The sequence below is a fragment of the Desemzia sp. FAM 23988 genome, from assembly GCF_045528365.1.
Classification (GTDB): domain Bacteria; phylum Bacillota; class Bacilli; order Lactobacillales; family Carnobacteriaceae; genus Desemzia.
Map to the genome: position 1 here is coordinate 57,672 of NZ_JBGQQS010000009.1, position 55,692 is coordinate 113,363.

Annotated in this window: 48 protein-coding genes and 1 rRNA gene (1 of these 49 cut by a window edge); 34 read left to right on the forward strand and 15 right to left on the reverse strand. The window is 36.7% G+C overall.

Annotation, left to right across the window (positions count from 1 at the left end; all coding sequences use genetic code 11):
• Together ACEN4L_RS06875 and ACEN4L_RS06880 are read right to left on the reverse strand one after the other, a co-directional pair.
• Positions 1-1,247, reverse strand: the 5' portion of a protein-coding gene (locus tag ACEN4L_RS06875) for a SpaA isopeptide-forming pilin-related protein (RefSeq protein WP_407123596.1). The gene continues 508 nt to the left of window position 1, outside the view; only the first 1,247 of its 1,755 coding nucleotides appear in the window; it begins with the start codon at positions 1,245-1,247; its stop codon lies beyond the left edge, outside the window.
• Between the two features lie 210 nt (positions 1,248-1,457).
• A complete protein-coding gene (locus tag ACEN4L_RS06880; protein ID WP_202252515.1) occupies positions 1,458-3,440 on the reverse strand; it encodes an ATP-dependent DNA helicase in 1,983 nt (660 codons plus the stop codon).
• A 767-nt stretch (positions 3,441-4,207) separates the two neighbouring features.
• Between ACEN4L_RS06880 and mazE the strand changes: the two genes are divergently transcribed.
• The 11 genes from mazE (at position 4,208) to ACEN4L_RS06935 (ending at position 17,258) form a co-directional block, all read left to right on the forward strand.
• Complete coding sequence (gene mazE / locus ACEN4L_RS06885) at positions 4,208-4,432, forward strand: type II toxin-antitoxin system PemI/MazE family antitoxin (protein WP_407096878.1); 225 nt, start codon at positions 4,208-4,210, stop codon at positions 4,430-4,432.
• Positions 4,413-4,808, forward strand: a complete 396-nt coding sequence (locus tag ACEN4L_RS06890; protein WP_407096877.1) for a type II toxin-antitoxin system PemK/MazF family toxin — start codon at positions 4,413-4,415, stop codon at positions 4,806-4,808. The genes mazE and ACEN4L_RS06890 overlap by 20 nt, the downstream gene beginning before the upstream one ends.
• A gap of 674 nt (positions 4,809-5,482) precedes the next feature.
• A complete protein-coding gene (locus ACEN4L_RS06895) occupies positions 5,483-6,316 on the forward strand; it encodes an ABC transporter permease (RefSeq protein WP_407096876.1) in 834 nt (277 codons plus the stop codon).
• A complete protein-coding gene (locus ACEN4L_RS06900) occupies positions 6,309-7,088 on the forward strand; it encodes an ABC transporter permease (protein WP_407096875.1) in 780 nt (259 codons plus the stop codon). The genes ACEN4L_RS06895 and ACEN4L_RS06900 overlap by 8 nt, the downstream gene beginning before the upstream one ends.
• A 78-nt stretch (positions 7,089-7,166) precedes the next feature.
• The gene (locus ACEN4L_RS06905) at positions 7,167-8,207 is read left to right on the forward strand and encodes an ABC transporter ATP-binding protein (RefSeq protein ID WP_407096874.1); all 1,041 of its coding nucleotides are present in this window, start codon (positions 7,167-7,169) and stop codon (positions 8,205-8,207) included.
• A 28-nt stretch (positions 8,208-8,235) separates the two neighbouring features.
• Positions 8,236-9,282 carry an ABC transporter substrate-binding protein gene (locus ACEN4L_RS06910; RefSeq protein WP_407096873.1) on the forward strand — a complete coding sequence of 349 codons (1,047 nt, stop codon included), beginning with the start codon at positions 8,236-8,238 and terminating at the stop codon, positions 9,280-9,282.
• Between the two features lie 84 nt (positions 9,283-9,366).
• On the forward strand, positions 9,367-11,073 hold the full coding sequence (locus ACEN4L_RS06915) for an adenine deaminase C-terminal domain-containing protein (RefSeq protein ID WP_407096872.1): 1,707 nt from the start codon (positions 9,367-9,369) through the stop codon (positions 11,071-11,073).
• The gene (locus ACEN4L_RS06920; RefSeq protein ID WP_407096871.1) at positions 11,070-12,389 is read left to right on the forward strand and encodes an amidohydrolase; all 1,320 of its coding nucleotides are present in this window, start codon (positions 11,070-11,072) and stop codon (positions 12,387-12,389) included. Before ACEN4L_RS06915 ends, ACEN4L_RS06920 begins: the two co-directional genes overlap by 4 nt.
• A gap of 146 nt (positions 12,390-12,535) precedes the next feature.
• Positions 12,536-14,896, forward strand: coding sequence for an McrB family protein (locus ACEN4L_RS06925; RefSeq protein WP_407096870.1), 2,361 nt, complete (start codon positions 12,536-12,538; stop codon positions 14,894-14,896).
• Positions 14,889-16,187, forward strand: coding sequence for an McrC family protein (locus ACEN4L_RS06930; protein ID WP_407096869.1), 1,299 nt, complete (start codon positions 14,889-14,891; stop codon positions 16,185-16,187). Before ACEN4L_RS06925 ends, ACEN4L_RS06930 begins: the two co-directional genes overlap by 8 nt.
• A 258-nt stretch (positions 16,188-16,445) precedes the next feature.
• Positions 16,446-17,258: an alpha/beta fold hydrolase gene (locus ACEN4L_RS06935; protein ID WP_407096868.1), complete on the forward strand. Its 813-nt coding sequence runs from the start codon at positions 16,446-16,448 to the stop codon at positions 17,256-17,258.
• Positions 17,259-17,382: 124 nt separating this feature from the next.
• Here the strand turns inward: ACEN4L_RS06935 and ACEN4L_RS06940 are convergent, their stop codons facing one another.
• A complete protein-coding gene (locus ACEN4L_RS06940; RefSeq protein WP_407096867.1) occupies positions 17,383-18,855 on the reverse strand; it encodes a WD40/YVTN/BNR-like repeat-containing protein in 1,473 nt (490 codons plus the stop codon).
• A 199-nt stretch (positions 18,856-19,054) separates the two neighbouring features.
• A complete protein-coding gene (gene brnQ / locus ACEN4L_RS06945; RefSeq protein WP_407096866.1) occupies positions 19,055-20,365 on the reverse strand; it encodes a branched-chain amino acid transport system II carrier protein in 1,311 nt (436 codons plus the stop codon).
• Between the two features lie 258 nt (positions 20,366-20,623).
• Between brnQ and ACEN4L_RS06950 the strand changes: the two genes are divergently transcribed.
• The 6 genes from ACEN4L_RS06950 (at position 20,624) to ACEN4L_RS06975 (ending at position 27,847) form a co-directional block, all read left to right on the forward strand.
• Positions 20,624-22,405: a DUF2207 domain-containing protein gene (locus ACEN4L_RS06950; protein ID WP_407096865.1), complete on the forward strand. Its 1,782-nt coding sequence runs from the start codon at positions 20,624-20,626 to the stop codon at positions 22,403-22,405.
• Between the two features lie 350 nt (positions 22,406-22,755).
• Positions 22,756-23,793, forward strand: a complete 1,038-nt coding sequence (locus ACEN4L_RS06955; RefSeq protein ID WP_407096864.1) for a GtrA family protein — start codon at positions 22,756-22,758, stop codon at positions 23,791-23,793.
• Positions 23,794-23,797: 4 nt separating this feature from the next.
• The gene (locus ACEN4L_RS06960; protein ID WP_407096863.1) at positions 23,798-26,047 is read left to right on the forward strand and encodes a glycosyltransferase; all 2,250 of its coding nucleotides are present in this window, start codon (positions 23,798-23,800) and stop codon (positions 26,045-26,047) included.
• Complete coding sequence (locus ACEN4L_RS06965; RefSeq protein ID WP_407123597.1) at positions 26,019-27,191, forward strand: hypothetical protein; 1,173 nt, start codon at positions 26,019-26,021, stop codon at positions 27,189-27,191. Before ACEN4L_RS06960 ends, ACEN4L_RS06965 begins: the two co-directional genes overlap by 29 nt.
• A gap of 48 nt (positions 27,192-27,239) precedes the next feature.
• Entirely contained in the window at positions 27,240-27,638 is a 399-nt protein-coding gene (locus ACEN4L_RS06970) for a hypothetical protein (RefSeq protein ID WP_407123599.1), read from the forward strand.
• Between the two features lie 59 nt (positions 27,639-27,697).
• The gene (locus ACEN4L_RS06975) at positions 27,698-27,847 is read left to right on the forward strand and encodes a hypothetical protein (RefSeq protein ID WP_407096860.1); all 150 of its coding nucleotides are present in this window, start codon (positions 27,698-27,700) and stop codon (positions 27,845-27,847) included.
• Positions 27,848-27,901: 54 nt separating this feature from the next.
• Here the strand turns inward: ACEN4L_RS06975 and ACEN4L_RS06980 are convergent, their stop codons facing one another.
• Positions 27,902-28,102, reverse strand: coding sequence for a hypothetical protein (locus ACEN4L_RS06980; RefSeq protein ID WP_407096859.1), 201 nt, complete (start codon positions 28,100-28,102; stop codon positions 27,902-27,904).
• Positions 28,103-28,337: 235 nt separating this feature from the next.
• Between ACEN4L_RS06980 and ACEN4L_RS06985 the strand changes: the two genes are divergently transcribed.
• The 4 genes from ACEN4L_RS06985 (at position 28,338) to ACEN4L_RS07000 (ending at position 32,801) form a co-directional block, all read left to right on the forward strand.
• Positions 28,338-29,255, forward strand: a complete 918-nt coding sequence (locus tag ACEN4L_RS06985) for a metallophosphoesterase (protein WP_407096858.1) — start codon at positions 28,338-28,340, stop codon at positions 29,253-29,255.
• Between the two features lie 126 nt (positions 29,256-29,381).
• The gene (locus tag ACEN4L_RS06990) at positions 29,382-29,888 is read left to right on the forward strand and encodes a DUF1456 family protein (RefSeq protein ID WP_407096857.1); all 507 of its coding nucleotides are present in this window, start codon (positions 29,382-29,384) and stop codon (positions 29,886-29,888) included.
• 222 nt (positions 29,889-30,110) lie between these two features.
• Entirely contained in the window at positions 30,111-31,832 is a 1,722-nt protein-coding gene (locus tag ACEN4L_RS06995; RefSeq protein ID WP_407096856.1) for a Na/Pi cotransporter family protein, read from the forward strand.
• 195 nt (positions 31,833-32,027) lie between these two features.
• Positions 32,028-32,801, forward strand: coding sequence for a 5'-methylthioadenosine/S-adenosylhomocysteine nucleosidase (locus ACEN4L_RS07000; protein WP_407096855.1), 774 nt, complete (start codon positions 32,028-32,030; stop codon positions 32,799-32,801).
• Between the two features lie 120 nt (positions 32,802-32,921).
• Here the strand turns inward: ACEN4L_RS07000 and ACEN4L_RS07005 are convergent, their stop codons facing one another.
• The 3 genes from ACEN4L_RS07005 to ACEN4L_RS07015 form a co-directional block, all read right to left on the reverse strand.
• Positions 32,922-35,159 carry a transglutaminase family protein gene (locus ACEN4L_RS07005; RefSeq protein ID WP_407096854.1) on the reverse strand — a complete coding sequence of 746 codons (2,238 nt, stop codon included), beginning with the start codon at positions 35,157-35,159 and terminating at the stop codon, positions 32,922-32,924.
• Positions 35,160-36,050, reverse strand: coding sequence for a DUF58 domain-containing protein (locus ACEN4L_RS07010; protein WP_407096853.1), 891 nt, complete (start codon positions 36,048-36,050; stop codon positions 35,160-35,162).
• 146 nt (positions 36,051-36,196) lie between these two features.
• Entirely contained in the window at positions 36,197-37,108 is a 912-nt protein-coding gene (locus ACEN4L_RS07015; protein WP_407096904.1) for an AAA family ATPase, read from the reverse strand.
• A gap of 347 nt (positions 37,109-37,455) precedes the next feature.
• On the opposite strand from ACEN4L_RS07015, the gene ACEN4L_RS07020 reads away from it, so the two are divergent.
• Positions 37,456-39,300: a flagellar assembly protein A gene (locus tag ACEN4L_RS07020; protein WP_407096852.1), complete on the forward strand. Its 1,845-nt coding sequence runs from the start codon at positions 37,456-37,458 to the stop codon at positions 39,298-39,300.
• 96 nt (positions 39,301-39,396) lie between these two features.
• Here the strand turns inward: ACEN4L_RS07020 and ACEN4L_RS07025 are convergent, their stop codons facing one another.
• Genes ACEN4L_RS07025 through ACEN4L_RS07040 form a run of 4 tightly spaced genes read right to left on the reverse strand, consistent with a single transcriptional unit; the run spans position 39,397 to position 42,339 of the window.
• Entirely contained in the window at positions 39,397-40,047 is a 651-nt protein-coding gene (locus ACEN4L_RS07025; RefSeq protein ID WP_407096851.1) for an amino acid ABC transporter permease, read from the reverse strand.
• Between the two features lie 12 nt (positions 40,048-40,059).
• Positions 40,060-40,707 carry an amino acid ABC transporter permease gene (locus tag ACEN4L_RS07030; RefSeq protein WP_407096850.1) on the reverse strand — a complete coding sequence of 216 codons (648 nt, stop codon included), beginning with the start codon at positions 40,705-40,707 and terminating at the stop codon, positions 40,060-40,062.
• Between the two features lie 57 nt (positions 40,708-40,764).
• Entirely contained in the window at positions 40,765-41,586 is an 822-nt protein-coding gene (locus ACEN4L_RS07035; protein WP_407096849.1) for a glutamate ABC transporter substrate-binding protein, read from the reverse strand.
• A gap of 15 nt (positions 41,587-41,601) precedes the next feature.
• A complete protein-coding gene (locus ACEN4L_RS07040; RefSeq protein WP_407096903.1) occupies positions 41,602-42,339 on the reverse strand; it encodes an amino acid ABC transporter ATP-binding protein in 738 nt (245 codons plus the stop codon).
• Between the two features lie 357 nt (positions 42,340-42,696).
• On the opposite strand from ACEN4L_RS07040, the gene ACEN4L_RS07045 reads away from it, so the two are divergent.
• The 5 genes from ACEN4L_RS07045 (at position 42,697) to ACEN4L_RS07065 (ending at position 47,489) form a co-directional block, all read left to right on the forward strand.
• Positions 42,697-43,440, forward strand: a complete 744-nt coding sequence (locus ACEN4L_RS07045) for a hypothetical protein (RefSeq protein ID WP_407096848.1) — start codon at positions 42,697-42,699, stop codon at positions 43,438-43,440.
• 403 nt (positions 43,441-43,843) lie between these two features.
• Complete coding sequence (locus tag ACEN4L_RS07050) at positions 43,844-45,223, forward strand: bifunctional metallophosphatase/5'-nucleotidase (protein WP_407096847.1); 1,380 nt, start codon at positions 43,844-43,846, stop codon at positions 45,221-45,223.
• 41 nt (positions 45,224-45,264) lie between these two features.
• Positions 45,265-46,083: a YutD family protein gene (locus tag ACEN4L_RS07055; RefSeq protein WP_407096846.1), complete on the forward strand. Its 819-nt coding sequence runs from the start codon at positions 45,265-45,267 to the stop codon at positions 46,081-46,083.
• Positions 46,084-46,095: 12 nt separating this feature from the next.
• Positions 46,096-46,860 carry a TIGR01457 family HAD-type hydrolase gene (locus ACEN4L_RS07060; protein ID WP_407096845.1) on the forward strand — a complete coding sequence of 255 codons (765 nt, stop codon included), beginning with the start codon at positions 46,096-46,098 and terminating at the stop codon, positions 46,858-46,860.
• Positions 46,860-47,489: a TIGR01906 family membrane protein gene (locus ACEN4L_RS07065; protein ID WP_407096844.1), complete on the forward strand. Its 630-nt coding sequence runs from the start codon at positions 46,860-46,862 to the stop codon at positions 47,487-47,489. The genes ACEN4L_RS07060 and ACEN4L_RS07065 overlap by 1 nt, the downstream gene beginning before the upstream one ends.
• Positions 47,490-47,614: 125 nt before the next feature.
• Here ACEN4L_RS07065 and ACEN4L_RS07070 read toward each other — a convergent pair whose 3' ends face one another.
• The 3 genes from ACEN4L_RS07070 to ACEN4L_RS07080 form a co-directional block, all read right to left on the reverse strand.
• Entirely contained in the window at positions 47,615-48,121 is a 507-nt protein-coding gene (locus ACEN4L_RS07070; RefSeq protein ID WP_407096843.1) for a phosphatidylglycerophosphatase A, read from the reverse strand.
• Positions 48,122-48,252: 131 nt separating this feature from the next.
• On the reverse strand, positions 48,253-49,236 hold the full coding sequence (locus ACEN4L_RS07075) for an NAD(P)/FAD-dependent oxidoreductase (RefSeq protein ID WP_407096902.1): 984 nt from the start codon (positions 49,234-49,236) through the stop codon (positions 48,253-48,255).
• Positions 49,237-49,327: 91 nt separating this feature from the next.
• The gene (locus ACEN4L_RS07080; RefSeq protein ID WP_407096842.1) at positions 49,328-49,819 is read right to left on the reverse strand and encodes a divergent PAP2 family protein; all 492 of its coding nucleotides are present in this window, start codon (positions 49,817-49,819) and stop codon (positions 49,328-49,330) included.
• 260 nt (positions 49,820-50,079) lie between these two features.
• Here ACEN4L_RS07080 and ACEN4L_RS07085 point away from each other — a divergent pair, with 260 nt between their 5' ends.
• From ACEN4L_RS07085 to ACEN4L_RS07115, 7 genes are all read left to right on the forward strand, one after another.
• Positions 50,080-50,670 (forward strand): peptidylprolyl isomerase, encoded by a 591-nt coding sequence (locus ACEN4L_RS07085; RefSeq protein WP_407096841.1) that lies wholly within the window; start codon positions 50,080-50,082, stop codon positions 50,668-50,670.
• Positions 50,671-50,787: 117 nt separating this feature from the next.
• Complete coding sequence (locus tag ACEN4L_RS07090) at positions 50,788-51,654, forward strand: ROK family protein (RefSeq protein WP_407096840.1); 867 nt, start codon at positions 50,788-50,790, stop codon at positions 51,652-51,654.
• A gap of 262 nt (positions 51,655-51,916) precedes the next feature.
• A complete protein-coding gene (locus tag ACEN4L_RS07095) occupies positions 51,917-52,300 on the forward strand; it encodes a CvfD/Ygs/GSP13 family RNA-binding post-transcriptional regulator (protein WP_407096839.1) in 384 nt (127 codons plus the stop codon).
• A gap of 60 nt (positions 52,301-52,360) precedes the next feature.
• Positions 52,361-52,747 carry a hypothetical protein gene (locus ACEN4L_RS07100; RefSeq protein WP_407096838.1) on the forward strand — a complete coding sequence of 129 codons (387 nt, stop codon included), beginning with the start codon at positions 52,361-52,363 and terminating at the stop codon, positions 52,745-52,747.
• 141 nt (positions 52,748-52,888) lie between these two features.
• Positions 52,889-54,235 (forward strand): glucose-6-phosphate isomerase, encoded by a 1,347-nt coding sequence (locus ACEN4L_RS07105; protein ID WP_407096837.1) that lies wholly within the window; start codon positions 52,889-52,891, stop codon positions 54,233-54,235.
• Between the two features lie 117 nt (positions 54,236-54,352).
• The gene (locus ACEN4L_RS07110) at positions 54,353-54,883 is read left to right on the forward strand and encodes a GNAT family N-acetyltransferase (protein WP_407096836.1); all 531 of its coding nucleotides are present in this window, start codon (positions 54,353-54,355) and stop codon (positions 54,881-54,883) included.
• Between the two features lie 543 nt (positions 54,884-55,426).
• Positions 55,427-55,692, forward strand: a 16S ribosomal RNA gene (locus ACEN4L_RS07115); the annotation flags it as partial.

Sequence of the window (55,692 nt, forward strand, 5' to 3'; positions counted from 1 at the left end):
ACAGTGGCAACTATACTACCTTTTTTCGCATGAATATAATTGCCTACTTTAATATCTTCACGAGCTTTAATGGTGAAGGTAACATCAGCTAAACTAACATAGTCAAAATTGATTTCATGCAGCTGTCCATAATCTGAATCAGTAGTTGTCACATTGGAAGCTTTCTGTCCTGTTTTCTTTAGATGTAACAATCCTTGTTGGGCTTTGTTTCCAATTACCACTTCAATTGTTTTATTAGGCTCAATCGTGATTTCTTTAGATTCGCCTTTGTTTACAAACCCATTGTTGGCAGTCAGTTCGATGATTTTTACTTTCGTCCCAGCTTTTAAGTCATTCATTTGAGCTAAACCGTTAGTATCAGTGACAATCTCTTTGGACTGACCGTTATACTCAAATTTCATTTTTGTATTGGGAACAGGTTGTCCAGTATCTTTATCCACTTTTTTCAATTTAACATTGCCGTTTAAATTGACTTTGACATTTAACTGGAAGGAGCCTGCATTAGATAATTTGAAAGTAGCTACTTTTTGTTCATTGGGTTTGTTATAAACAAAGCTTGTTCCAACATCACCAGCATTAGCGATATTGTACTGTAAATTACCAGTCTCTTTGGATGAGCTGGTCGCAGTTAACTTCAATTGATTTCCTGTTTTATTTATTTTAAGATTAGCAGAATTACTAGCAAGATTTCCAAATTTGCTTAAAACACCGTTTGTATCGTCAAGTGTAATTGAGTCTCCAACATTCAAGGTCACAGTCTGATTATTGAATGAAGGTTTTGTATTGTGAGCATTCACTTTTGCTAGGATTTCATTTTTTCGATTTTGATAGTTGGGAAGGGTAGTGGATAGTAGCTGATCGCCAAATGATTCCCAAATCATATTCTGAGTAATCCCGTAGTTTTCACTTGTAGGATTCGTTTTATAGCCATAATAAGCGATCAGAGATAAACGGTCTTTTTCAGCAATTGTGAGTTCTGATGGATCAAAACCAGAACCACCGTTTAAAATGGTACCATGTTCAATACAAAAGGCAGGTTCGCCCTCCGCCTTAATCATGTGAACACCATCGTCTGTCCAGTGAAGACCAGCAGAGTTCGTTAAATACCAAGTAGAAACGTAATCGGCAATTCTTGTGTAATTGACGGTAGTAGCAAGAGCAGTGATGGGAGTAATAAAAAAACTAGCCGTGATTACTATCAATGCGAGATAGCTGGCTAGTTTGTGCTTTTTATATTTGGTTGTCATTGTTTCCTTTCTCCTTTAATTATTTTTGTTTTTAGGGTTAAGAGTGGGATTTCTGCTTGGTGGGGACAATGTTTTTGATTCAGATTCTTTTTATAATAAAGCCCTTATTTTTTAACAATACCTATGTGTGTAGCAAAAAAACGATTGAGGCTATTCTAAATTGAACAGCATAATCGTTAATGTGATTTTTTTGAAATTGGAATATCTTCTTTATAAAAATTTTTGAAATTCTTCTAATTCCTGAAAAGTATTGATTCTATTTTTTATCGGTAAAGAGTTGAAAATTAATTGTTGGTGTTTGTAATTGCTAGATCTCAACCTTGAATCTAAAATAGATAAAATACCTTGATCTGTCATCGATCTAATCAACCGCCCACTACCTTGTTTTAATTTTGTAATCATTTCGGGGATTAATATTTTGTCAGAATTGTTACCAGCCTCACTAATTTTGTATTCAATTACTGGATCAGGTACGGGAAAAGGAAGTCTAACAATAATGACACTGGTCAATAAATTGCCTTTCAAATCGATACCTTCCCAAAACACTCCAGTTCCTAAAATAACTCCTCCAGTTTGTTTGAACTGTTTTAATATCTCTTTTTGGCTCATTCCGTTACCATCTTCATAAATTGCACACGTTAAAGATTTTTTTAATGCAACTCCAACTTTTTTTAAGTCCTCTTTTGCAGTGAAAAGAACCAATGTTCCGCCAATATTTTGTTTAGTAATGGTTTGGATTATAGATGAAATTTCACTAAAATAGTAATCATTCCTAATTCTATAATTAGGAAGCTTTTCAGGAATGAATAGTCTACTTTTGTTGTAGTTAAATGGAGAGTTTCTAACTTCATCAACTTCACCTTCAAATCCAATATTTGTTATGATATATTCATAGGAATCACTATTTTGTTCTTTTACGGTTATAGTTGCGGATAAACCAATGGTAGGGTATTTTTTTCTAAAGATTAATTGATTTAATACTCTATCAATTCTCTTTGGGCAGTAGTTAACGGTTACTTTCCTTCCATTTTTCGTGATGGTACCCCACATTAAATTTATATCGTGTAGCTTTCCATATGTCTTAAAAAATGTAATCAATTCGTTCAATTGAACTTCTAAAAAATCATATAGATTTTCTAGGCTATCATTCATTTTGAAAGTAGCAGCAATGTTAAGATCTTCAATACATTGGTATATACTAGAACATATTTTCTCACATGTATCGGAGTCTCCTTTTTCAATAAATAGGCGATCGAGCGTTCCTTCATAGTCTAATTTTTTTGACTCTTCAATCAATTCTTTTGAAATACAATTAAAAGTTTCTCTTATTTGATTAAAACAATCTTTCGCATTTTTTATAGAGCTCTGACTATTGGATGTTTGGGAGATAAAGCTAAGATAGTCATTTAATGTTCTATTGATTGATGTATTATTTAGTTCTTTTGTTAGGGCGCTTCTCGTTTTTTCTTCAATATTGTGAACTTCATCTATTATTAAAAGGCAAGGTTCCTCATAAATAACGCCCCTGGAGGTATTTTTCAACTTAAATAAATGACTGATTAATAAATCTTGATTAACAATTATTACTTTCGGGATATAGGCTCCTGTAAATCCAATTCGTCTACATGGTTCTTTCAATTTATTTCTGGTTTGAAAAAAATAACACTCTGACTTGTATTTACATGAATTAAAAGTGCAGCCGTCTACACAAATATCATCCCACTCATCGATATTCAATTTTTTTGGATTTTGTTTATCCACACCAGACTCTACAGAATCAAGATAATGTGTGTATTTTTCATCTTTTGTAGTTTCAAAATGTTTCGCAATTCTTTGGATACAGGGGTAATTTCTTTGTCCCTTTCCAACTGTTTTGTCAATATCAATTTGGAGTATTTTTTTTGCTAAGTCAATATCTTGTGATAATTGCTCAGTCAATTGAATAGATGACGTAGCAACAATTAGTGGTTTACCAGATAACTTTGAAATTAATATACCTGGGATTAAATAAGATAAAGATTTTCCAATACCCACACCAGCTTCTATCAATAAGTTCTCTTGGTTACTGTATGAATCCGTAATGTTCAACATCATATCTTCTTGTGCTTCCCTACTTTCATAACCCAATGACGGAATGTTGTCGATAGTTTGAAAGATTGTTTTAGTAACGTAATCGGCTATTCTTTTTCTCAAATAGTTACCTCCCTCAAAAAATAATTACACCATCATTATATCACAATGAGAACTAAAGTTCGCGTTATGTTTACTGATACGAAAATGTGTTATGTTTTTTAAGAATAACATTGAGAATAATTTTAAATTAAAGTTGAGCTAGTACTTTCGTGATAAAGTATAGTTATATTATATATAGAAAATCTAAAATGATAGACATAAAAAATTGAACTATTAGGTGATTTTGAGTATTCATTCTAGCTCGCAATTTTCTTATTAAAAATCATCCAAAATATCCATATTTTTCTAGTTAAAATAGTTTAAAACTAAATCAAAACTAACTACAATTGACAAAAATTATTGGAGTTGTACAGCAGTCATTGAAAAATTATAATGCTGTTATACCAACGTTTAGAGCTTGTCAGAAGCTCTGAGAAAAGCTAACCTTCTGCTGGAAGGGTCAGTGGGATAACGAATTCTAAGAGCATTAACATAGTACAACATCAATTTTTTGAATATTTTTTACTGAAGCGAGCCAGACTAATTGCTCTTGCTAAATCAAAAGGTGATAAATTTTTAATAGGTGAAAGATGGAATTCACACTCATTTTTTTAGTAGGAGAATCAGGGAATGGCGATTAATTTTATCAGAGATAGAGGGTAAGACTTAAAAACCTGAAAATAATTAGTGTACAAATGCTATAGAGAATACTAATAAGTATTCACGTTGTATTTACTTTTTGCATTTGGTATTATATAAGCAAAGGAATAGAAAGGTGCTGACAGAGGATGAAGACTAGAAAACAAGGTAATGCAATTGTTTTAACGGTGCCGACTAAATTTAATATTAAACCTGATCAAGAATATGTAGCTGTAAAAGGAGAATTGGGAAGTATCACATATATCCCTAAAATAGAAAATATATTTGAAAATGCACAAAAAAAAGGTGTTGACTTGCGTTTTGAGGATGCATTCGAGGAAGATAGACATTTAATTGGAAGAGAAGAAATATAAGATGGTCTATTCTATCGAAGGTTATACCCCAAAACAAGGAGATATTATTTGGTTAAATTTTAATCCAAGTGCTGGTAGAGAAATACAAAAGAAACGGCCGGCGTTAGTCATTAGTTCGAATGCCTACAATGGTAGTACAGGATTTATACTGGTTTGTCCAATTAGTACTTCAAAAAAAGAAAGACCTGGTTTTGTTCCATTGACTCAGGAACATTCCATTCGTGGGAAAGTCAATGCTATGCAAATCAAAGGATTTGATTTCTTAGCCAAAGAAAGAGAAGTACGGTTTGTAGAGAAGGCAACTGCAACTGAAGTAGGGATGGTTGCTCAAATTGTAGGACATATCTTTAGTTTCGATAGTTTACTGAGCGAATAAAAAAATAATACAGTGAGACGACAGACCCTCTATAAGAACCACCACCAGACAAATACCTCAGTATGATGCTGGACTAAACAAATAAAAAAATCTAAAGACCATCAAGGATTAGAGTAAATCTAATTTTTGAGGGTCTTTTTTCTAGGACAAGATACGGAGTTGAGTTTAAGCTACAGGCTATTAATGAATAGTTAAATATTTCTGATCTACAAAGAGTCAACAACGAAATAGGCTAGTTCTAATAAAGGTAAAATTTAATCAGTTATGAAGAACTGGAGGCAAGAGTAAATAGTTTAATCAAATAGGGATTATCCTGTTTGATTAAAAGGAACATTAGCTGACGGGAGCATTTTTGAATCACCCATTTATTCTAGTTAATCAATTGAATAATAAATAGGGTATTAATCAACTAATTACCTTTATTGTTCAGCATATGTTATTTATTCAGTAAAAACAGATTTTTCATGATTTTTAATCGTTAAAAATAAAATATTTAATTGAAACACGAATATTGATCGTTATTTTTTGAACTTTATTTGCTAAAACGGTTGTCCATTACTTTTTTTACGGTTATACTGACTTGTGTAGAAATACGAACATTAACCATTATCGAAAAGGATACAAGGTTTTTTTGAAATTTTGTATCTTTTCATTTTTTGAGGAGGATTTATCTTATGTCGAAAAAAATCCCGTATCTGATATTAGCACCGGGATTCATTTTGTTGGTTTTCTTTTTGTTGATACCACTAGTATCCATTATTTGGCCAACTTTTTATAATGGAGCATTGTCGTTTGATTCATACATTTCTTTTTTTAAAGATACATATAATGTAGGGATTTTCATTCGTACCATTCGGGTTTCTGTAGTTGTGACGATCCTCTGTATCATTCTTGGGGTTCCTACTGCTTACTTTATAGCCGGAACTTCTACAAAATGGCGAGGATTGTTAATGGCACTTACTTTATTTCCAATGTTGACCAATTCGGTTATTCGAAGTTTTGCATGGATCAATTTACTAGGACAAAACGGGGTAATCAATGAGTTACTCACAACTATAGGTGTCATTTCTGAGCCTTTGACTTTATTGTATACAGAGTTTTCCATTATTATTGGATCCATTTATTTATTTTTGCCTATTTTGATTATCACATTAGTAGGTGTGATGGAAAATATCAATCCAGAAATCATGGAAGCGGCAGAAACTCTAGGAGCGAGTCGCATAAAAGCGTTCCTCAAAGTTGTTTTACCGTTAAGCATTCCAGGAATCATCGTAGGAAGTATTCTGGTATTTACTGGCACATTGACAGCTTATACCACTCCTCAGCTACTTGGAGGCAACCGTAATATGATGCTGTCAACATTTCTGTATCAAAATGCTATGACTTTAGGGAATTGGGAAGATGCCAGTGTCATTGCATTGATCATGATTGTGACTACTTTGGTCATTATGAAAGGTTTTAACTTGATTGCTAATAGAATCGACAAGCGAGGTGAACAGGATGCGTAAACAAAGAGGGTTGTCGATATTCGCCGGAGCTGTATTTGCTTTCTTGTTTATTCCTTTAATCATTATCACGATAACAGCTTTTGGAGAAAATGCGACCATTCAATTTCCCATTAGTGGATTTACATTTCAATGGTTTACAGCTGTTTTTGAAGATCAGTCTTTTATGGACAGCTTTTTATTGAGTTTAGAGGTTTCGTTACTGGCAACTTTGTTGGCGTTGATTATTGGTATTCCTGCTGCATATGCTTTAACTAGGCATGGTGTGAAAGGGAAAAGCTGGATCAAAAGTTTTTTCTTATCCCCAACGATTATTCCAGGTGTCGTAGTAGGATATTCGCTGTTTCAATTTATCGTTATTCGTTTGCAAATTCCTCTATTCCAGGGCTTACTGTTAGGGCATTTTTTAATCAGTCTGCCTTACATTATTCGTGTAGTAGGTTCGAGTTTAGAACAATTGGATTTTTCGATCGAAGAAGTGGCTTGGACTTTAGGAAGTACTAAGATCAAAGCGTTTGTCAGTATTGTATTGCCAAATATTTCTTCCAGTATATTTGCTTCTTTTATGCTGGCCTTTATCAATTCGTTTAACAATATTCCTGTGTCGCAATTTTTATCTGGTCCTGGTATTTCAACATTGCCGACCACTTTAATGAATTACATTGAATACAATTATGATCCAGTAGTTTCTGCATTGTCTGTGCTTTTAATGCTGGGAACGATCACTTTGATGTTTTTAATTGAAAAAACGCTTGGGCTAGCAAAAGTAGTCTAGTCAGTCAATCGAAGAAGAAAGATTTTCTCGCTTTATCAGTCGATTGGTTAAATATCCTTAAGGAGGACATGTGCTGTTATGTCATTTGTTGACTTAGAAAATATCCGTGTGAGTTATGACGGGAAAAATAATATCTTGAAAGAACTGAATCTATCTATGGAAAAAGGGGAACTGATCTCATTATTAGGACCATCAGGTTGTGGCAAAACAACCACTTTACGGGTTATTGCAGGTCTGATTGAGCCGAATGATGGCACCTTTACTGTAGGGGAGACTGATTTGACAAAAGTTCCTGTCCACAAACGTAACTTTGGGATGGTTTTCCAAAGCTATGCATTGTTTCCGCATTTAACTGTGAAAGAAAATGTGGGTTTTGGATTGAAACTGAGAAAAGAAAAAAAAGAAGTCATCGAGAGAAAAGTGCAAGCTATTTTGGAAGCTACTGATTTATCTGATTATGCTGAGCGTTATCCTAAACAACTGTCTGGAGGGCAACGTCAGCGTGTGGCTCTTGCTCGGGCTTTAGTGATTGAACCACAATTATTATTGTTGGATGAACCTTTAAGCAATTTGGATGCTAAGTTACGCATCAGCATGCGGATTGAGATCAAACGGATCCAACGTAGTTTAGGGATAACGACAGTCTTTGTGACGCATGATCAAGAAGAATGTTTTTCGATTTCAGACAAAGTAGCGGTTATGAATAATGGAGTCATTGAACAATACGATTCTCCGGAAGAAATTTATAAGAAACCTAAAACAGAGTTCGTGGCTCGTTTTATTGGATTTGAAAATTTCTTTCAGTTGACCAAACAAGGCACACATTCCTATGTGACTTCAGATGGAACACTAATTGAAACAGAGCACACAGCAGATAGACAACAAGCCACCGGAACGATTCGCCCAGATGATATTTTACTTGCTGCACAGGATCAGGAGCTGCCGTCGAATGGTTTAGCCGGTACAATCAGAGTTCGTACGTTTTTAGGGAAAAGTTATCAATATGAAGTAGAAACTTCGATTGGGAAATTGTTGGTTAATGATGTACAAGTACCTGGTTATCAAGTTGGAGATAAAGTTTTTGTCGTTATTCCAAAAGAAAAATTGATTTTAGTCTAACCAATTATAAAAGGGGGATTTTTGAGTAATGAAAAAGAAAGTAATTTTAGCAAGTTTAACGGTTATGAGTGGATTAGTACTGGCAGCATGTGGGCAAGAAGCGAGCGGAGCAAATAAAGAATTAGTTATCTCAACATTTGGATTAAGTGAAGATATTATGCAAGAAGATATTTTTGCACCATTTGAAGAAGAATATGGTGTAGATATTGTAGTAGAGACAGGTACGAGTTCTGAACGTTACACGAAATTTGAAAATAATCCTAACTCAACGGTTGATATTATTGACTTGCCGCAATCAAATTCCTCTCAAGGAGCGACAGAAGGGTTATTTGAAGAAATCGATACAGAAAAAATTCCGAATTTAGCTGAATTGATCGATAGTGCAAAAGAATTGAGTGAAAATGGATCTGGAGCAGCTTATACAGTGAACAGTATTGGAATTATTTATGATGAAGAAGCTGCTGGTATGAAAATCGATGAATTTTCTGATTTATGGGACCCTTCACTTCAAGGGAAAATCTCTATCCCAGAGATTTCCACTACTTTTGGACCATCAATGATGTATGTAGCTAGTGACTATAAAGGGGTAGACATTACTACTGATAATGGAGAAGCAGCTTTTGAAGCGTTAGAAGAACTATCTCCCAATATCGTTAAAACGTATGGTAAGTCTTCTGACCTAGCGAATATGTTCCAATCGGGAGAAATCGTTGCAGCCGTTGTCGGCGATTTTGCAATTCCAATGATTTCAGAAGCTCATCCAGCTGTTCAATACGTTGTTCCAGCTTCTGGAACGTACGCCAATTTTAATACGATAAACATTAATGCGAATTCAGAAAACAAAGAAATGGCTTATAATTTCGTGAATTGGAGACTAAGTGAAGAATTGCAAACCATCACAGCAGCTTCATTAAATGAAGCCCCAACAAATAAACAAGTTGAATTAAGTGGAGAAGCAGCTGAAAACAAAACTTATGGAGAGATTGCTGAGTTAACTAAACCGGTAGATTTCGAATTTGTAAATACACAAATGGATGATTGGATCAGCACATGGAATAGAACACTAAACCAATAAATTAAAGCTTAGAAAATTTAAAAAATAACCTCTTTTCAGTTAGAGGTTATTTTTTATGTAAGAACCAGCAGAGAGGTGAGTGGCATGAAAATAGATACACTTATAACAAATGTACAAGTATTCAATAGTTTTTTAAAAATATTTGAGTGGAAAGATGTTGCGATTCTTAACGGTAAATTCTTTTCAATTGGAATAAATAAATCGATGGAGCTGCAGCCTGAAGCTACGATTGATGCGAAGGGGAGATACATGATTCCAGGGTTGATCGATATCCACATGCATATTGAAAGTTCCATGATTCCTCCTTCTATTTTTTCAAAAGCGGGTCTGTCTCATGGAGTAACCACAGTCGTGGCTGATGCTCATGAAATCGTAAATGTATTTGGTGTAGAAGGAATGGATGCCTTTATGAATGAAGAAACAGAAATGGATATTTTTTATGCGATTCCTTCTTCTGTTCCGTCAACGATTCCGGAAATAGAAACAACAGGTGGTTTCATAGGAGTAGAAGAGGTTCAGCGGTTATTAAACCATCCTAAAGTGATTGCTCTTGGAGAAGCGATGAATTTTGATGGCATTGTGAATGATCCAGATTCTTTGATCCGTCAAATTTTGCATACCGTACAAGAAAAGAAACCTTTTATGCCTATTGAAGGGCATGTGCCGCTAGTCTCTGGACTAGATTTGGCTAAGTTTATGTACCAAGGGATAACAGCGGATCACACACAGCAAACGCCAGAATCTATTTACGAGAAAGTCAGCAGTGGGATGTTCATTGAGTTGCAGAAAAAGTCGCTAACCAAAGAAAATATGCAGGCCATAGTAAAAAATCAATTTTATGAATATTGTGCCATTGTGACAGACGATATTATGGCAGATGATTTGCTGAAGGGGCATTTAAATGAAAATGTTCGCTTGGCGATTGATACAGGTATTCCCGTTGAACAAGCTATTTACATGAGTACCTATACACCAGCGAGAAGGATGGGATTTCAAGATCGAGGGGCGATCGTTTCCGGTTTTAAAGCCGATTTTATTTTGCTGGAAGATCTAGCTGGAATAGAAATTTCATCAGTGTATAATGCAGGGGAATTAGTGCATACAAATGGGGATGAGATAGGATACCCCGAAACTAAGCCGGTTTTCCCTAGTGCCTTTTATTCTTCTGTTCATTGTAAAAAAGCTGAGAGAAGCGACTTTCAGATTGGTGCTGAAGGAAAATCTGCTCTTTGTAATGTGATTCGCATTGCTGAAGTCGGTACCTTTACTGAATGTGTCCAAAGAGAAATACCGATAAAAGACGGTTACCTAGATTGGGAATCAAGTGGTTTAGCATTAATTGTAGTGATGGAGCGTTATGGAAAGACTGGAAACAAAGCGTATGGATTAGTCGAAAATGCACTGACCAAAAAAGGAGCAGTGGGAACAACTTGGGCACACGATCACCACAACTTAATGGTGATGGGAACATCGATTGAAGATTTAGTAGTGGCACAAAATAAATTGATTGAGATTCAAGGGGGCTATTTGACCGTTCGAAACAAACAAGTAGCCAGTTGTTGTCCTCTGTTGATTGGTGGCATTATCAGCGATGCACCAATCCAAGTTATTGGTCAGCAGTTAGGAGAGGTCAGACAAGGAATGATTGATTTAGGTTACCGAAACTCTAATGAGATTATGTCTTTTTCGACGTTATCTTTACCTGTTTCTCCAGCCATAAAAATTACGGATAAAGGGATGTTTGATGTGCGAACTCAACGCCCAATTCCATTAATGGAGGTAATTAGATGAAGACGTTGATTAAAAATAGTCATATCTTAACGATGGATGCAAAATTCACTGAATATTCTGATGGTTACTTAATTATAAAAGATACTAAAATTATAGAAATTGGTCCGTATAATCAGTTTTTACAATCAGAAAGTAACTTTGATGAAGTGATTGACGCTCGTCAAGCAATCATGATTCCTGGAATGGTAAATACGCATACTCATATCGGGATGATTCCTTTTCGCTCATTAGGAGATGATTATCCTGATCGATTGCGTCGTTTTTTATTTCCATTAGAAATTGCTTGTATGACCGAACAGTTGGCATATCACAGCGGGAAATATGCTATTGCTGAAATGCAGATGGCTGGTATTACTACTTTTACAGATATGTATTATTTTGAAGATACTCTAGCACAAGCTACGGATGAAATGAAATCCCGAGCCATTTTAGGAGAAACGGTTGTGGACTTTCCAACTTGTGATGCGCCAACAGCTCATGGCGGGATTGAGTACGCCAAAAAGTTTATTCCAAAATGGCTCGACCATGAATTGATTACCCCAGCGATTGCACCGCATGCGCCAAACACCAATGACCCAAAAGCTTTAAAAGCAGCTGCTGAACTAGCAGAGGAGTATGGAGTACCCATGACCATGCACGTAGCAGAAATGAATTATGAAATGGACCATTTTAGAGAAAAGTATAATGCTACACCAGTAGAGTTCTTACAATCTCTTGGTGTTCTCAGTCCTCGTTTTATCGCGGCTCATTGCATTCATTTGTCTGACCAAGATTTGCAGATATTGAAGCAAGAAGGTGTGAGTGTGGCACATTGCATTGGAGCCAACACCAAGTCTGCTAAAGGGGTGGCTCGAGTAAAAGACATGTTGGAATTGGGAATTCCTGTAGGACTAGGCACAGACGGGCCAAGCAGCGGCAACACACTAGATTTGTTTACGCAAATGAAATTAGTGGCTAATTTTCATAAGACAACCTTACAGGATAGAACAGCTTATCCAGCTAAAGATATTGTGGCGATGGCTACTATTGAAGGAGCAAAAGTATTGAATATGTCCAATGAGATCGGCTCTTTGGAGGTGGGGAAAAGGGCTGATGTAGTCTTAGTTGAAACAACTTCAGTAAACATGTTTCCTATCTTTGACCCTTATGCAGCTTTGGTTTATTCTGCGAATGCATCAAATGTACAAGATGTCTTTATCAATGGGACAGCATTGGTTCGAAATAAGCAGCTTGTTTATCATGAATTAACGGTTTTGCGTTCAAATCTAGCCTCTGAAATGATCGGTTTTTCAAAAAAGGCGAAAGAGTTGGCCTAAAAAATCATGTTTTAGATTGGTGCATTTTAGAAACAAATACAAAAACTGGAATGCTAATGGACTAGCATTTCAGTTTTTTTAATATTCATTGATAGTTAATGCTAAAATGAATGTACATGAGAACCAAGTGATAGGAGGAAGAGTAGATGACAGTAAATTTAGATAAAAAATATTTATTTGTAGAAACTCTATTTGAAAATGAGGATTGGTTAAACGATTTTATTGATCAGGGCACTTTAAACCTGAGTGTAGAAAGCAAAGAGGATAACGACCAATATGAAACAATAGTGCAAAGGTTCAATCGTATGAGTGCAGGAGATCACATCATTGCTAAAACGACCTACACACGGAAAAAAGATCTTCCATTTGAGAATCCAAATAATAATATCGTTTCGGTTATGCGAGTAAAAGCAGTTGGAATAATAGAAAAAAACTTCAATGATGGACAAACTCTATCAGTGAATTGGATAAAAGATTATCGACAAGAGAATAAAGAGTGGTATTTCTTTACCAGTAAAGCTTCCATTTGGCAGCCCGATGTATATAAATCAGAATTCGCAAAAAAATTAATAGAGTTCTCTATTGATGACGTAGAACAAGATTATCCCTATTTCTTAAGTGATCCCTATTGGAAAGGCCAATGGTATGGGAAGTTGGACATCACCTTACAAAAGGATGTACCTCTTACTTTACGTTACGAAGACTTAGAAAAAAGACAGTTGCTCTCATTTAAAATAAATGAACACAAATTTTCTAAAGAAAATGTGAAACGTTTTGCTTGGAAGCGAATTGTAGAGCAAGTTGCGTTACTCCTAGAAATACCCTACAAAGAGGATACTGAAATTACGTTAAGAGATGTTCTACCTGAAGCTACAGATGAACAAATCAAAAATCTAACAGGGAGTTTTCGGAACACGATAGGCTTTTATTCCTCTAAAGAGAAAGTGGAAGAACAAAAAATGATTCGGAGTGCTAGCTCACAAAGCAACATTTTAGAAATACATTTGGGAGAACAGAGTGTATGGTATGCAACCTTTGCCGGAATAGATGCCCTCATGCTCGTTCAAGGTTTATTGAATAAGTATGGTACAGGTAAAGAAGAGGTTTTTATTGAGTATTCAGCTGTTAGGAAAAATAAAGCGAGCAAAAAAAAGATAGATGAAGTGGACAATGGGATTGAAACTGAAGAAATAGAAAAGATAGAGAGCACAGGTTTAAATACAATCTTATATGGTCCACCGGGGACTGGAAAAACGTATCAAATTGAGGAATATAAGGAAAAACTAATTGGAAATCAACTGACAAAAGAGGAAGAGTATCATTTTGAAGGCTTTTCGTGGAAAGAGATTATTTATCTTGCTTATAAAGAAAAAGACTATCAATCACTAACGATCAAGGAAATTGAATTTTCTAAAATAGTTCAAGAGTACGCGAAAACAAAGAAAAATAAATCTATATATGGAACGATAAATACTGAAATCATTGAAAATGCTACAAAAAATAGCACCACATCTGCTTATCGCCGGGGAACAGATTTTTTTGAAAAAGTAGATAATCAATGGAGATTAACTCAAATCGGAAAGATGGATGCTGATGAAGTTTCAACTCCTGTACAAAAGCAAACTGAAACAGATTTCTTTTTTGAATTTGTTACGTTCCATCAATCATTTGGATACGAAGATTTTATTGAAGGCATTAGAGCTGAGTCAGTTGATGGAAATATCCATTATGAAGTGAAAGATGGCGTATTTCTACGTTTTTGTCGTAAAGCACAACAAGATTTGGAAAATGGGAATACGAATAGGTTCCTGTTTGTCATTGATGAAATTAATCGAGGAAATATTAGTAAGATATTTGGTGAGTTAATCACTTTAATAGAAGATAGCAAACGCATTAGTTACCAAGATGGGAAATGGGAAGGAATGACAGCGACGTTGCCGTATTCTGGTGAGAGTTTTGGCGTGCCGAATAATGTCTATATTTTGGGAACGATGAATACAGCAGACCGTTCGATTTCGATGATGGATACAGCTTTAAGGAGACGCTTTGAATTTGTAGAGAAAATGCCGGATTCAGATGTTATTCGAGAAAATGTTGGAGATAACGGGATTATAGACAATGTTGATGTAGCCGAAATATTAGACATATTGAATAGACGTATTCGAATTCTCTATGATCGAGAGCATACTTTAGGCCATGCATTTTTTATGAACAATCAATCGATGGAAGACTTACAAAAAACTTTTGAAAACAAAATTTTGCCGTTGCTACAAGAATATTTCTACGATGATTTCAAAAAAATTAAAGCAGTGCTCAATGATAAGCAAGAAATATACATTAGAACTGAAAAAGAAAGTCTATCAGATATGTTTGATTCAGACTTATTAGACGAGTGGATTGAAGACGAAGGAGATCACTTTGAATTAATCTCATCAGTTCCGTTATCAGAGTTTGAGAAATTCATTGCCAATATTGCTTATCCTTCTTCTGGAGCCCTAAATGAATAGAACAATAACCATTGCAGAATATGGCCGGATTCAAGTAAACGATATTTTTCAAGGTGTGAAGATTACTCCTAAAGATATTCGTGAACTACGAAACTTCATTGATGAGATCAATACTCAAACTTCTGCTAATAATTCTTCCAATATTTCGGATTATTTAAGACCGATTCGCAATGGTGTCCAAGCCAATAATTATGTGGGTGTTTTACAAACAAAATCAGGCTTAACGATTGAAATTTTGCCAAAGATTTCTCGAACACAACAAGACACTCAACAAGTTAAGAACCTTTTTATAGATATGCTTCGTACGGTGAAACAGATTGATGGAAAAAGTTTTGATATGTCCAATCTGAATGAAAATAAAAATAATATTTTAGAAATTTTTATTTCAATGTTCATTACTGAAGTAAATCGAATTATAAAAAGAGGATTGAAATCTGATTATACTACTAGAAGAAGCAATGAAGCCTATCTAAAAGGGAAGCTGTTAATCAAACAGCAAATTCAAACGAATTCAGTGAATAAAGCAAAATTTTACAATGAATTTGATGAGTTTGAGGTGGATGGAGCAGAAAATCAGCTTATCAAAACGACTTTAAATTATCTGTTAGGCATGTCGCATGATGCTAAGAATCAACGTTTGATTCGAGAACAATTGATGTATTTTGAGAAAGTGAGCTTAACTTATCATCCTCAAGTTACTTTTCAGCGTGTATCTATAAAACGTCAATTCCAATACTATGAACGTGCTTTGAAGTGGGCTGAAATTTTTTTGAAACGGAAATCATTCACTTCGTTTAAAGGAAGTTCTTTGGCATTTGCATTACTATTCCCGATGGAGAAAGTTTTTGAAGCATATATTGCAGATAAAATGAAAAAAGCCTTTCCTGATGTACAGGTAAATACTCAAGAACAACACTATTTTCTATTTGATAAGAATGAAAAAAACAAAAGCAGCTATAGATTACGTCCAGACATTGTCATTCGTTCTAATCAGGAGAATGGCAATGTAGTGATTGTGGATACCAAATGGAAATTGTTAAAGAATGATGGACCGTCCCAAGCTGATCTGTATCAAATGTATGCTTACTTTACGCGCTACTTCCATCATTCTGAAGCCATACAAAAAGTGGTTTTATTGTATCCAAAGAGTGAGAGTTACGATGAAAGAATATTTAAGAGTTTGAATTTCTTTGATAATAAATCGGAAATAGGAGCTAAGATTGAAGTGAAATATATTGATCTTTTTAGTGATGATATTAAAAGCCGTCTTCAACAGATAGTAATGAATTGAATCGAAATTTATTAAAAGATTATTTATTGGTAACTTTTGGCTGAACATCTTTTAAAGCTTGATTCACGTGTTCTATATGCTACAACTATATTAAATACTAAACGGAGACATATTATGGAGAATTCACTTCTATACACTGGTATTCTGTCATGTACATCGCAAAGCAAAACGTATCATTTTGATAAGAAATCGTTCATCTTTATACTATAATTGTGAAACTCTTAAAATACCATCAGGATGTAGAGGGAGGAAATTATAGTGAAGAAAACGATTAAAGGAAAAAATGATGTGTCGATTGCGGTAGAAGATGCGGGGACTGGACAACCAATTATTTTTCTTCATGGGTGGCCGCTTAACCAGCAAATGTTTGAATACCAGTACAATTATTTCTTAGCAAAAGGGTACCGTATAATTGGAATTGATTTACGCGGCTTTGGAGATTCAGATCTTGCAATAGAAGATTATGGTTATGATACATTAGCTGAAGACGTTAAAGCAGTAGTGGATGAATTGGAAATTAAAGACAGCATTTTAGTCGGTTTTTCAATGGGCGGAGCGATTGCTTCTCGCTATATGTCTCGGTATGATGGGCATGGCGTTAAAAAATTAGTTTTGATCGGTGCAGCTGCTCCTTTATTTACTCAAAGACCGGACTACCCTTATGGAATGAAAAAAGAAGAAGTCGATGAATTGATTGTACAAGCACAAACGGATCGACCTAAAATGATACAAGATTTCGGTAAAAAACTGTTCCACAAACATGCCAGTACTCCTTACAAAAACTGGATCGCCAGTCTGGCTTGGCAAGCTTCTTCCTATGGAACGATTCTTTCTGCTATTGCTTTAAGAGACGAGGATCTGCGTGCTGATTTACCAAAAATATCAGCTCCAACGTTGATTTGTCATGGAGAAAAAGATGAGGTTTGTCCATATGAATTTGCAGAGGAAATGGCAAAATTGATTCCGCAAAATGTTGTTGTAGCTTTTGAAAAAAGTGGACATGGCATCTTCCATGATGAGACTGAAAAACTGAACGAAACTATGCTGAGATTCATTCAAAAACAAGTTTAATTAGAGATTTAGATTCGATAATGGTACAGCGGCAAGCTGGACTGAGTTTTATCGCTTTGAAAAAAATTCTATAAAAAAGCTAGGAATCCTCTTATTGAAGGATTTCTAGCTTTTTTAGCGTAGCTTACCATACTTCTTCCGCAAATTCCCAAGTTTCTCCATTATCCACAGAGAGGAATAGCAGTTTATTGCCACCATTGTAATCACCATCTTGACCTTGATTGACGAGGAGATAGAGTGTTCCATTTTCTTCATAAGGCATCTCCGGAAAATCAAATGCTGCATATTTTTCACTCTCATCTAGAGGGACTTCTACGACTGGCAGCGTGACGGGTTCAAATGTCAGTCCACCATCCATAGTTCGGTATAGATCTGCATAACTACCGCCGCTATGAGAAAGACCGATGAACCCAAGTTGTTCATCAATAAAGGTGATGCCTGTGGAAACGCCGATACTGCCTAAAAATGGATCGGCATTGAAAACATCCCATGTTTCTCCACCATCCAAGGTTTGCTGAAGAACGTAAAATCGACTGCCGGCAGCTGCATCTACAACTGCTAATTGATAGCCGAATTGTTCATTGAAATAGAAAAACTCGTCATCAGGCGTGTACGTTTTTTGATCTGCTATCTGGAACTGTTCTTCTGCACTCAAAGCAGGAGCAGCTATGGAAGGATCAATGAAACGCACCGGTATAGTAGATTCATTATCAGGAGTATACACGGAGACGGTGTAACCCGCTATTTCTTCCTCTGCTCGGTTTAATGTGCTGGTATCGCCTTCCCCGTTAAAATAGGTAATACCTTCCTTATTGTAACCCCAACTGCGGTAACCGGCATAATAGATACCGAAAGACTCTTCATTCCAGTCAGCGATCGTTTCTTGTACAGGCAACACTTTGAGAGCATTGAGCAATGGCTGCAATTGCTGTTCTTCCTCAAAGTTCGGTTCCACATATCCATTTAGATAAATCGTCAGGTCGTTGCTTTTTGAACTGTCGTAATCGATCAAAAAGCTTTCCGTCTCGTTATTTTCATTTAAGCCATACAAAAAGGCAGAGACATCCGTGATTTGTCCGGATTGATCAAAGGTGACATCAACTTCATCGCTGACATACAACTCATTGGGTAAAGAAACTTCTTGCTGGATATCTCCTAATAAACCGTTCAATCCATTCTCATATAAATTATCATGAACAAATTCGATTTTACGAGTGTTGAGCCAATCATCAATTACAAAAGCTAATTTTCCTTGCAAATTGGTGGCACTCTGGTAGAGATTAAACCCCGTCACTAAAGTGATCAACACTAACATCGCTGCAGCTGATCGAACCCACCATTTGCTGATGCTTTTCAGTGTAGGAGAAAGGGTGTTTCCAAAGGGGACGGTACTTTTTTTGACAGAGGACCTGTATTTGATCAAACACCCTAAAAACCAGCCTGCCAACACCAGAGAACCGGCTAAAATAATAGGAGCTCTTCTAGACACGCCGCCATATTGAGCTAGAAAATACAGGTAGTAACAAACGACTCCATAAATCACGACAACAAATGGATTCCATATCATAGCTCGCCAAATAGTATTCTTTTTCTTCACATAACATCTTCCTTGTTGGTTTAAGTTTTAAACTTCTATCCGTTATTCTATCACTTTACCAGCTGATTGTTACGTAGAAACTAAAAACGAGTTATTTTCTTCACAAAAGAAGCCTGATTTTAAGCGGCATATCATTTTCAGTGTAAGGCGACAAAAAAACTGAGAACTTCATTGATTGAAGTTCTCAGCTTTTTAACGCTCAATATTTAACTCTAGATTGCTTCCAACCTGCTAAATAACCAGCGACGGAGCCAATCACTAACAGAGGAATCCATTCTAATTGATATTCGTAAAGGGGTAAATGTTCCATCCAGTCCAAAGCTATCCAACCGCTTTTATGTGCTACGGAAAACAGACTCTCTATTGTAATCAAGATCAGAGGAAGCTGCAAACTAATTCTCGGAGAAGAAACAAAGAACGTAAATGCAATCAATAAAACTGTTGAGATAGAAATAGGATAAATAATACTCAAAACCGGCACGCTGGTTTCAATGACTTGATCCAATCCTTGATTTGCGAGAACGAGAGAGAGAACTGTAAAGATGATCGCAAAGCTCTTATAAGAGATGGATGGAATCAGGCTGTTAAAGTATTCGCTGACGGCAGCGATCAATCCGGTAGCAGTGGTCAAACAAGCTAAAAATACAATGACTCCCAGTAAAACAATACCCAAAGAACCAAAGGCATCATTCGAGATGTACTGCAATAAAAACGTGCCGGCATTTTGATTATTGGGAACAACCGTATCAAGAGCTACACGGTTACTAATCCAGCCTAATCCTCCGTAAATCAACCCAAGTAGGATGGCTGCTAACACTGCAGATTTTATCGTACCTGCCAACAACTCTTTTTTATTAGTGATTCCAAGGCTCCGAATCGAATTGAGTACAATGATGGAAAAGGCAATCGCACCAATGGCATCCATTGTCAGGTAACCTTCTGTGAACCCTTTGATAAAGGGAACTTCCATAGTAAACTCTGTCGATGCAGTTTGCGGATCATTGGTAAAATACATGAACAAAGCTCGAAAAAACAACAATAGAATCACAAACAACAATGTGGGGGTTAAATATTTCCCAATGCGGTCGCTCAAATCAGCAGGATTTAAGGCAATCCATAAGACCAAAAAAAAGAACAAGACAGAGAAGATAAACAAACTTAATCCGTTCGATTCATTTAAGAATGGGACAACCCCCATTTCGTAGGCAGTCGTTGCCGTTCTTGGGATAGCAAAAAATGGACCGATTGTTAAATAAATCACCGCTAAAAAAGTGACGGAATAGGCAGGGTGAATTTTATTTAGTGATTCTTTATACCCATGTTCTGAAATTGAACCAATGATCACGCTTAATAAGGGTAAACCGACACCTGTTAAAATAAATCCTAAAATAGCCGGCCAAAAAAATTCACCGCTCTGAAAACCTAATGCTGGTGGGAAAATTAAATTTCCTGCTCCAAAAAACATGGCAAACAGCATAAAACCAACAATAAAAATATCTTTCGTACGCATTCAAAACCTCCTAAAAAACTCTTTAAAACAAAGTCCTGTTAAGAATAGCATAAATTTAGATATAAGCGTATGAAGATTAAAAAAATTCCATCTATTTGGAACATTTGAAATAAAAGCTTTTTTTGCTCAAAAAAGCACAAAAATCTGCAAAAAGAGGGGTTCTAATTAATTGTCGGTCATACTTTTGGTATACTGAAAATAATCAATGGTACGTGTATTGGACTTCAAAAAATAAAAGGAGAAAGAGGGTAGGTATGGATGGGAAAAGCAGGGAAAACAGCTTGGACAATCGGTCTAGGTTTGTTGCTCAATGTAGCATTAGCAGAGACGGTATCGGCTGAAAATCAATTGACGGATATTGATATCAGGGTAGATTTACAAGAAGACGGATCGGGTACCGTAACGGAGCATCGTGAAATGTCGATGGATGATGGAACAGAATTATTTATTGTATTGGAAGCAATGCAGGATTCGGAACTATTGGATTTCTCAGTAGCCGGGTATGAAGAGGTGACAGATTGGGATTCAGATGATTCACGAGAAGAAAAAGCGGGCAAATACGGAGTTATTGATACCGGTGATGGGTTGGAATTGGTTTGGGGAATTGGAGAATACGGGGATAATACTTATGAAGTGACTTACAGCCTCTCTAATCTGGTGCGAGAACTGGAAGATGGACAAGCTTTATTGTGGAACTTTGATACATTTTCTGATATTCCAGCTGAGAATTTGACAATGGAGATAGCTGGTCCGGCACCTTTTACAGAAGAAGATGTCAGGTTTTGGGGTTTTGGATTTGACGGAGACATTCAATTAGTAAATGGGAATATCATTTGGGAAGCTGCGGAAGAAGTAGACGACAGCAATGATGTGATCGTGTTGGCGCAATTTCAGTCTGGATTTTTCCAAACGCAAGCCAGTGTCAATATGACGTTAGATGAACAACGCGAGATGGCGATGGATGGTTCGACGTACAACAAAGAAGCTACTTCGGATACGATTCCGATAATATTGGTTTTAGGAATCGGAACGCTAGCTTTCGGAGGAGGATCTGCGGCAGTTGCTTATTCACTAAAAGTTAAAAATGCTAAAGAAGCGGCTGGTCAAATGCGTAACGGTACAACTCGACTTTCAGACAACAAGAAAACAGTGTATAAGGAAATTCCATTTCATGAAGACGATTTAGCGGGAATCGCTTATTTCCTACATGAAATAGGAAAAGGGTACTTTGAAGATTACTTCTCTGCATATCTATTGAAGTGGACAAATGAAAAAAGAATCCAAGTCATTACGACAAAGAAAGAGGCGGTCTTTAACGAGAAATTTGATACAGTGATCCAGATTGCTGATTATGAAACAGTGAGACAACGGTATCGGATTTCATTTGCGGAGATTGCAGAAAATCTACCATTGGATCAAGAAGTGACCTATGAAATGGGCTTGTGGGTAATGCTGTTGGATGCTGCGGATACGACGGGCAGGGTCACAGATGACAGTATGAAAAAATGGGCTAAAGAACATGCCAAAGAAGTGGAAGAGTATGCGAATTATTTGATTGACTATTCAAAGGATTACTTGGAAGAAAAAGGATTGCTCCGATTTGATGAGGTAACGGTGTGGGGACAAGATCATGAAGTTGCCATTGCAAATGAGGAGGGCGATCAGTTGTTTGATCGTTTAGTCCAGTTTGATAATTATTTAGAACAGATAGATTTAAAAGATGTACAACATCAAGCTGCCCGTATAACAGTGGAAGAATTTATGTTGTGGAGCACGTTGTATTATCGAAGTGCAGAAATTACAGAGCAGTTTAAGGAATTGATGCCTGAACCAACGGATCATTACGAAGAAAGCCAGTTTGTCTATTACTATTGGTATTGGAATGGAGCATACGGATTTAGACAAAATTGGTCAAGCGGCTTAGACAGCGGTGGCTTCCATTCGTCTATGTCTATCGGAGCAGCAGGCGGTACAGGCGGCGCTACCTCATTTGGAGGCGGAGCCGGTGCTGGTGGTGGCGGCGGTGGCGGAGCGCGCTAAGCCTGTCATGGAAATGAAATAGAATGAAGAAGCTGGGGTCTTAATTTAGATTCCTGCTTTTTTATCTTGTTTGAAATAAAGATTTATTAAGGAGTAGGCATTTTTCAGACACCATAAGGATCTAGTTGTGTCAAAATTGTTAGCACAACGCATCTTTTTTTTATTCTACTTATATTAAAAGATTACTTTTAAATCAACCCATAGGTAGAATAAAAAAGATTTTTCCAAAAGTATAAAACAAGTTATTTTTAAATCAAAAAAAGCCTTTATCAAGAGAGAAATGGAGCAGTAAATAACAGATTTTGTTCGATGTACAGAGTAATCTTGATTAAGGGAAAGGAAAGAAGTACATGAGGGACACGGTGATTGTGATTCCGTCTTTAGATCCGGATGTAAAATTATTGAATTTATTAGCGTCTATTCGTAAAAAAGAAACGAAATTGCCGATCTTGCTCATCAATGATGGGAGCAGTTCGGAATATGACGCCATTTTTAAAAGAGCTGAGAAGTATGTTGATCAGTTGTTAATACATAAAGAAAATAAAGGAAAAGGAGCTGTCTTGAAAACAGCTATGCAGTTTATTTTGAAGGAGATGCCAGAAGCCGAACATATGGTGACTATTGATTCAGATGGACAGCACAGTTATGCCGATATGGTAAGTTGTATTCAGTTGGCTAAAGAGTATCCTGATGCTTTGATATTAGGGACTAGAAAGTTTGATAAGAAAGTTCCTTTTCGCAGCAAATTCGGGAATGTTTTGACCCGAAATGTATTGCGTCTCTCTATTGGTCTCGATATTGAAGATACTCAAACAGGTCTGCGGGTGATTCCCAAGTCTTTTATGCCTCAATTAATAGAAGTAGCTGGGGAGCGTTTTGAGTATGAGACAAACATGTTGATTGAAACGAAAAAGCAGCAGCGAACTATTCTATGTCAGCCTATCGAGACTATCTATATTGCTGAAAATGCCTCCTCGCATTTTAGAGTTGTAGCAGATTCTGTAGCCATTTATGGAGTGTTTATCAAGTATCTTTTGTCTTCTGTGTCATCTTTTATCGTAGATGTAGTGGTCTATGCGGTGTTGATTCATTTGCTGGATCAAGTTGACCTGTCATCGATTTTCATCGCTTCGATAGCAGCCCGTTTGGTTTCAGCAGTGTTCAATTATTATGTGAACCGAGAGTATGTCTTTTCACAACAGAATAAAAATAGTTTTTACCATTATTTTGGACTGGTTTGTGCACAAATCATAGTGTCTGCCTTACTAGTCTATATGGTCCACTCACTCTTTATAGTGGGAGACACAGTATACTTTAAAATCATGATAGATAGTTTGTTGTTCTTTTTGAGCTACTACATTCAAAAGAACTACATTTTTAAGAGGTGAACCGATGAAAAAAATAAGCCGTTCTAAAAAAGTCGTGTATGCATTGACTGTATTGTTTTCTGTGGTGTATCTAGTTTGGAGAGGTATATACACTCTTCCATTTCACGGATCTTTATTTGCGCTCCTGTTTGGTATTCTGCTCTGGATCAGTGAGATCGTGTCCAATTTTACAGGATTGATTTTGGTATGGAGTAAAATCAAGTCCAAAGAGATCGCCAAACCGGAAGTTCCTTTAGAAGACTATCCGGATATCGATGTCTTAATCGCAACGCACAATGAGGAAGTCGATTTATTGTTGAAGACGGTGAACGCTGCTGTAAATATGGATTATCCAGATAAGAGCAAAGTACATATTTATTTAGCAGATGATACGAATCGTCTAGAAGTGAAAGAGCTTGCTGCTAAATTTCGTATTGGCCATATCGGGCTGGAAAACAATCGACATGCCAAATCTGGAAATCTCAACCATGCATTAGCGCAAACGAGTTCTCCTTTGGTGGCTACATTTGATGCCGATATGATTCCCTATTCTGACTTTTTGATGGAGACAGTGCCTTATTTTGTGGAAAACCGTCAGCAACTAGCTGCCGGAGAAAATGTTAAACCATTAGGGTTATTGCAAACTCCTCAAAGTTTTTACAATGCTGATCTGTTCCAATACAATTTGTTTTCCGAAGCTTCGATGACCAATGAACAAGACTTTTTTTCTAGAGAAGTCAATGTCTTGAATAATGCCCATGATGCAGCAATTTATACAGGTTCAAATACCGTCATTACCCGACAGGCGATAGTGGATGCGGGAGGTTTTCCTACGGACACGATCACAGAGGATTTTGAATTGGGTGCTTTAATTAATAGTCAAGGATACAAAAACATGTCTACCTTGGAACCGATGGCTAGCGGATTGACTCCGACAGATATCCCAAGTACGTTGAAACAACGTATTCGCTGGGGCAGGGGGGTTGTCCAAAGTGTCCATAACTTGCACTTATTAACAAATAAACGCTTATCTTTGCAGCAAAAACTGATTTTTTTAAACAGCTATTTATACTGGTGGTCTTTCATTAGACGGTTATTGTATATTTTAGCGCCTATTTTATTTACTGTTTTTGGAATTCAAGTAGTGGATACTAATTTCTGGACTTTGTTGCTGCTTTGGCTGCCTAGTTACTTCTTTTTACATTTATCGATGCAAGATCTTGCAAGTGACATTCGAACGCAACGTTGGGGAGAGGTTCAAGAAACGATTTTTGCTCCCTATCTGGTTATGCCGGTCTTGCTGCAAGCAATTGGAATCAAAGAAACTAAATTTAAAGTGACTAATAAAGCAGCTACTCAATCTAAAAAAGATTTGCTGTATGTTTTGCCCCATTTGATTTTATGGATCTTGACCGTCATTGGGCTAGTGACCTTCAATTATGGGAAGTTTGGTTCGGAGATCTTTTATGGCAGTGTGATTTCTTTTTGGCTGTTGAATCATTTGTTCAATTTGACGTTTGCTGTGTTGTTCTTTTTAGGACGTCCACTCTATCGAAAAAATGAGCGCTTTTTAGCTGAAATTCCTTTAAAAATATCTTATGGAGGAAAAGAATTTGACGTGATGACCAAGAATATCTCTGAAAACGGACTATCATTTGCTGCATCAACGCCGTATTATTTTCCTGATGACGCTGTCTTGGATTTTGAAATAACCAAAGGAGAGTACACCGCTCAGTTAAAAGGAAAAATCGTAAGGGTATTCTCAGGAGAAAATGAGTGGGACTATGGTGTAGCTTTAGACGAAATGTCGGAGCAAGTATATTTGAACTATTTGCAAATTATTTACGATGGTTTCAACCGTAGTTTGCCGAAATTCTTCGATCCATGGGTGACTCCATTTGATCGTTTCTTTGACAATATCCACAAGCGATTGCTGCTGAAGAAAACTGCTTCCAATAAGGTAAGCAAGTACGCACAATTACAATTAAATGAAGCAGTTCAGCTAGGAGATTTTACAGTAATCCTAGAAAAATTTGATTACCAAACGATGACTTTTTTATCAACAGAAAATAGGGCCCAACAGCAGATTGATGTGATAGAAATAGAGGGAGTAACATTTCAGCTTCGATTTGCTGAAGAGACAGGAGATGGGCGTTGCCTTTATACGGTCCAAAACTCTTCAGAATGGGTCAACACAACAGCATTTCAGCAGTTATTAGCAAAATGGGTTTCAAAAGGGGATGAAGATGTTGCTGTTGATGATTTTGCGTATTAGTTTATTTCTCTTTTCTTTATTTGGCTATAGAGTTGTGTTTAAGCAACTGGTCAAATTAAATGAGAGAGTTAGTTGGGTAGCGAGCTGTGCTTTAATTACCTTAGTTTTGTATTTTAGTGCTTATCTAGGACAACTCTATATAGTCGGAATCAGTTTATTTGCAATAGGATGTTTATTAGGTGCAGGGTATCTTGTTAAGCAACTAAAAGAGAAAACATTGCGGCCGCCAACCTTGAATCTGTTGACAATTTGGTTATTGTTTTATTTTTTGTTGTTCGCTGCGACATTATTAACTACTCATTTGGTACATTATGACAACTATTCCCACTGGGCGATAATCGTAAAATTTCTTTATACAGAAGGAAGACTTCCGGCAGCTGGAGATGCTATCATCAGCTTTTCATCTTATCCAATAGGGAGCTCTTTGTTTATTTATTATGCAACTTTGATTGGCGGATACAGTGATTCAGTAATGTTATTTGGTCAATTTGTGTTTATTTTCAGCTGTATCTATGCCTTTTTTGCTGTTGTTAAAGATGAATCAAGAGCACTGGTGATCACAATGCTGTTTAGTTTTATTGCTGTGTTCAACCATTTTAATATTGCTATCCGGATGAACAATTTACTGGACGACTTTTTACTGCCTATGTTAACATTGGCCGGAATTGCGGGCCTTTACAGAATGCAACTAAAGTATAGACAAATGTCGGTCTTTTTAGTTCTGATTGCAGGTTCTCTGAGTATCGTAAAAAACAGTGCACTGTTTTTTACAGCTGTTTTGATAGTATATTACATCTCTCGAATCATTGTGAATTGGAAGTTTTATCAAAAGAAAGGGACTGTAGTGAGCATCGCTTTGTGTTCAATAGCGAGCTCGTTTATCCCTTATATTTTATGGAGCCAACACGTCAAAAACAATTTAGAGTCTTCGAAACATGAAGTGAACTTAGCAGCTTACCAGCAAACATTTGGTGAAAAAGATCAAGCCGTGATTCAGCAGATTTCGGATAAATTTATTTCGACGATCACAAATCTAGGAACACCTTCCACAGAGGGAATCTTATTAGCCAATTTAATCTTGGTGACAGCTTTTATTGTGATTCGATTTGTCTTGAAACGAAAAAGCAGCATAGTCCGATACTAGGTGATTATAAATGCTGTTACCGGAATTTACTATGCTGGAATCTATTTCATGTTCTTATATTCTATGCCGACTGAAGAGGCGTTATACTTAGCTGGATTTGAACGGTACGCTGCCAGTATAGTTATTTTAGCCTTAGGAATCGTCATGATGGTCTTAGCCAGAGAAGTAGATGCCTCTTTTTATGAACAAGATATGACTGCACGAAATTACCGCAGTTTTAAAAGTTTAACAACGAAAAAATGGTATCAGTATGCTACTTTGTTCTGTTTGTTTTTTGCTACTTTATTGCTTCTCTCGGAAAATAATGGAATGCGGTATAATCAATTTCATTTTGCAGATTCCACGCCAGCTCAGTTTATGAAAATTGGAGAAGAGCAGATGATCTTGAATCAAACCCGTTACTTAGTCGTAAGTCCTGATAAGAACAAGTTGATAGTTATTCAGTAGGATACGTAGGAAAGTATTACCTTTATTCACAGAATGTGGATGGCAGGGAAGATTTTCTGATGGAAGATGAGACATTTATGGAATTGTTGAATGATTACGATAAAGTAGTCATATTGGATGAACATTTTACTTTCAATGCAATGACAGACAAATTATTTGGTGAAGTCTATGAGCCTGGAATCTATGATGTAAAAGACATAGTAGGTTAAACTACTTACCAAAAAAGCCTTGCAGAAATTATCTGTAAGGCTTTTTATTCTGCATTAAAAAGCTTCTAAAATCTCCAGCACGATATCGAACCAGGTCAACCAGAAGTCTCTAAACCATTTTTTTCTTTTTTTCGATACAGGTAAATGAGCATTATGTTTAAACAAGTTCCATGTCGCATGAACGAGTCCCATCAGAATACCTAAAACACTCAAAATGAAAAGAGCCATTAAAATAACTTCAATTCCATTCTCCAAATGCAAAGCCTCCTAAAAGAATCTTCTATATCATTTATTAGCCAATACAAACAGATTTGTCGATTTATTATACCATTTGGATGATAAGAAAAGGAGCGAATTCTACCTATAAGCTGTTCTCTTTCATTAAATGATCGGAATAAAGTATACTAATTAGTGAAGAAATAGGGAGAAATAGAGCAAACTGTAAACGATATTCAACGAAAATAAAGATGTAATAGAAGAGGTGAAAGACATGTTTACCGATCGACGATTGACTGATGCTTATGAAAATGCAAGAGTCGAAGAATTTGATGACCATTCGAAATATGTGTTCATGAGTGATGTTCATAGAGGAGACGGAAGCTTATCGGATGAGTTTACTAGAAATCGAGATATTTATTTATACGCTTTGCAACATTATTACCGCAATGATTATACTTATGTTGAAGCGGGTGATGGAGATGAGATGTTAGAATATTCGAATTTCGAGCATACCAAAAACGCTCATCCAGCTGTATATGATACAATCAAGAAATTTTTTGATGAAGATCGATTAGTGAAGATTTATGGGAATCATGATATCTTTTTAAAATATCCTTCTTTTGTGAAAAAAAATTATTATACGAATTATGATGAATACAATGAAGTGTTTTTTGATTTTTTAAAAGGTCTGGAGCCAGTAGAAGCTTTGGTCTTGAAACACAAACAGACTGGGCAAGAAATTTTAACTGTCCATGGGCATCAAGGAGATGCGCCTAATGATCAATTTTGGAGATTGACGATGCTGTCATTGAAATACTTTTGGCGATTTTTACATGCATTCGGTATCCGGAATCCTTCCAGTCCGGTCAAAAATGTTAATAAACGGCATAAAGTAGAAAAAAACTACAACAAATGGATTGAAAAACACAACATGATGTTGATTTGCGGACATACGCATCGATTTAAATACCCTAAGAAAAAAGACCATCCTTATTTCAACACGGGTTGCTGTATTTATCCGACAATCATCACAGCTATTGAAATCAAGAATGGAATGGTGCAATTGGTACGCTGGAAAGTCAAAGCAACCCGAAATGGTGTATTAAACATTGAAAGAGAAATCATGAGAGGACCTGAGCCTATATCTGATTTTGATATTCGTGAAGGTTACGCGGGAGCAGAAAATTAGTTTTAAGCAAGCAAATAAACTGCATCTTAGAAGAATTCATACCCTAAGATGCAGTTTGTTTTTTATTCTCTCAGAAAAATAAGGTATACTGGGTAATGAATAAACTACAGGATGTTGGAGGAAATTATGAATAATAATGATCGTTTGATCCGTTTGCGCTATGCATTGGATATGAAAGAAACAGATATGATTGAGATGTTTAAACTGGGCGGCATGAATGTTACTAAAGAAGAAGTGAAAAAAATGCTGGTCACTCCTGAAAGAAATGATGAAGATGAAATCATTAATTCAGATGAATTTATGGAAATAAAAAATTCTACGCTAATCGCCTTTTTAAATGGTTTGATTACTTTCAAACGTGGGAAAAAAGATACCGATAAAAACGAACCTCAAAAAGCAGAAGCATCGTTAAAAAATTCATTGAGTATCAATAATGAAATGTTGAAAAAAGTTAAAATTGCACTGAAATTGACTAGTGAAGATATCTTGGATATTTTTTATGATGTGGATGTCGACATCAGTAAAAGTGAACTGAGTGCTTTATTGAGAAAAGAAGGTCACCGCAACTATAAGGTGTGTTTAGACCGTTATGCGCGTAATTTTCTTAAAGGATTAGCTTTACGTTACCGTTAAACAAAAATAAATGACATCCTCATCCTATACCAGTTTTTTGTATAGGACGGTGGTGTCATTTGTTTTTTGTAAAGTTGTTGTAAAATTGTAAATTTCAAGTTAAAAAAACTCTCATAAAAACTAAAAAAGAGTTTTTATTTCCTTTCTAAAACCCTATTATAAGAAATAGAGGCAATTTTTTATTGTTGATTGATTTAGGACATACATATGGAGGGTTTATCATTGGATATTCAAGAAATGCTGTTTCAGTTTTTCGGAGGTTTAGGTATTTTCCTTTTTGGTTTAAAGTATATGGGAGATGGACTGCAACGATCCGCTGGAGATAACTTAAGAGAGATATTAAACAAATTTACGTCAACACCACTAAGAGCTATATTAGCTGGGATTATTGTAACCGTATTGATTCAAAGCAGTTCAGGAACCACAGTGCTTGCTGTTGGTCTGGTTAGCGCAGGGTTTATGACTTTGAAGCAAGCCATCGGAGTTATCATGGGAGCAAATGTTGGGACAACAGTTACGGCATTTATTATAGGAATTGATATAGGAGCCTATGCGTTACCCATTTTAGCTATTGGAGCATTGCTGCTGTTCTTCTTTAAAAAACCTTTTATCAACAGTATTGGCCAAATTATTTTTGGATTTGGAGCTTTATTTTATGGATTGGAATTAATGGGGTCAGGTATGGCTCCGTTGGAAAATCTGCCTGAGTTTAGGACCTTGATGATCCAACTATCAGAGAGCCCTATTTTAGGCGTTTTTGCGGGTACAGGTTTAACATTGGTGCTGCAAAGTTCAAGTGCAACGATCGGAATATTACAAGAATTGTATGCTCATGGGAGCATTGCTTTAGAAGGTGCACTTCCTGTTTTATTTGGAAATAATATTGGAACGACTATCACAGCTATACTGGCAGCTATTGGAACAAGTGTAGCTGCAAAGAGAACTGCAGCATCACACGTAATCTTCAACGCTGTAGGGACTATTTTGGTCATGCTTGTTCTATACCCCTTTACGCATGTTGTTATTTATCTGGGGAATATGCTTCATTTAAATCCTGAAATGCAGATTGCTTTTGCTCATGGGATATTTAATATTACGAATGTTCTGATTCAAATGTGGTTTATCAATCAAATAGCCGCTATTGTATGTAAAATAATTCCAAATGATGATTCAGAATTGAGTTATGACAATTCACATCTAGATCAAACACTGATACAAAGCTCTCCAGCTATGGCTCTCAATCAAGCTAAATTTGAAGTAGGTCAAATGGGAAAATTTGTCATTGATGAATTCCAAGCAATGTTCTCCTACTACAGACAGCAAGATGAAAAAAGTAAAGAAAATACATTGAGATTAGAGGAAATCATCAATCAATCTGATGTTCAAATCACTGAATATTTAATGTTGTTATCTAATGTTGATTTACCTCTTCAAAATACAAGTGAACACGTAGTAATGATGGAAGTAACGAAGTACCTAGAACGTATCGGCGACCATTGTGAAAGCATCTTGAAAAATATACGAGAAGCTTCACACGCTGCTAAAAAGAACAAAAAGAATTTAGGCAGTTCTGAGATAGAAAAGGTATTTTACGATCCTGATTTAGTGGCGCTATTTAAATTAGTGCAGCTGAATATTGAAGATACCGTTAATGCGTATCAATTAGACAGCTTTTCACTAGCCGGAAAAGTTATCCAACGCGAAAAAGATGTAAACAAATTAGAACATGCCATACGTAAAAAGTATATAGAGCGATTGAATAAAGGCATCGGTGTTCCTTCAGACGGTATTCTTTTTGTAGATATTGTTTCTAATTTAGAACGCATCAGTGACCACTCAGTGAAAATCGCCAAACATACTCTTGGGATACGTTATCCGCATCAACAAGCGCAAAAAGTTTTACGCAAAACAGCTGATGAAACAGCAGAGTTTGAAACGGTGTAATGCAGAGTATATAAGAAGAACTTACTGCACTTAGTTTGCGGTCAGTTCTTTTTTTTGTTCTAATCAGTATAGTTCGTATTTATTAGGGATATCAAGGTTGATTATCCTCTTTCTTTTGGTTATAGTGATTAAAGGCAAACAAAAAAACGTTTATTTGATAAAAAAATTCGTTTATTGAAAAGGGGATAATACTTGATGCAACCAAAACCACTTATTGCTATTCAAGGAGCTATGGACGGAGAAATACTGGCTCTTTTAGAAGCAATGCAGTCTTATACAGAAGAACGATTTGGGACCTATTCTTTTTTTGTTGGAAAAATTGAAGATATGCCCTTAGTTGTATCTAGAACAGAAATAGGGATGGTCAATGCAGCAGCTGCTACTGCGATTTTAATCGATAAATACCAACCTAGTATAATCATCAATCAAGGAACTGCAGGTGGACACCATCCTGATTTACATGTTTTTGATACCGTCATTGGTACAGAAGTGATACATATCAATAGCTTTGTTTCAAAACATTTAGATAAAGGAGAGGGCATCTCACCAGAAACCTGGGTCCCAATGGAGACTGCTGTACGAGACAAAAGTGGGTATTTGGTGAATCTTTCTGTATTTAAAAGCGATATTTTATTGTCAAGTATAGCTTTGAAACATGCTGAGGATTATCCATATGGAAAAGTGGTTGAAGGAAGAATAGGTAGTGCAGATTTTTGGAATCGAGAAATTGACCGTATTCAGTGGTTCCGCGAAAAATTTCGAACAAGCGCTGAAGAAATGGAAGCTTATGCAGTTGCTCAAATTGCTCAAGCATTTAACATTCCGTTTCTGTCTATACGAACGATTTCCAATTCGGAAGTTACCGATGATGGGATAGAAGACTTAGATACAGCTGGTAGGTATTGCGCTGAATTTAGTCTGCAAGTAGCTAAAGCTATTTACCATCAGCAAACTGTTCCAGTTATTTAGAATAGATTTATCTACAAACTGCATTAAAGCCCCTATCGGTAAGATACCGATAGGGGCTTTAATGCAACTAGAACATGCAGATTGTTTTTCTTACATGGTGTCTATTAAAAATAATGTTATTTATTCAAATTTGTCTATTGAGAGTTGTTGGGAACTCTCTAAAATAGAAACCATATCAAGCAGATAGGCTTTTTGTTGGGGAGAAGCAGCTTTCGTGTCTTCAGATAGTGCATAAGTTGCTTCTTCCATCATCTGAATAAAGATTAAGACAATGCCAGCTTTTTCAGGGATCATTTGCATCCATTGTTCATAATATTGCCGAATCGTTTGGTTAAAGCGAGGTTTCTTTTTCAACTGAAACAATTTATCCACTACCATCAACTGTTGTGGATAGGACAATAGATCAGTCGAAAGGACTTTTTTTACCAGCCAAATAGAGATAGTCCAACGTCTAAAAACCCCAGTCAAACTGACAGCAATGAATACTACCAAAGCAACAATTTTTCCAGTATTCTTACTGAACCAACTTTCTTTTTCTGTAACCTCAGCATTCTCTTCATCAGGAGAAATTGATTCGGATACTGTATCTTGAGAGGATTCAGTGCTTTCTTCGTTGGATTCTACAGCTTCTTCTTGCTCTTGTTCTTCAGGAACGAGTGTGTCCTCCAAATCCTCTTCTAAAGCTGTTTCATCTGTTAGCGGCTGATCAAAAGGAGGGGTCGGTTCAAATGGGACCCAGCCATAATCTGCAAAGTAAACTTCCGGCCAAGAATGAGCATTGGCATTGGTCACTTCATAGTAAGTTTCTTCTTCAGAAGTTATTTTTTCACCACTATTAAAACCTTTTGCCCAGCGAGTTGGAATGCCCAAAGCCCGGCACAATACGACCATTGCCGTCGAATAATTATCGCAGTATCCAACTTTTGAGTCAAAAAGGAAATGATCTACATAGTCACGACCTTTTGGAATATAAGCCGCTTCTGATGTGCTGTAACGAAATCCGCCATCTTCTTTTAAATACTGCTCTATAGCACGAATCTGCTCATACGGAGTGGCAGCATTTACTGTAATAGAATGAGCCAGTTCGCTCACTCGTTCTGGTAAATCAACTGGTAATTGAGTATACGTATTGTAAAAATTGTCACCTAAATTTTCGTTAACAAAAGTTGCTTCTGTTAAATCAGGATTAAATTCTCTTGAAGGGGTCAGAATCAAGGTATAAGCATCTACAATATTTTCTGGATCTTCTAAAATGTATTGCTGGGTAGGCCTTTCCAGCAACAATTCAATCTCACCATTGTACTCCGCGAAATCTAAGAAAATAGTATCATGCGTATAGGGGATATAGGAAAATGACTCGCTCAATTCAATATCGATTTCTCGCATATCAGTGGGGCTGTTTTCTGCATCAAATGATTCATAAATTGACAAATCAACAGGAGAGTAGTTCTGATATGGAGCTTCCCAACCTTTGCCAGTATAGACTTCTTTCGATTCAATCAGCCAATAGTGAGGCTCAGAAGTATGAGCAGTAAAAACTGTGTTGTATCGTTGAGTCAGTGGACCGCCTAAGTTGGCGTCATTTTCACTAAAACCGCTTCTGGAAGAAACGCCGCCAGGGCTGTAGCGGTCGATCCATTTGTAGAAATCATGCGCTTCTAAAGTTTCGTGATAGACATCTGCTTGGGAAACTGTCCATTCTTGCTGCTTTGTTAGATGATCCACCCCCCATAACGATACTCTAGTGAATAAAAGTCCTCCACCTGAGAGCAAGAGTAAAGATAAAAAAGTATTTCTCCAACTGCCGGTTACAGTGATACGTGCAATCCCTATCAAAAGGAAGCCAAACAACAAGGTTGAAATGACAATATCAAATAAGTCAGTAGTCGTAAATACCTGCAGTATCAACAAATAGCCTAGACCCGTAAAAAAGGACAGGTAAGGATTGAATCGCTTCAATAAAGCATAGCTGGTCACTGAAAGCAGACTCATGATCAATAGCAGGCTTAATAGATTGGGTAAAATAGTGATTTCTCCAGAGACCATTTGGAAAATAGGCCGTAGAAATTCAGACAAAAAGAGTTGGAACCAGGATCGGTCAAAGGATCGTTGGAAAGGAAAATAGAGATAAATAAGGTAAAGACTGGAAGCGAGTTGGACAGGCAGCCAGAGGTACCATTTAGGTAAGAAGACCAGAATCAGTTGTAAAAAGATGACATACATCAAAAGCGGTCTTGAGAAAGAAAAATCATTTAGTTGGATAAAAAGCTGCAGGATAGGAATAAATAAAGCCGTATTCACAGCAGCTAAGCACATTTTTTTGAAAAGAGTCAGCAAATATTCTTTTGTGAGGCTCAATTAATTCCCTCCTAGGTCTAAAATTGTCAGCGTTTCTTCACTTAAAAAGAAACTTGTTTTTAGATGAGTTTTTTTAATAAAAGAGACAACTTCAGCAGGAGCTATAATAACTTTCTTGCCATTTTTTGGTATTTGATTATCCCAAATCGACAGTAAGGCCTCTAATTGCAGTGTGGGTTGAACCGACAAAAAGTTTTTGACTCCTTCTTGAAGAAGCAAATCTTCATCAAATTCACCGACGATGAAAAGTTGTACAGTTTGAAAACGATTTAGTTCTAAATAAAGACTGTATGTCAAACTAATCAGCTCTTCAAACTGAGCTGATTGATACCCTAAAAAAAACAATTTTAAAGGGGGATTGATTTCTTTGTCATAGTCTTTTACCATCAATGTCTGCTTCTTGAAACTGGTTTTCCAATCAATATCTTTTAAAGCATCTTGCTGCTGATGTTCTCGCAATTGCCGAAAATTTGCTGCATCTTGTGCCGAAAATGACTTCAAATCCAATTTCGCATCTAGTTTCTTTATCGTTCCATATAGAAGAGCGGATGAGATCACAGGAGGATAAATCTCTAACTCTACTGGAATCTGCTTTTTTTCACGGTGAGTAAAAAATCCCAAGAGGTCTTTTCCTGAAGTATGCGCCCAGAGTTTTTTGTGGTGCCCTCTAGGGAAACGAATATCAGAAAAGGAAACTGTTACCTGATATTTAAACAAACTTGGCACTACAGTTGTGAGTGTGGTTTCTTTCACGCCAACAGCTATCGTCAAATAGGGAATCAGGACCGGTAGAAAGCCTTTCGTTCTCAACTTCAATTGGCTATTCAGTTCATGTCGCGGATTTTCTGAAGCATCAAAATCAGCTTTTCCCCATAGAATTAAGGTGCTCAAAAAAGAACCCAGCAGAATGAAAGTGAAGAAATAAAAAACAGCCCAAGAAACAGGAGTAGGAAAGGTAAGCGTGTAAAGAAAGAGTGCAATATACAATAAACTCCACAAAACTTTTTTCAGGACGAGAAAGAAGCTGCTGGGATTCATTATGTTCGACCTCGTTTGACAGGAACTGGTACTTGTTGAATCAAAGAAAGAATAGCATCCGCTTTTTGTTTAGGGGAGAGATAGTCTTTGAACAACAAGCGATGCTGATAAACAGCTGGAAGAATGGCTAGTATATCGTCAGGAGTAATATAATCTCGCATATCCAATAAAGCATATGCTCTAGCTGCAGCCAAGCAATATTGGTTCCCTCTCGGACTGACACCTAGACGAACCTTTTGATTGGTACGAGTATTTTCACCTAGTTTAACGATATAAGTAAGCAAATCAGGTTGAACATAAATCGTTGGAACGAGTTGTTTCAGCTCTTGGAATTCAGCTAAACTCAATAAAGGCTGGATCCGTGATAAGGATTCAGTTTGATCAGGATTGGATAACATTCGCACTTCTTGTTCTACTGTGGGATAACCTAAAGAAAGCTGCATCAAAAAGCGGTCTAACTGTGCTTCAGGCAAAGGATAAGTTCCTTCGTGTTCGATAGGATTTTGAGTAGCTAAGACAAAGAATGGTTCTGGCAAATTATACGTCTTGCCATCCATCGTTACTTGACCTTCAGACATAGCTTCCAGCATAGCTGCTTGCGTACGTGGAGAAGTCCGGTTGATCTCATCTGCTAAAATCAAAGAAGAAAAAATCGGTCCTTTCCGAAATTCAAACTGGGCTTTTTCGGTCAAAGGAATCGAAAAACCAATAATATCGCTGGGAACGAGGTCTGGTGTAAATTGAATTCGGGAAAAAGGAGCATTCAACGTTTTAGCGATCGTCTTTACAAGCAATGTTTTTCCTACCCCTGGAATATCTTCAAATAGAACGTGACCACCAGCTAACATAGCTGTAAGGGTCAATTTGGTAACGTCTTCTTTTCCAATAACGATTTGATTTACAGTATTCATTAACTGATGCAGATGGCAAATCGACTGCTGGTGCTGTTCTGATAAAGCCAATAAAATCCCTCCAGTTTTAAAACGTACATTTTTTATTATTTTAACCAGAATATAGCCTAAATACAACTATACTTCTCATTTAATGAAGACAAAATTGCATATGTAATAACAAGATAAGTGTTAAAAGAAGGAAGAGTGGTGTTAAGTAACCCTACTTTGAATGAAAGCTGCTCTTTATTTCAAATGCAATCTTGTGTTTAAGCTGATTAAGGATATAATAATAAAAAGGGGTTCGAACGGTGTATGCATTAATAAATGTAAGCGGATTTACACATGGAGAATGGAGGTAGAATAGGGTGAACAATACTACAGAAAAAGGAGCAACACCAGATAATAGCGAAAAAAATCATTTTCATCAGCAATACCTTAATCGAAAAAACAATGTGTTGAAAGGAAAAGTCTGGTCCGTCAATGGGAGGATATTTGTAAAAGATGGGCCTCAGGCTATCCCGACGATTACACTTCATGAAAATGCTGAAGAAGTGATCATTGTTAAAAATGGAGAGGTCATAGCAGAGTCTATTGTTGAAGTGACTGAAAGTGACCAAATATCGATTGAAACAAAAGAGATACTTGTACCTCCTAAATGCATGGTCATAACGGATGAAGAACAGTTGACTGCTTTTATTGAAGTTGAGCCTGGATATCGGTTGATTCGAAATCTGAATAACTTTTCTCCTACTCATCAAGCAGTATTAACCATTCAGGAACAGAGAGTAATCAATGAGCCATTGAGTGTAGAAGAAATAAACAATCAATTGAGAAAAGCAGATATTACTTATGGTCTAAATGAAGAGAACATCAAACTTGCAGCTCAATCTAAACAGCATGCAGTGATAGAGGTGGCTAAAGGAATTCCAGCACAAGAAGGAAGCGATGGATTTTTAGAGATGCAAGTTGAGTCGACTATTAAACGCGTCTTGACCGCAGATGAAAAGGGGAATATCGATTTTCGAGAAACTCGTCAGATTCCTACTATCGAACCTGGAGATATTTTAGCTGTTATTCACCTGTCAACGCCAGGAAAATCTGGAAGAAGTGTGAAGAATAAAGAAATCCAACCGCCTCCAGTCATGAACATTCATTTTCATGCTGAAAAAGGAGTGAAATTAGAAGAAAACAGCATTACAGCAACTAAAGTTGGTCGTCCTTACATTCAGCAAAAAAATCATGTTGTCAAAGCTTCCGTAATCCCTAAATTTTTACAGCAAGAGAATGTTAATATTGCTACAGGCAATATTCGGTTCTATGGAGATGTGGAAGTAGTAGGAGAAGTGGAAGAAAACATGACAGTTGAGGCGGGAAACGATATTATTTTACACGCTTCTGTCAACAGTTCAGTTATTACGGCTACTCATTCTATTACTTGCAGCGGCAATATTTCCAATTCGGTTTTGTCTGCCGGTGAAAAGAATACGGTATTGGTAAAACTCGGTAAATCTATGGGAATGATAGCAGAGCAATTGGAAACGCTGGTAGCAGTTATTGAACAAATCACACATTCTCCTAATTACTTGATCAGTGAACAGAAGCAAAGCATTCGTTCTATACTAGATTTTTTATTGAAAAAACGGTTCGCTGAATTTAAATCCATTGTCAAAGATTACATTATCAGTGCCGGTCAGAACAAGGAATTTTTACCTGTAGAATGGAAGGTTCTTGCAAAAGAACTCCAAGAAATCTTTTTTACACACTCTTATCTAGAAACTACTGTTTATCAATTACAAGGTGTCTTGAGCGCTATCCAAGAAATCCAAGAAAAGAATGTCTTGGATTTTGAAGAAGATTCCAGTATCACTGTAGCCAGTACGCTCAATAGTACATTAAGGTGTAATGGGGATGTCCATATTATGGGGCATGGAAGTTTAAATACGACGATCGAAGCTCAAGGAAAAGTGATGATCAGCGGATTGTTACGCGGCAGTAGTGTATTTGCTAAAGAGGGTGTGGAGATTAAAGAAGCCGGCTCAACTGGCGGAGTCAGGGCTAGTGTAGCAGTGCCGGAAGATAAAATGATTCGAATTGATCTTGCTCATGAAGGCACAGAATTGAAAGTTGGGCCAGCTAGATTGGTTTTAAATCAACAGCAGCAGAATATTACGGCCCTTTTGAATACTGAGGGACAAATTGTATTCAAATGACTGGATACAGCGAAATAATTATACTTAAAAAGAGTAAAGAAAAAGGCCTTTATCATCAACTATTGATGATAAAGGCCTTTTTCTTACTTAATTCGTTTATCCAGCACTTTGTTCTAAGCGTTTGGATAGTTTAGATAGTGTATAACACACTACCCAGTAAAGGAATCCCATAGCGATAAACATGGGGATAACGTAAGTCGTATTTTGTCCGTAGACGATTCGTGCATTATGTGTTAGTTCAGGTAAAGTAATGATCGTCGCTAAAGACGTATCTTTGACTAATGCAACAAATTGACTGACGATTGGCGGCACCATTGCTCGCAATGCTTGCGGAATAATGATGTACCAAATCGTTTGGAAATACGTTAAACCAGTTGAACGACCGGCTTCCATTTGACCAGAAGAAATGGAAGTTAACCCTCCACGAATGATTTCTGAAAGCATCGCAGATTCAAAAATAGTCATGGCAGCGACTGCTGACCAGAAAATACTTAATCGAACACCGACTTGCGGTAGTGCGAAGTAAGTAAAGAAAATAATCAACAACAATGGCAGATTACGGATAATGTCAACGACAGCTCCAACAATTAATGAAAGAGCAGGAATTTTCATGTAGCGCAATAAGCCAAGAACAGCTCCGATGATAAAGCTCAAAATAATTGAAACAGCAGCTACTTCAAGTGTAACTAGGAGTCCATCCAATAAAAAGCGGATGTTCACCCAGGAATAAGCTCCAGTAAAATCCAAGTGAATCTCCTCCTAATCGTTTACAGCTAAGCGGCGTTCCACATACTGCATAGTATAAGTTAATGGTAAAGTAATAATCAGATAAAATAGGGCAACGATAATATACGTATCAAATGTATTAAAGGTTTCACTTGCGATCAAATCTCCGTAATACATTAAATCTAAACCAGCCACCATAGCTAAAACAGATGAATTCTTCACTAAATTAATAAATTGGTTGCCTAGTGGAGGAATCACAATTTTAATGGCTTGTGGCAAGATGATGTAACGCATCGTTTCACTGTAACTTAAACCCGTAGATAAACCAGCTTCCATTTGACCTTTAGGGACTCCCAAGATACCGGCACGAACTGTTTCAGCAATAAAAGCTGAAGTGTAGATTGTTAATCCAATAATCCCGGCTGTAAATCCATCTACTCCCATAAAGAACATAGGAAATACGACATAGAAGAACAATACGATAATCAATAGGGGGATATTTAAAAATAATTGGACATAAAAATTAGCTAGTCCAGATAATAGTTTATTGGTGGATACTTGGAAAATACCTAGCAGTGTACCAATAATTAAACTGATGACTAAGGCAATCACACTAGCAATTAGGGTATTGATAAAACCTTCTAGTAATAAATCACCATAGTTGGTTAAGATTTCAATCATTTTACGCACCTCATTTCTTTTGTTTCAGTAAAGTACTTTAGGAAAGAAAAACTCCATCTAGTTAAGGTCAGGAACTTCTTCTTCGGGGAACCATTTGCTGAAGATTTCAGCGTATGTTCCATTTTCAATAATGGTATCTAATGCTTCATTGACTGCATCTAAAAAGTTCTCTTGACCATAATTGATAGCAATCCCATATGGTTCATCTGTAAAAGGTTGACCAGCTAGACGATATTCAGGATTGTCTGCAATGATTCCTAATAGAATCGCGTTATCTGTTGTCACAGCGTCACCTTGGCCAGATTGTAAAGCTGTAAAAGCCTCTGAGTAGTTTTCTAATTCTAAAACAGTTGTTTCAGGTGCATGTTCACGAATATTTTGAGCAGATGTTGAACCCTTAACTGCTAAAACAGTTGTATCTGCAGTTAAATCTTGAACACTTTGAATGGGGCTGTCAACAGGCACTAATAATGATTGTCCTGCTGCAAAATAAACATCTGAAAAGTGAACTTGTTTCATTCTTTCTTCTGAAATTGTCATAGTGGCTATGATTGCATCAATGTTTCCATTTTTGATCAATGGAATTCTCGTTTTAGAAGTTACTTCGATAAATTCAGCGTCTCCAGCATCACCAGTAATTTCTTCAGTTAATGCTTTAGCGATATCAATATCGAAGCCTTCAATTTCGCCTTTTGCGATGTTATAAAGACCAAATAAATTGGTGTCTGCTTTTACTCCCCAATTGATAGTAGGGGTACTGCTTTCTGCTATACGCTCTGAGATATCTTGGGTGGCCACAGTACTAGAGGTACAAGCCGCAAGTAACATTAGAGGAAGCAACAGTAAGTAAAGCAGATTCTTTTTCTGTACTATTTTCATACGTATACCTCCAAATTAAACATGGTGGATAATCTTGCCTAAGAATTGTTTTGCTCTAGGATCTTGAGGGTTTTCATAAAATTCTTGAGCGTTTTTATCTTCAATTACTTCTCCGTCTGCCATGAAAATAACTCTGTCGCCAACTTCACGAGCAAATCCCATTTCATGAGTGACCACGATCATCGTCATTCCTTCTTTGGCTAGTTTTTTCATAACGTCCAGCACATCATCGATCGTTTCAGGATCAAGTGCACTAGTTGGTTCATCGAACAGCAATACTTCGGGGTTCATAGCCAATCCGCGGGCAATCGCAATACGTTGTTTTTGTCCACCAGATAATTGAGTAGGGTACGAATCTTTTTTGTCCAACAGATTTACTTTATCCAATAATTTTTCAGCTGTTTTTTTGGCTTCTTTTGGATCTTGCTTGAGGACTTTGATGGGAGCTAGTGTGACATTCTCCAAGACAGTCATATGTGGATATAAATTGAAGTGTTGGAAAACCATCCCAACATGTTTGCGTATATTGTTGATGTTCGTTTCTTTAGCATGCAGATCAACATCATTGACCAATAATTGGCCTTCGTTGATATCTTCCAGTCCATTGATGCAACGAAGCATCGTGCTTTTTCCGGAACCAGATGGTCCGATAACAACAGCGACCTCTCCTTTTTTAAAAGACAGATTGATGTTTTTTAACGCATGAAATTCACCGTAGTATTTATTGACATCTTTAAACTCAATCATTAAAATTCCTCCTTAGTTGGTTGAGTAGCTCTATATACATAAGAATGAGGAAGTACACAAAGGCGGTCGATAAGCTTTGCGTGCTTCCTACTATGTATTCGTGCTATACGATTATTAAAATACTTTTAGTTACTTTACCATTTTATCATTCTACTATAATCACTTGGTATTTTCAAGCATGCCTATTCTAGATGTGATGAACTTGAAAAGGCTTTAATTCAAGGTGTAAAGGAAAGACAGCGGTTGCTATTTTTTTATTCCATTCTCCTTCTAAGAGATAATTTTTGCTTTTGACTCTAAAAGTTTTTAAGCTAAGTAGAAGGAGTTTTTTTACATGATTTTAATACAGAAAGGAAGAAAGCTATGTACTTTATTCTGACATTCTTTTGTGCATTTGGCTTTTCTTTAATTCATTATTTTTCTAAATATATGAAGTTTGCTGGTAAAACACCGCGCAGTCGTTTTTTGTCGTTGTCAGCCGGTGTGGCAGTGGCGTATGTTTTTATACATTTGCTGCCTGAACTGAATGAATATCAGGAAGTTGTTTCCCAGCACCTAGAGAACAGCTATTTAGGTTATATTGAAAATCATATTTATATTATTGCGATGTCTGGATTAGTCTTGTTTTATGCTTTAGAACGAATGGTAAAAGTAAAATTAGATAAAGTCCAGAGTGATTCACACTATGCGTTAAAAAGCAACCAAGCTGGTGTCTTTTGGCTACATATCAGTGTGTTTTTTATTTATAATGCGGTTATCGGATATTTGCTGATAAATGAGGATTTTAAACATCCTAGTAGTTTGCTGTTTTACTTTCTGGCTTTATCCGTTCATTTTGTTACTAATGACTGGGGACTGCGGCGAAATTACCAGCAAGCTTATGACCGCTATGGTCGGATACTCTTGTCTGGTGCTCCACTTTTAGGTTGGTTTATGGGGATATTCATTGAAATCAACCATTTTGGTGTCTCAGTATTGCAAGCTTTTATAGCCGGGAGTGTTATATTGAATGTTATGAAAGAGGAATTACCGGAAGAACAAAAAAGCAGTATCCTCAGTTTCTTGTGTGGTGTAGTGGGGTATACGTGTCTGTTGCTGCTCGTTTAAAAAGACAAGACGGTGATTAGGAGAACGTAGAACAGCAGTACTGAGCTTACACGGCACAGTGCTGCTGTTTTTGTTTGAAACAGTGATTATTTTCTGTATATTGGTTTAGTAAGAAAATGAAATGCTTACTATATAACTCATGGGATGAAAAACATCTCTAGAATCAAACTGTTGTAAAGCTGAACTCTGTAGAAAGTTTTTCTACATTCTTTTTCTGAAATGGAAGAAAAATGTGGTAATAATTGATACAATGTAAGTGTGCTGCTTTTAGTTCACGCTAGTAGGCAGCCAGGCAATCAACTTAGAGTTAAAGGATAAAGAATACTGAGCTCAACCAATGAACAAAATGAGAAGAAACTTTAGACTAGTGGAAGATTCACTTTATGGGACGAAGGGGAATGTTATGGAACGGATTCATTTATATCATACGAACGATATTCACTCGCATTTAAGCAAATGGCCTCGTATATCTCAATTCTTACGTGATGAGCGAAAGCGAGTGGAAAACAACGGAGATTCATTTTATTCATTTGATATAGGTGATGCTTGTGATCGGGTACACCCCTTGATCGAGGCTACAAATGGAACTGCAATGGTCCATTTAATGAATGAAGCTCACTACGATGCTGCCACGATTGGAAATAATGAAGGAATAGGCAGCTCCAAGGAACAATTGAACCACCTATATGATTCCGCAAATTTTAAAACTGTGATTTCAAACATGTTTGATACTAAGACTGGTGAAACTCCAGAAGGGACTGTCCCCTTTCAGTTGTTAAAGACAAAAGAAGGACATCGGTTAGGAGTGTTTGGCTTGACTGCCCAATTTCCTACAAGCTATGTACCTCTAGGGTGGACTATTAAAGATCCTTTTGATGCCATTTCAGATATGCTGGAAATATTAGCACCGCTGACAGATTCGATAATCCTTCTGTCTCATTTAGGAATAGGCGCCGACCGGAAAATCGGGGAGATGTACCCGATGATTGATGTTATTCTCGGTGCACATACGCATCATGTACTTCCTAAAGGGGAAAAAGTAAGGAATTCTTTGTTAGGAGCAGCTGGAAGATATGGGGAATATATCGGGCATATTGTGTTAGAATTAGACAATACAACCATTGTACATTCCACAGCAACGGTCATTCCTATCGAAGAGGTACCAGCTCTCAGTAAGGAAGAAGAATTGATTGAAAGCTATGAAATAAAGGGTCATGAACTGTTGAAACAACAGCAGATTGCTGACTTGCCAGTGTCATTACCTGTAAGCTGGTACCAAGATTCTGAATTGGTACAAATCAGCTTAGAGGCTGTTAAGTATTATGCTAAAACAGAGGCTGCTGTATTGAATGCCGGATTATTTATGACTTCTTTAGATAAGGGAATCGTCACAAATGATGAATTGCATAAAATGCTGCCTCATCCAATGCGTATTTTAAGAGTCACTCTGAGTGGTGCAGATCTGGTTCGAGTAGTCCAGGAAATGGAAAAAAATCGTGGCTATTTAAGAAAATTTCCTATTAAAGGCATGGGCTTCAGAGGAAAATACTTTGGAGAAATTTTATACAACGGGTTGAGTTTGGAGCCTCTGACAGGAGAAGTGTTGTGGCAAGGAAAAGAAGTTGTCTTAAATGAGCGATATACATTTGCGACGGTAGATCATTTTATGTATATCCCTTTCTTTCCAACGATTGAATTACAAGGAAAAAATGAATTGATTTTTCCGCTTTTTATCCGCAATGTTGTTGGACAGTACTTGAAAAAAATCTATCCGATCGTATAAAACAACTTTTGAACAGTAAACAGAAACGAAGGTGAATTAAGATGGCAAATCCAAATGAAAAAAAAGATACCACCTCTCAAAAGAATTCGCATACTAGAGAAAAGAAAAATTCAAAACCAAAACAATCTTACAAACAATCTTCTGCAAAAAAAATCTCTCATAAAAAAGAAGAGCCGATAGTAAACACAGATCAATTAGAGAAAAGTATTGAAGAAACAGTAATTCCAGAAAAAGATCTGATTGTTCAAAGAGTGGATCAATCCATGATCACAATAAATGGCGATCAATATGAAATTGTCAAAGATTACCGTGAGGCATTTGATGCGAGACGTTTGAGTGAACGTTACAGTCCTATATTAGATAAATATGATTATATCGTGGCAGATTGGGGATTTGAACAATTAAGGTTAAAAGGGTTCTATGACAATCAGAATCGCAAAGTTCCCCAAGATAAAAAAATCAGTCAACTAGAAGATTATTTGTATGAGTATTGCAACTTTGGTGCTCCTTATTTTGTGTTGAAACGATTAGAAACGAAAAAGAATTCTTCCAATACGACTAAACCGAATCGTCGGAAAAAGCAGAAGAGAAAAAATATTACTAATCGCAAACCAACTCATACTCAAGACTATACTGAACACACCAACTCAAGCCAAGCTGCTTCTGGAAATACTGGAAATAAACGCGGAAATAGACCCGTCAAAAAGCAGAATTTCGTGCAAAAAGAAGTGACGCCTAAAGAAAAAATGGTTAAACCGGAAAAAGAGACTGTAGTGGTTAAGACAGTCAAAGATGAAAAAGGCTCAAGAAGATTTAACATTCGTCGGAATGATGTAGACAGAGCCAAAAATAAATCATAAAGGTTGGGTAATGTGAACTATAAAGGCTATTTGATTGACTTAGATGGAACAATGTATAAAGGAAAAGAGCCAATACCGGAAGCACCGTTGTTTATTCAACAATTACGAGATAAAAAGATTCCTTTTTTATTTTTGACGAATAATTCAACGAAGACACCTGAATCCGCAGCAAAAAATTTGCAAGAGAATTTCGGGATTAAGGCATTTCCAAACGAAGTCTACACGAGTTCTTTAGCAACAGCTGATTATTTGAAATCTTTAGACAATGGGAACAAAGTATTCGTTATTGGCGAAGAAGGGTTAAAACAAGCATTGAGAAACAAAGGATTTGTGGAAGACCTAAATGACCCAGATTACGTTGTCTTAGGGTTGGATGAAACAGCAACTTATGAGAAATTCAAAATCGCAACTTTAGCGATACGGAAAGGTGCTCAGTACATCGTTACAAATAAAGACACTAATCTGCCTACAGAAAAGGGACTTGTTCCAGGGGCTGGTTCATTAGCGGCATTACTGACAACAGCCACAAGAGTTGAGCCGACTTTTGTTGGAAAACCGGAAACGATTATTATGGAAGAAGCGTTGAAACTATTGGATCTTCCTGCTCAAGATGTGCTGATGGTTGGAGACAACTATGAGACAGATATTCTGGCCGGAATCAATAGTGATATTGATACATTGCTGGTCCTAACGGGTTTTACTAATCGTGAAGATTTGGCTGATGTCTCTGTGCAACCCACATATACTCTCAACTCTTTAAGAGAGTGGGATATTTGATGAAAAACAGACCACTTGATTTTTTAGGGTTCGCGACTATTTTTTTATGGATTATCTCTTTTGCTATTATGGTTACAATCAATTTTACACCGCTGTATTCATTTGATGTCGACTACTTCAATATTCCTGAGCGGGTTGGTTTGTCTAAAGACATTATCATGGAGAACTACCGTATGTTGCTAGATTATTTGAATAAACCATGGATAAATGAATTGAATATGCCTGATTTTCCAAGTTCTGAAAGTGGGCTTTTTCATTTTTATGAAGTAAAACGATTGTTTTTGCTGGATTATGGTATTTTGATTGTGACAACTATTGCTTCATTTTTCTATTTGCGTTATTTGAAACACAGTAAAAGAAATTGGGTATTGCTGAGACCATTTATGTGGGGAATAGTTGCACCGCTGATCATTCTGTTTTTGATTGCTGCAAATTTCGACCAGTTGTTTGTGCTGTTCCATCAATTGTTTTTTAACAATGATGCCTGGATCTTTAATCCCTCTACCGATCCCATCATTATGGCACTGCCGGAAGCCTTTTTTATGCACTGTTTTATCTTGGCATTTGTCCTGATAGAACTGTTGATTACAAGTGTATACTTTTATGCGAAGAAAACGGCGTTTAAATAAAAAAATTGAAAAAGAACGAATCCAGAATTTATGTCTCCTGGATTCGTTCTTTTTGGTTAAAGTAAAAAAGCTTCACTGCTATTGTTACGAGCAGTGAAGCTTCCGCTTGGTAAAGCAACAGAATTTTATTTCGTGATCTCAGATTTAGAGGGATTATCATGGGCTAAGCGACTAGCTGCTGAAGCTGCTATGGCTCCAACAATGTCATCTAAGAAAGTATGAACCTCATTGCCTTCATGACTATTCAGTTTTTCTAAGATTCCTGGTTTTACTTTATCAATGTAACCATAGTTGGTGAAACCAATCGATCCATATACATTTACAATGGACAACGCCAATATCTCATCAATACCGAATAACCCTTCATCATCTGTGATGATCTCTTGAAGTGGATGCATCAATTGTTTTTTCTCTGCTAGTATGTCTAATTGGATACCGGTTAAAATCGTATTTTGAACTTCGCGCTTTTTCAATACCGATTTAACATGTATCAAGCATTCCTCTAAACTCAAATCTTCAATATATTTATTTTGTAAAAATAGAACAAGCTCAGCAATATCCTCTTCGCGGACACCACGTTCATGCAGCAAATCTACCGCAGTTTTGTGCATTAAATTTTCATCTTTTACCATACTTATCCCTCCATTTGAAATAACTCTATTCCTATTATACCTATAAAAAAGGAAAATGATAAAACGATAAGCAAAAAGAGCTTTAAAAGTTTTCGGCTTCTAAAGCTCTTTCAAGATAAATAGATAAACGATTAAAACAAACTTGTGCTGTGCATCGGTTGTACGCGTTCATCTGGATTGATATAACTCATAGCGTTATTGATGGCTGTCGGACCTTCGCCAAATCCAGTAGCGATCAATTTGATTTTACCCTCATAGGTACAAATATCACCGATAGCGTAAATACCAGGAATGGTCGTTTCCATTTTTGTATTTACCGGAATTTCATTACGGGAAACTTCAAACCCCCACTTTTTCATCGGGCCGATAGAAGAGGTGAAACCATAATTGACTAAAAAGTCATCCACTTCGATTTCTTTTTCGTTATCGCTGCGTACTTCCTTGAGGGTGACAGCGTCTAGTTGGTGATGATTTCCAGAAAGTGCAACCGGTACAAATGGCGTAAGAAGCTCAACACTAGATTTCTCCAATAAAGAAATGCTGTGCTCAAGAGCTCGGAACTTATTTCGACGATGGACCAAATAAACTTTTTTAGCAATCGGCTCAAGCGTTAATGCCCAATCTACCGCAGAATCTCCGCCACCGCAAATGACTACATTTCGGTCTTTAAATTGCTCGATGTTGTTGACATAGTAATGTAGTGTTTTGCGCTCGTATTTCTCTGCATCATCGATCTCTAGTTTTCTAGGTTGAAAAGCCCCGTTCCCAGCAGCTATAATAACGGCTTTAGAATAGTGTTTTCCCTTGTTAGTAGTCAGTTTAAAAATCTCGTCATCATTTTTCACGACATCCAACACTTCTTCATCTAAACAAACGGTTTGATCGAAGCGGGAGTTTTGGACAGTCAAATTTGAGATCAGTTCTTCACCTGTGATGACCGGCAGTACTGGGATGTCATAGATATCTTTTTCAGGATACAACATCGAAACTTGACCGCCGAGTTGAGGCAGACTATCGATAATTTTTACTTTAGCATTTCTCATACCACCGTAAAAAGCCGCAAACATACCCACAGGCCCACCGCCAATAATGGTAATATCATATATTTCATTCATTGATTCCAACATTAACCCTCCAACAATTCATTGCTGTACTTTCCGAATAAGTATAACACAAAGTGTATGGTACTCCAGGTGTTCAATTCAATTAATGATTAAACAGGGCTTGAGTGACATACGCTACACCAATACCTGTTAAGATTCCAAAGAATACTTCGATCGGTTTATGCCCTAAATATTCTTTCAAGTGACGCTCTTTCTGTTCTTTGTTAAACTTTTCAGTCGTTGCATCTTGTGATAAGTTCCAAACTTTTTCACGCAAACGAGTAAATTCAATAATCAGTTCATTTAATAAGATACCTTGTTCTCCGCTTTGTCTACGAACTCCCATAGAATCAAACATAACTATGACTCCAAATGTACTAGCAATGGCAACTAAAGGAGAGTCAATACCGTGTTCCAAAGCAAGAGCTGTAATCAATGAGGAAACAGCAGCTGAATGAGAACTAGGCATTCCACCTGTAGAAGTAGCTAAAGCTAGCGAGGTTTTTCTCTTTAGCAGATAAGCCACAGGTATTTTAATAATTTGTGCAAATACAATAGCAGTAAATGCTGCTATAAGTGGATAATTTGAGAACATGATGGTTGTTCCTTCCTTTAGAAAATAAAATATAAAGCTGTTTTTATCATACCATGAACTATACGAAAGCTGCTTAAAAAAGTTTTGTTTTTTCACTGTTCTCTAAAGATGCTTAATAGAATTTTGCAGACGGTTTTGAAGAATAAGATGGATGTAAGGAAAATAATAGTGGCAATCATAAAAAAGATTCGTTATCATGAAAACTGTGTAAAGAAAGAAAAGACTTATGCAGCTAGTAGCGCAATATAGGAGGATGAAAAATGAGCACATATACTCAATTGTCAAAAGAAGTGGCAGAAAACGAAAGGAAAGCCGTTATTCGTACAAATATGGGAGACATTACGATTAAATTATTTCCGGAAATTGCTCCAAAAACAGTTGAAAACTTTGTAGGCTTAGCAGAAAAAGGCTATTACAACGGAATTGTTTTCCACCGTGTTATTCCTGATTTCATGATTCAAGGTGGAGACCCAACTGGAAGCGGTATGGGCGGAGAAAGTTTATGGGGAGATTCATTTGAAGATGAATTTTCTACTGAAGCTTTCAACATCAACGGAGCGTTGTCCATGGCAAATGCTGGTCCAAATACGAATGGAAGTCAATTCTTCATCGTAACGGCATCAAGCACACCTGCAAACATGGTGGCCCAACTAGAAGCAGCCGGCTATCCAGCAGAAATTGTTGAAGAATATAAAAATAACGGTGGAACACCCTGGTTAGACCAACGTCATACGGTTTTTGGTCAAGTTATTGATGGTATGGATGTAGCGAATGATATCCAAGGGGTTCAACGTGGATTCCAAGACAAACCTGTAAACGATGTTGTTATTGAAGCCATTGAATTTGTTTAATCCGAAAAACTTCCGTCTATAACCTAGGCGGAGGTTTTTTGTTCGATTCATTATGAAAACGAATTCTTTTTTTAGATAGAGTTTGTTATAATGAGGAGGTAATTCGATTTTGAAAGGATGAAGAATATGTTTGGAGCAATTGAAGCTGGCGGGACTAAATTTGTCTGTGCAGTGAGCGACTCAGAATTTACTATCAAAGATAGAGTGAGTATACCGACTACAACACCTGAAGAAACTCTGACCAAAGTGTTTGCTTTTTTTGATCAATACGAAGTAAGTGCTATCGGTATCGGTTCATTTGGACCGATCGATGTCAACCGTAATTCAGATACATATGGTTATATTACATCTACACCAAAAACTGCTTGGAAGTACTACGATTTCCTAGGCGTTGTGAAAAAAAGATATCCTATACCGATAGGCTGGACAACAGATGTCAATGCTGCTGCTTTAGGAGAAATAAAAATGGGAGCAGCCAAAGGACTAACTAGTTGTATCTATCTAACGGTCGGTACGGGAATCGGCGGCGGAGCTGTAATCAATGGAGAACTATTAGAAGGTTATGGTCACCCTGAAATGGGGCATATTCCCGTTCGTTTACATCCTGATGAGAATTATAAAGGGACTTGTCCGTATCATGGAGATTGTCTTGAAGGAATCGCTGCAGGCCCGGCCATTGAAGGCAGATTTGGTAAAAAGGGACATTTGCTTGCAGATCAAGAAGAAGTGTGGGAGATGGAAGCTTATTATTTAGCACAGGCTTTGATGAATTATACGTTAATTCTTTCTCCAGAACGTATCGTGCTAGGCGGAGGGGTCATGAAACAAGAACAGTTATACCCATTAGTTCGTCAAAAATTTACTGAATTGATGAATGGTTACGTCCAAGTTCCAGATTTGGAAGAATACATTGTTGCTCCTGGATTAGGAGATAATGCAGGGATTACAGGAAGCTTGATGCTGGCAGCAGGACAAATGAATTGATTTCATAACAATAAGGGGGCTACTGAATAAAGCGGTGGCCTTTTTTCTGTGGTTTATTGATGAAAAGTGTAAACTCTTAAAATGTTTTGTGAACAACAGGTAAAGAAAAAAGGCTAGAATAGCCTCTTTTGTTCAATAAATAAAATAACAAATTGTTTTGAAAACGAAGTCATTTTCAAAATGGTACAAATTATTTATGGATGGTGCTATAATAAGAGCGTAATGAACACAGTGGATTAATTCTGTAAAGCGAGGTGTTAGGATGGAATATAAAATCGGTATGGTTACAAAAGGCCAAGTAACTGGGATTCAACCTTATGGTGCATTTGTTTCTTTAGATGAAGAAACTCAAGGTTTGATTCATATCTCTGAATGCCGACATGGTTATGTTAAAGAAGTAGATGAATTGTTAACCGTTGGAGAAGAACTTGAAGTGATGATCATTGACATTGATGAATACACCAAAAAAATCAGCTTATCCCTCAGAACCTTGGAAGACCCTCAAACATTTGTTTACTATCCTAAGAAAAAACGCCACTATGCTAAAAAAGGCAAAATAGGGTTTCAAAGTATCAAAGAAACCTTGCCTAAATGGATTAAACAGGCTAAAGAAGATGAAAAGAACCAGATCAACTCTAGGCAATAGTGTATTCGTTATAGTAGAGAATATTTGTTACTATGGATAATTCTTGAGAGGGGTATATGCATGACTGAAGCACAAATGGTAGCCGGTACTGTAATGGCTCAAGCGTTTAATGGGAAATATGTTTTTTTGGTAAAAAATCAAGAGGAATCATACGAACTGCCAACTACACCTATTTGTGATAATAAAACTGGGCTGGCGTGTATGATTGATGAATTAAAAACGATTCTTGATATTGAAGGTTCAGCATTAGACTTATACGAACTAACAAATTCTGTTGTAAATGATTCTCGTATACCTCTTTTTGTGTTTGCGTTAAATAAAAAATTTACAGAACTCAATGAACTTTTGAAAGAGAACTCGACTCACTACGCTTGGATGCCTTCTGACACTTTAATTGAAACGTTAGAAGACATGGATATATCTGGGGTTCCCATTTTCAATCAATGAAATAACAATACGACAACAGCGTTTTCATTTTTAATGATGAAAGTGCTGTTTTTTCTTGCTTTTTTCAGGCAAAACATCTAAAGTAAAAGAGTATTAAACAAGCAATAAACCACAATACATACTTATGGAGGTTATTGAAAAATGAGTCATATTCAATTTGATTATTCAACAATCAGCAAATTCATTCAAGAACATGAACTGACTAATTTGCAACAACAAGTTTCAACAGCTGACGACATGCTGCGTAACGGAACTGGCGCAGGTAGCGACTATCTAGGATGGGTCAACTTGCCGAAAGATTACGACAAAGAAGAATTTGCTCGTATTAAAGAAGCTGCTAAAAAAATCCAAAATGAGTCTGAAGTATTAGTTGTACTAGGGATCGGCGGTTCTTACTTAGGAGCTAAAGCTGCATTGGATTTCTTAAATCACACTTTCTACAATTTACTAGGTAAAGATGAACGTAAAGCTCCGCAAATTTTCTTTGCAGGAAACAGTATCAGCTCAACTTATTTAAATGATTTAGTAGAAGTTATCGGAGACCGTGATTTTTCAGTTAATATGATTTCGAAATCTGGAACAACTACAGAACCTGCTATCGCTTTCCGTGTGTTTAAAGAATTATTAATCAAGAAATATGGAGAAGAAGGCGCTAAAGAAAGAATCTACGCAACAACTGATAAAGCTAAAGGTTCTTTAAAAGGAGAAGCCGACGCACAAGGGTATGAAACTTTCGTCATTCCTGACGATGTTGGAGGACGTTTCTCTGTGTTAACTGCTGTAGGTTTATTGCCAATCGCAGTAAGTGGAGCAGATATCGATGCGTTGATGAAAGGTGCAGCAGATGCCAGCGAAGCATACTCTAGTGATAAACTAGAAGAAAATGAAGCTTACCAATATGCAGCATTACGTAACGTATTATATCGCAAAGGAAAAGTAACTGAGTTATTGATCAATTACGAACCAAGCTTGCAATACTTTTCAGAATGGTGGAAACAGTTATTTGGAGAATCAGAAGGAAAAGACCAAAAAGGTATCTACCCTTCAAGTGCCAACTTCTCTACTGACTTGCATTCATTAGGACAATTCATTCAAGAAGGTTCTCGTAATATTTTTGAAACGGTTATCAAAGTTGAAAAAACTAAAAAAGGAATGACTATTCCAGAAAGCGAAGAAGATTTAGATGGCTTAGGCTATTTACAAGGAAAAGAAATCGACTTCGTGAACACAAAAGCTTTCCAAGGAACTTTATTAGCCCACACCGATGGAGATGTTCCAAACTTTGTGATCACTATTCCAGAAATTGACGAATATACATTAGGCTACTTGATGTACTTCTTCGAAATCGCTGTAGGTGTTTCTGGTTACCTAAATGGCGTAAATCCATTTGACCAACCAGGAGTAGAAGCTTACAAGAAAAATATGTTTGCATTGTTAGGTAAACCAGGATTTGAAGAGTTAGGAAAAGAATTAAATAACCGTCTATAATCCTTAGTGTAATTCTAACCGTTGTTTAGCCGTTCAATCGTGGAGAAAAGAAATTTTCTGATTGAATGGCTTCAAACAGCGTTTTTATTTTATCTTTACTAAGAAAGAAGGCAAAACATGGAATCTCAAATAGTTATCCACCAAGCAACATCAAATGACGCGTCTCTTATTCAGGGAATTTTAATGCAGACAGCACAATGGTTAAAATCTATAGGCTCCACTCAGTGGAGCGAACTATTAGAGGGCAAAGATAACCACAATACTCCATTAGCTATTGAACGGGGAGAAGTATATTATGCCACGCTGGACAATCATGTAGCGGGTATGTTTATTCTATGGAACAAACAAAGCAACTGGGATAAAGAAATGTGGGGACATACTCCCGATGAAGAGTGGCTTTATTTACATCGAGTTAATATCGTGCGTAAGTATGCTGGCACTGCTATTGCTTTGCAGATGATAGAAGAAGCTAAACATATAGCAGCAAAAAAACAAACCAAAGGTATACGATTAGATTGTATGGCAGAAAAAGAGTATTTAAATAACTTGTATCAAGAGTCAGGGTTTTCATTCGTAAAGAGAATTAAAGACCATGATACGGGTATAGAAAAAGCAGATTTTAATCTTTACCATTATCCACTAATATAAAAAAGCGAACTTTGCTACTTTTATATTTCATTGAATTTAAGTATTTGAGATAGAAGAACCTTGTGAAAACCAAACCATTTTGCCTTTTTGAATAATTATTATACGCGTTAATAAAAAAAAGCATTTTTTTGTTGACCAGAAAACAAAAAGTTGTTATAGTAATTGATGTCGCAAAAACAAGGTTTACAACACTGTTAGTCGATTGTAAATTTTTCAATAAAAAGTTGTTGACTTAAAGTTAAGCGACGTGATAATATTAATGGAGTCGATGGAGCGCTTGCATAAATATTTTTTGAATAAAGATGCAAAAAAACTTTTAAAAAAATGTTGACAATGCTTCGGTCGCCTGGTAATATTAAGAAGTTGTCACAGTGACAACGCAAACGAAATTAGACCTTTGAAAACTAAACAAAGTAAGACGAACCAAACGTGTAAGGAAGTTTTGGCAAGTGCCAAAACAAACAAATTAGTGAATAATTATTCGCTAGCAATCAATTAATGAGCTACAAGCATCATTAAAACAAGCAGACTTCGGTCTGCAACTTTTATGAGAGTTTGATCCTGGCTCAGGACGAACGCTGGCGGCGTGCCTAATACATGCAAGTCGAACGCTTTCTATCGGTGCTTGCACCGAGAAAGAAGAGTGGCGGACGGGTGAGTAACACGTGGGTAACCTACCTATAAGCGGGGGATAACATTCGGAAACGGATGCTAATACCGCATAGATCTTAATGCCTCCTGGCATTGGGAAGAAAGACGGCTTCGGCTGTCACTTGTAGATGGACCCGCGGCGCATTAGTTAGTTGGTG

What these genes read in the sequence shown, in the direction of transcription:
- mazE (WP_407096878.1), top strand. Translation starts at nt 4,208, where the DNA reads ATGAAGACTAGAAAACAAGGTAATGCAATTGTTTTAACGGTGCCGACT.
- ACEN4L_RS06895 (WP_407096876.1), top strand. Translation starts at nt 5,483, where the DNA reads ATGTCGAAAAAAATCCCGTATCTGATATTAGCACCGGGATTCATTTTG.
- ACEN4L_RS06900 (WP_407096875.1), top strand. Translation starts at nt 6,309, where the DNA reads ATGCGTAAACAAAGAGGGTTGTCGATATTCGCCGGAGCTGTATTTGCT.
- ACEN4L_RS06905 (WP_407096874.1), top strand. Translation starts at nt 7,167, where the DNA reads ATGTCATTTGTTGACTTAGAAAATATCCGTGTGAGTTATGACGGGAAA.
- ACEN4L_RS06910 (WP_407096873.1), top strand. Translation starts at nt 8,236, where the DNA reads ATGAAAAAGAAAGTAATTTTAGCAAGTTTAACGGTTATGAGTGGATTA.
- ACEN4L_RS06915 (WP_407096872.1), top strand. Translation starts at nt 9,367, where the DNA reads ATGAAAATAGATACACTTATAACAAATGTACAAGTATTCAATAGTTTT.
- ACEN4L_RS06920 (WP_407096871.1), top strand. Translation starts at nt 11,070, where the DNA reads ATGAAGACGTTGATTAAAAATAGTCATATCTTAACGATGGATGCAAAA.
- ACEN4L_RS06925 (WP_407096870.1), top strand. Translation starts at nt 12,536, where the DNA reads ATGACAGTAAATTTAGATAAAAAATATTTATTTGTAGAAACTCTATTT.
- ACEN4L_RS06930 (WP_407096869.1), top strand. Translation starts at nt 14,889, where the DNA reads ATGAATAGAACAATAACCATTGCAGAATATGGCCGGATTCAAGTAAAC.
- brnQ (WP_407096866.1), bottom strand. Translation starts at nt 20,365, where the DNA reads ATGCGTACGAAAGATATTTTTATTGTTGGTTTTATGCTGTTTGCCATG.
- ACEN4L_RS06950 (WP_407096865.1), top strand. Translation starts at nt 20,624, where the DNA reads ATGGGAAAAGCAGGGAAAACAGCTTGGACAATCGGTCTAGGTTTGTTG.
- ACEN4L_RS06955 (WP_407096864.1), top strand. Translation starts at nt 22,756, where the DNA reads ATGAGGGACACGGTGATTGTGATTCCGTCTTTAGATCCGGATGTAAAA.
- ACEN4L_RS06960 (WP_407096863.1), top strand. Translation starts at nt 23,798, where the DNA reads ATGAAAAAAATAAGCCGTTCTAAAAAAGTCGTGTATGCATTGACTGTA.
- ACEN4L_RS06965 (WP_407123597.1), top strand. Translation starts at nt 26,019, where the DNA reads ATGTTGCTGTTGATGATTTTGCGTATTAGTTTATTTCTCTTTTCTTTA.
- ACEN4L_RS06970 (WP_407123599.1), top strand. Translation starts at nt 27,240, where the DNA reads ATGTTCTTATATTCTATGCCGACTGAAGAGGCGTTATACTTAGCTGGA.
- ACEN4L_RS06975 (WP_407096860.1), top strand. Translation starts at nt 27,698, where the DNA reads ATGGAAGATGAGACATTTATGGAATTGTTGAATGATTACGATAAAGTA.
- ACEN4L_RS06985 (WP_407096858.1), top strand. Translation starts at nt 28,338, where the DNA reads ATGTTTACCGATCGACGATTGACTGATGCTTATGAAAATGCAAGAGTC.
- ACEN4L_RS06990 (WP_407096857.1), top strand. Translation starts at nt 29,382, where the DNA reads ATGAATAATAATGATCGTTTGATCCGTTTGCGCTATGCATTGGATATG.
- ACEN4L_RS07000 (WP_407096855.1), top strand. Translation starts at nt 32,028, where the DNA reads ATGCAACCAAAACCACTTATTGCTATTCAAGGAGCTATGGACGGAGAA.
- ACEN4L_RS07015 (WP_407096904.1), bottom strand. Translation starts at nt 37,108, where the DNA reads ATGAATACTGTAAATCAAATCGTTATTGGAAAAGAAGACGTTACCAAA.
- ACEN4L_RS07030 (WP_407096850.1), bottom strand. Translation starts at nt 40,707, where the DNA reads ATGATTGAAATCTTAACCAACTATGGTGATTTATTACTAGAAGGTTTT.
- ACEN4L_RS07035 (WP_407096849.1), bottom strand. Translation starts at nt 41,586, where the DNA reads ATGAAAATAGTACAGAAAAAGAATCTGCTTTACTTACTGTTGCTTCCT.
- ACEN4L_RS07045 (WP_407096848.1), top strand. Translation starts at nt 42,697, where the DNA reads ATGTACTTTATTCTGACATTCTTTTGTGCATTTGGCTTTTCTTTAATT.
- ACEN4L_RS07050 (WP_407096847.1), top strand. Translation starts at nt 43,844, where the DNA reads ATGGAACGGATTCATTTATATCATACGAACGATATTCACTCGCATTTA.
- ACEN4L_RS07055 (WP_407096846.1), top strand. Translation starts at nt 45,265, where the DNA reads ATGGCAAATCCAAATGAAAAAAAAGATACCACCTCTCAAAAGAATTCG.
- ACEN4L_RS07065 (WP_407096844.1), top strand. Translation starts at nt 46,860, where the DNA reads ATGAAAAACAGACCACTTGATTTTTTAGGGTTCGCGACTATTTTTTTA.
- ACEN4L_RS07070 (WP_407096843.1), bottom strand. Translation starts at nt 48,121, where the DNA reads ATGGTAAAAGATGAAAATTTAATGCACAAAACTGCGGTAGATTTGCTG.
- ACEN4L_RS07075 (WP_407096902.1), bottom strand. Translation starts at nt 49,236, where the DNA reads ATGAATGAAATATATGATATTACCATTATTGGCGGTGGGCCTGTGGGT.
- ACEN4L_RS07080 (WP_407096842.1), bottom strand. Translation starts at nt 49,819, where the DNA reads ATGTTCTCAAATTATCCACTTATAGCAGCATTTACTGCTATTGTATTT.
- ACEN4L_RS07085 (WP_407096841.1), top strand. Translation starts at nt 50,080, where the DNA reads ATGAGCACATATACTCAATTGTCAAAAGAAGTGGCAGAAAACGAAAGG.
- ACEN4L_RS07090 (WP_407096840.1), top strand. Translation starts at nt 50,788, where the DNA reads ATGAAGAATATGTTTGGAGCAATTGAAGCTGGCGGGACTAAATTTGTC.
- ACEN4L_RS07095 (WP_407096839.1), top strand. Translation starts at nt 51,917, where the DNA reads ATGGAATATAAAATCGGTATGGTTACAAAAGGCCAAGTAACTGGGATT.
- ACEN4L_RS07100 (WP_407096838.1), top strand. Translation starts at nt 52,361, where the DNA reads ATGACTGAAGCACAAATGGTAGCCGGTACTGTAATGGCTCAAGCGTTT.
- ACEN4L_RS07105 (WP_407096837.1), top strand. Translation starts at nt 52,889, where the DNA reads ATGAGTCATATTCAATTTGATTATTCAACAATCAGCAAATTCATTCAA.
- ACEN4L_RS07110 (WP_407096836.1), top strand. Translation starts at nt 54,353, where the DNA reads ATGGAATCTCAAATAGTTATCCACCAAGCAACATCAAATGACGCGTCT.